Annotated in this window: 54 protein-coding genes and 2 riboswitches (1 of these 56 running past the window's edge); of the genes, 19 read left to right on the top strand and 35 right to left on the bottom strand. The window is 31.6% G+C overall.

Annotation, left to right across the window (positions count from 1 at the left end):
* Positions 1-250 precede the first annotated feature (250 nt).
* Positions 251-910, bottom strand: a complete 660-nt coding sequence (locus ACVCXO_RS10030) for a TrmH family RNA methyltransferase (RefSeq protein WP_452229459.1) — start codon at positions 908-910, stop codon at positions 251-253.
* 143 nt (positions 911-1,053) lie between these two features.
* On the opposite strand from ACVCXO_RS10030, the gene ACVCXO_RS10025 reads away from it, so the two are divergent.
* Positions 1,054-1,737, top strand: coding sequence for an SIR2 family NAD-dependent protein deacylase (locus ACVCXO_RS10025; RefSeq protein WP_452229458.1), 684 nt, complete (start codon positions 1,054-1,056; stop codon positions 1,735-1,737).
* Positions 1,738-1,739: 2 nt separating this feature from the next.
* Here the strand turns inward: ACVCXO_RS10025 and ACVCXO_RS10020 are convergent, their stop codons facing one another.
* The 19 genes from ACVCXO_RS10020 to ACVCXO_RS09930 form a co-directional block, all read right to left on the bottom strand.
* Entirely contained in the window at positions 1,740-2,660 is a 921-nt protein-coding gene (locus tag ACVCXO_RS10020) for a hypothetical protein (protein WP_452229457.1), read from the bottom strand.
* Between the two features lie 161 nt (positions 2,661-2,821).
* Positions 2,822-3,205, bottom strand: coding sequence for a VOC family protein (locus ACVCXO_RS10015; protein WP_452229456.1), 384 nt, complete (start codon positions 3,203-3,205; stop codon positions 2,822-2,824).
* Positions 3,206-3,432: 227 nt separating this feature from the next.
* Positions 3,433-4,128, bottom strand: a complete 696-nt coding sequence (locus ACVCXO_RS10010; protein ID WP_452229455.1) for a M949_RS01915 family surface polysaccharide biosynthesis protein — start codon at positions 4,126-4,128, stop codon at positions 3,433-3,435.
* Positions 4,129-4,287: 159 nt separating this feature from the next.
* Positions 4,288-5,805, bottom strand: a complete 1,518-nt coding sequence (locus tag ACVCXO_RS10005) for a nuclear transport factor 2 family protein (protein ID WP_452229454.1) — start codon at positions 5,803-5,805, stop codon at positions 4,288-4,290.
* A gap of 188 nt (positions 5,806-5,993) precedes the next feature.
* Positions 5,994-6,695, bottom strand: a complete 702-nt coding sequence (locus ACVCXO_RS10000; RefSeq protein WP_452229453.1) for a nuclease-related domain-containing protein — start codon at positions 6,693-6,695, stop codon at positions 5,994-5,996.
* A 177-nt stretch (positions 6,696-6,872) separates the two neighbouring features.
* Positions 6,873-7,898 (bottom strand): hypothetical protein, encoded by a 1,026-nt coding sequence (locus ACVCXO_RS09995; RefSeq protein WP_452229452.1) that lies wholly within the window; start codon positions 7,896-7,898, stop codon positions 6,873-6,875.
* A gap of 458 nt (positions 7,899-8,356) precedes the next feature.
* A complete protein-coding gene (locus tag ACVCXO_RS09990) occupies positions 8,357-8,848 on the bottom strand; it encodes a hypothetical protein (protein WP_452229451.1) in 492 nt (163 codons plus the stop codon).
* Positions 8,848-9,744, bottom strand: coding sequence for a hypothetical protein (locus ACVCXO_RS09985; RefSeq protein ID WP_452229450.1), 897 nt, complete (start codon positions 9,742-9,744; stop codon positions 8,848-8,850). Before ACVCXO_RS09985 ends, ACVCXO_RS09990 begins: the two co-directional genes overlap by 1 nt.
* A gap of 379 nt (positions 9,745-10,123) precedes the next feature.
* On the bottom strand, positions 10,124-11,137 hold the full coding sequence (locus ACVCXO_RS09980) for an NAD-dependent epimerase/dehydratase family protein (protein ID WP_452229449.1): 1,014 nt from the start codon (positions 11,135-11,137) through the stop codon (positions 10,124-10,126).
* Between the two features lie 57 nt (positions 11,138-11,194).
* Positions 11,195-11,764 carry a Crp/Fnr family transcriptional regulator gene (locus ACVCXO_RS09975; RefSeq protein ID WP_452229448.1) on the bottom strand — a complete coding sequence of 190 codons (570 nt, stop codon included), beginning with the start codon at positions 11,762-11,764 and terminating at the stop codon, positions 11,195-11,197.
* A 91-nt stretch (positions 11,765-11,855) separates the two neighbouring features.
* Positions 11,856-12,629 carry a LytR/AlgR family response regulator transcription factor gene (locus ACVCXO_RS09970; RefSeq protein ID WP_452229447.1) on the bottom strand — a complete coding sequence of 258 codons (774 nt, stop codon included), beginning with the start codon at positions 12,627-12,629 and terminating at the stop codon, positions 11,856-11,858.
* Positions 12,622-13,668 (bottom strand): sensor histidine kinase, encoded by a 1,047-nt coding sequence (locus ACVCXO_RS09965; RefSeq protein WP_452229446.1) that lies wholly within the window; start codon positions 13,666-13,668, stop codon positions 12,622-12,624. Before ACVCXO_RS09965 ends, ACVCXO_RS09970 begins: the two co-directional genes overlap by 8 nt.
* A 72-nt stretch (positions 13,669-13,740) precedes the next feature.
* On the bottom strand, positions 13,741-14,490 hold the full coding sequence (locus ACVCXO_RS09960; protein WP_452229445.1) for a hypothetical protein: 750 nt from the start codon (positions 14,488-14,490) through the stop codon (positions 13,741-13,743).
* Between the two features lie 165 nt (positions 14,491-14,655).
* Complete coding sequence (locus tag ACVCXO_RS09955) at positions 14,656-16,224, bottom strand: serine hydrolase (RefSeq protein ID WP_452229444.1); 1,569 nt, start codon at positions 16,222-16,224, stop codon at positions 14,656-14,658.
* A 47-nt stretch (positions 16,225-16,271) separates the two neighbouring features.
* Positions 16,272-16,472 carry a helix-turn-helix transcriptional regulator gene (locus tag ACVCXO_RS09950; RefSeq protein WP_452229443.1) on the bottom strand — a complete coding sequence of 67 codons (201 nt, stop codon included), beginning with the start codon at positions 16,470-16,472 and terminating at the stop codon, positions 16,272-16,274.
* Entirely contained in the window at positions 16,472-16,921 is a 450-nt protein-coding gene (locus ACVCXO_RS09945; RefSeq protein ID WP_452229442.1) for a hypothetical protein, read from the bottom strand. Before ACVCXO_RS09945 ends, ACVCXO_RS09950 begins: the two co-directional genes overlap by 1 nt.
* 194 nt (positions 16,922-17,115) lie before the next feature.
* Positions 17,116-18,567: a cardiolipin synthase gene (gene cls, locus ACVCXO_RS09940; protein ID WP_452229441.1), complete on the bottom strand. Its 1,452-nt coding sequence runs from the start codon at positions 18,565-18,567 to the stop codon at positions 17,116-17,118.
* Between the two features lie 11 nt (positions 18,568-18,578).
* Positions 18,579-19,817 (bottom strand): glycosyltransferase family 4 protein, encoded by a 1,239-nt coding sequence (locus ACVCXO_RS09935; RefSeq protein WP_452229440.1) that lies wholly within the window; start codon positions 19,815-19,817, stop codon positions 18,579-18,581.
* A gap of 51 nt (positions 19,818-19,868) precedes the next feature.
* Positions 19,869-20,342 carry a heme-binding domain-containing protein gene (locus tag ACVCXO_RS09930; RefSeq protein ID WP_452229439.1) on the bottom strand — a complete coding sequence of 158 codons (474 nt, stop codon included), beginning with the start codon at positions 20,340-20,342 and terminating at the stop codon, positions 19,869-19,871.
* A gap of 44 nt (positions 20,343-20,386) precedes the next feature.
* Between ACVCXO_RS09930 and ACVCXO_RS09925 the strand changes: the two genes are divergently transcribed.
* The 3 genes from ACVCXO_RS09925 to ACVCXO_RS09915 all read left to right on the top strand — a co-directional run bounded on the left by ACVCXO_RS09925 (position 20,387) and on the right by ACVCXO_RS09915 (position 23,631).
* Complete coding sequence (locus tag ACVCXO_RS09925; protein ID WP_452229438.1) at positions 20,387-20,959, top strand: adenylosuccinate lyase; 573 nt, start codon at positions 20,387-20,389, stop codon at positions 20,957-20,959.
* Between the two features lie 1,098 nt (positions 20,960-22,057).
* Positions 22,058-23,401, top strand: a complete 1,344-nt coding sequence (purB, locus tag ACVCXO_RS09920; protein WP_452229437.1) for an adenylosuccinate lyase — start codon at positions 22,058-22,060, stop codon at positions 23,399-23,401.
* Between the two features lie 8 nt (positions 23,402-23,409).
* On the top strand, positions 23,410-23,631 hold the full coding sequence (locus tag ACVCXO_RS09915) for a hypothetical protein (RefSeq protein WP_452229436.1): 222 nt from the start codon (positions 23,410-23,412) through the stop codon (positions 23,629-23,631).
* A gap of 79 nt (positions 23,632-23,710) precedes the next feature.
* Here the strand turns inward: ACVCXO_RS09915 and ACVCXO_RS09910 are convergent, their stop codons facing one another.
* The 4 genes from ACVCXO_RS09910 to ACVCXO_RS09895 form a co-directional block, all read right to left on the bottom strand.
* Positions 23,711-24,253: a DUF4252 domain-containing protein gene (locus ACVCXO_RS09910; protein ID WP_452229435.1), complete on the bottom strand. Its 543-nt coding sequence runs from the start codon at positions 24,251-24,253 to the stop codon at positions 23,711-23,713.
* A 372-nt stretch (positions 24,254-24,625) separates the two neighbouring features.
* Positions 24,626-25,219, bottom strand: a complete 594-nt coding sequence (locus tag ACVCXO_RS09905) for a DUF4252 domain-containing protein (protein ID WP_452229434.1) — start codon at positions 25,217-25,219, stop codon at positions 24,626-24,628.
* 88 nt (positions 25,220-25,307) lie between these two features.
* The gene (locus ACVCXO_RS09900) at positions 25,308-25,745 is read right to left on the bottom strand and encodes a hypothetical protein (protein WP_452229433.1); all 438 of its coding nucleotides are present in this window, start codon (positions 25,743-25,745) and stop codon (positions 25,308-25,310) included.
* Positions 25,732-26,241, bottom strand: coding sequence for an RNA polymerase sigma factor (locus ACVCXO_RS09895; protein WP_452229461.1), 510 nt, complete (start codon positions 26,239-26,241; stop codon positions 25,732-25,734). The genes ACVCXO_RS09900 and ACVCXO_RS09895 overlap by 14 nt, the downstream gene beginning before the upstream one ends.
* A gap of 159 nt (positions 26,242-26,400) precedes the next feature.
* On the opposite strand from ACVCXO_RS09895, the gene ACVCXO_RS09890 reads away from it, so the two are divergent.
* Positions 26,401-27,822: a S41 family peptidase gene (locus tag ACVCXO_RS09890; RefSeq protein WP_452229432.1), complete on the top strand. Its 1,422-nt coding sequence runs from the start codon at positions 26,401-26,403 to the stop codon at positions 27,820-27,822.
* Entirely contained in the window at positions 27,815-28,507 is a 693-nt protein-coding gene (locus tag ACVCXO_RS09885; RefSeq protein ID WP_452229431.1) for a Dph6-related ATP pyrophosphatase, read from the top strand. Before ACVCXO_RS09890 ends, ACVCXO_RS09885 begins: the two co-directional genes overlap by 8 nt.
* A gap of 94 nt (positions 28,508-28,601) precedes the next feature.
* On the opposite strand, the gene ACVCXO_RS09880 is transcribed toward ACVCXO_RS09885, so the two are convergent.
* Genes ACVCXO_RS09880 through ACVCXO_RS09870 form a run of 3 tightly spaced genes read right to left on the bottom strand, consistent with a single transcriptional unit; the run spans position 28,602 to position 33,510 of the window.
* Positions 28,602-30,563 (bottom strand): DUF5074 domain-containing protein, encoded by a 1,962-nt coding sequence (locus tag ACVCXO_RS09880; RefSeq protein ID WP_452229430.1) that lies wholly within the window; start codon positions 30,561-30,563, stop codon positions 28,602-28,604.
* A 32-nt stretch (positions 30,564-30,595) separates the two neighbouring features.
* A complete protein-coding gene (locus ACVCXO_RS09875) occupies positions 30,596-31,675 on the bottom strand; it encodes a YncE family protein (RefSeq protein ID WP_452229429.1) in 1,080 nt (359 codons plus the stop codon).
* A 5-nt stretch (positions 31,676-31,680) separates the two neighbouring features.
* Entirely contained in the window at positions 31,681-33,510 is a 1,830-nt protein-coding gene (locus ACVCXO_RS09870; RefSeq protein WP_452229428.1) for a TonB-dependent receptor plug domain-containing protein, read from the bottom strand.
* A gap of 31 nt (positions 33,511-33,541) precedes the next feature.
* Positions 33,542-33,743: riboswitch (cobalamin riboswitch) on the bottom strand.
* 217 nt (positions 33,744-33,960) lie between these two features.
* Here ACVCXO_RS09870 and ACVCXO_RS09865 point away from each other — a divergent pair.
* From ACVCXO_RS09865 to ACVCXO_RS09855, 3 genes are all read left to right on the top strand, one after another.
* Complete coding sequence (locus tag ACVCXO_RS09865; protein ID WP_452229460.1) at positions 33,961-35,118, top strand: ABC transporter substrate-binding protein; 1,158 nt, start codon at positions 33,961-33,963, stop codon at positions 35,116-35,118.
* Positions 35,119-35,173: 55 nt separating this feature from the next.
* Positions 35,174-36,148 carry a FecCD family ABC transporter permease gene (locus ACVCXO_RS09860; protein ID WP_452229427.1) on the top strand — a complete coding sequence of 325 codons (975 nt, stop codon included), beginning with the start codon at positions 35,174-35,176 and terminating at the stop codon, positions 36,146-36,148.
* A gap of 304 nt (positions 36,149-36,452) precedes the next feature.
* Complete coding sequence (locus tag ACVCXO_RS09855) at positions 36,453-37,247, top strand: ABC transporter ATP-binding protein (protein WP_452229426.1); 795 nt, start codon at positions 36,453-36,455, stop codon at positions 37,245-37,247.
* Between the two features lie 3 nt (positions 37,248-37,250).
* Here the strand turns inward: ACVCXO_RS09855 and ACVCXO_RS09850 are convergent, their stop codons facing one another.
* A complete protein-coding gene (locus ACVCXO_RS09850) occupies positions 37,251-38,003 on the bottom strand; it encodes a hypothetical protein (protein ID WP_452229425.1) in 753 nt (250 codons plus the stop codon).
* A gap of 458 nt (positions 38,004-38,461) precedes the next feature.
* Between ACVCXO_RS09850 and ACVCXO_RS09845 the strand changes: the two genes are divergently transcribed.
* From ACVCXO_RS09845 to ACVCXO_RS09815, 7 genes are all read left to right on the top strand, one after another.
* Positions 38,462-39,973, top strand: coding sequence for a reverse transcriptase domain-containing protein (locus ACVCXO_RS09845; protein ID WP_452229424.1), 1,512 nt, complete (start codon positions 38,462-38,464; stop codon positions 39,971-39,973).
* 57 nt (positions 39,974-40,030) lie between these two features.
* A complete protein-coding gene (rmuC, locus tag ACVCXO_RS09840) occupies positions 40,031-41,419 on the top strand; it encodes a DNA recombination protein RmuC (protein WP_452229423.1) in 1,389 nt (462 codons plus the stop codon).
* Complete coding sequence (locus ACVCXO_RS09835) at positions 41,412-41,669, top strand: hypothetical protein (protein WP_452229422.1); 258 nt, start codon at positions 41,412-41,414, stop codon at positions 41,667-41,669. The genes rmuC and ACVCXO_RS09835 overlap by 8 nt, the downstream gene beginning before the upstream one ends.
* 45 nt (positions 41,670-41,714) lie before the next feature.
* Positions 41,715-42,080, top strand: a complete 366-nt coding sequence (locus ACVCXO_RS09830) for a 6-phosphogluconate dehydrogenase (protein WP_452229421.1) — start codon at positions 41,715-41,717, stop codon at positions 42,078-42,080.
* A gap of 1 nt (position 42,081) precedes the next feature.
* Entirely contained in the window at positions 42,082-42,645 is a 564-nt protein-coding gene (locus tag ACVCXO_RS09825) for an acyl-CoA thioesterase (protein ID WP_452229420.1), read from the top strand.
* Between the two features lie 190 nt (positions 42,646-42,835).
* Positions 42,836-43,450, top strand: coding sequence for a transcriptional regulator (locus ACVCXO_RS09820; protein WP_452229419.1), 615 nt, complete (start codon positions 42,836-42,838; stop codon positions 43,448-43,450).
* Positions 43,447-44,151 carry a DUF3307 domain-containing protein gene (locus tag ACVCXO_RS09815; protein WP_452229418.1) on the top strand — a complete coding sequence of 235 codons (705 nt, stop codon included), beginning with the start codon at positions 43,447-43,449 and terminating at the stop codon, positions 44,149-44,151. The genes ACVCXO_RS09820 and ACVCXO_RS09815 overlap by 4 nt, the downstream gene beginning before the upstream one ends.
* Positions 44,152-44,240: 89 nt before the next feature.
* Here the strand turns inward: ACVCXO_RS09815 and carB are convergent, their stop codons facing one another.
* Positions 44,241-47,093, bottom strand: coding sequence for a carbamoyl-phosphate synthase large subunit (gene carB / locus ACVCXO_RS09810; RefSeq protein WP_452229417.1), 2,853 nt, complete (start codon positions 47,091-47,093; stop codon positions 44,241-44,243).
* 100 nt (positions 47,094-47,193) lie between these two features.
* Positions 47,194-47,355 carry a 50S ribosomal protein L34 gene (gene rpmH, locus ACVCXO_RS09805; RefSeq protein WP_034059443.1) on the bottom strand — a complete coding sequence of 54 codons (162 nt, stop codon included), beginning with the start codon at positions 47,353-47,355 and terminating at the stop codon, positions 47,194-47,196.
* A gap of 186 nt (positions 47,356-47,541) precedes the next feature.
* Here rpmH and ACVCXO_RS09800 point away from each other — a divergent pair, with 186 nt between their 5' ends.
* Positions 47,542-48,120 carry a DUF2892 domain-containing protein gene (locus ACVCXO_RS09800; protein ID WP_452229416.1) on the top strand — a complete coding sequence of 193 codons (579 nt, stop codon included), beginning with the start codon at positions 47,542-47,544 and terminating at the stop codon, positions 48,118-48,120.
* A 3-nt stretch (positions 48,121-48,123) separates the two neighbouring features.
* Here the strand turns inward: ACVCXO_RS09800 and ACVCXO_RS09795 are convergent, their stop codons facing one another.
* From ACVCXO_RS09795 to ACVCXO_RS09785, 3 genes are all read right to left on the bottom strand, one after another.
* On the bottom strand, positions 48,124-49,434 hold the full coding sequence (locus ACVCXO_RS09795) for a Na+/H+ antiporter NhaC family protein (protein ID WP_452229415.1): 1,311 nt from the start codon (positions 49,432-49,434) through the stop codon (positions 48,124-48,126).
* Positions 49,435-49,480: 46 nt separating this feature from the next.
* A riboswitch (SAM-I-IV-variant riboswitch) is annotated at positions 49,481-49,576 on the bottom strand.
* Positions 49,577-49,735: 159 nt separating this feature from the next.
* On the bottom strand, positions 49,736-50,665 hold the full coding sequence (locus tag ACVCXO_RS09790) for a lytic transglycosylase domain-containing protein (protein ID WP_452229414.1): 930 nt from the start codon (positions 50,663-50,665) through the stop codon (positions 49,736-49,738).
* Between the two features lie 57 nt (positions 50,666-50,722).
* The gene (locus tag ACVCXO_RS09785) at positions 50,723-51,385 is read right to left on the bottom strand and encodes an alpha/beta hydrolase (RefSeq protein WP_452229413.1); all 663 of its coding nucleotides are present in this window, start codon (positions 51,383-51,385) and stop codon (positions 50,723-50,725) included.
* A gap of 118 nt (positions 51,386-51,503) precedes the next feature.
* Here ACVCXO_RS09785 and ACVCXO_RS09780 point away from each other — a divergent pair, with 118 nt between their 5' ends.
* Positions 51,504-51,800, top strand: a complete 297-nt coding sequence (locus tag ACVCXO_RS09780) for an N-acetyltransferase (RefSeq protein WP_452229412.1) — start codon at positions 51,504-51,506, stop codon at positions 51,798-51,800.
* A 56-nt stretch (positions 51,801-51,856) separates the two neighbouring features.
* On the opposite strand, the gene mtaB is transcribed toward ACVCXO_RS09780, so the two are convergent.
* On the bottom strand, positions 51,857-53,185 hold the full coding sequence (gene mtaB, locus ACVCXO_RS09775) for a tRNA (N(6)-L-threonylcarbamoyladenosine(37)-C(2))-methylthiotransferase MtaB (RefSeq protein ID WP_452229411.1): 1,329 nt from the start codon (positions 53,183-53,185) through the stop codon (positions 51,857-51,859).
* Between the two features lie 44 nt (positions 53,186-53,229).
* On the opposite strand from mtaB, the gene ACVCXO_RS09770 reads away from it, so the two are divergent.
* The gene (locus tag ACVCXO_RS09770; RefSeq protein WP_452229410.1) at positions 53,230-54,852 is read left to right on the top strand and encodes an ABC transporter substrate-binding protein; all 1,623 of its coding nucleotides are present in this window, start codon (positions 53,230-53,232) and stop codon (positions 54,850-54,852) included.
* 4 nt (positions 54,853-54,856) lie between these two features.
* Here the strand turns inward: ACVCXO_RS09770 and ACVCXO_RS09765 are convergent, their stop codons facing one another.
* Positions 54,857-55,524 carry the 3' portion of a lysoplasmalogenase gene (locus ACVCXO_RS09765; RefSeq protein ID WP_452229409.1) on the bottom strand. It continues 52 nt past the right edge of the window, so only the last 668 of its 720 coding nucleotides appear in the window; its start codon lies beyond the right edge, outside the window; its stop codon occupies positions 54,857-54,859.

Raw genomic sequence — 55,524 nt, 5'->3', positions numbered from 1 at the left:
ATTTATTGCAAATAAATTTGGAGAGTTTGACCTAAAATGCGAAGCTATTTTGATATCCACAACACTATTTTATTAACTCCTCTTTCTTCAAATGCGAAAAGCATTTAAATTCATTCTCCTCTTAAAATAAGAGGAGAGCTGCTTCGTTTGTATAATTAGAATAAATTCGGAGCGTTTGACCTAAAATGCGAAGCTATTTTATAATACTAAATAATTCCACAAACAGATTGCTTCGTGCCTCGCAATGACACTATTGATTCTCTTCATAATAACGCCCTACAATCTGATCATAGCTTTTAATGGTTTTCTTCACCCAATCCAATCGTTTTTCATTTTGTTCTTCTTCGGTAAGTTGCCAAGCAATAGCACTTCGTCGTAATTTAGCAGTTACATCTTGTAAAACAATAGCTGCACTTACAGATATATTTAAACTTTCGGTAAAACCTACCATTGGTATTTTTAAATAGCTATCTGCAGCATCCATAACTTCCTGGCTTAATCCTTCCGTTTCTCTTCCAAAAAAAAAACAAGACTTCTTCGTAAAATCAAAATCTTGCAATTCACAATCGTTAGTATGTGGCGTAGTTGCCACAATTTGATAGCCGTTCTCTTTTACAGCTGCAATACAATCTTTAATAGAATGGAATCTATTTAAATCTACCCATTTCTGTGCTCCCATTGCAATTTCTCGATCTATCGTTTTGCTATTCACCTCTTCTACAATATTCACTTCTTGTATCCCAAAAACATCACAGCTACGCATTACCGCACTGGTATTGTGTAATTGGTATACATCTTCTGTAGCAACCGTAAAATGCTTAGTACGTTGTTTAATCACCTTACTAAACTTGTTTCTACGATTTTCGGTTAAATAGGTTTCTAGATATTCTAGGAGTTTTATGTCTGTCATAATTCAAAAATAGGAAATGTCATTACGAGGAACAAAGTGACGTGGAAATCTTTTTAAATAAAGTTGTAAAACATATAGATAAACTCCGTAAATTTTCAAATGAAATCTACTTCGCAATGCTACTAATTTAGTAATTTTATAAAATGAAACACATTGTAGTATTAACAGGCGCCGGAATAAGTGCCGAAAGCGGTATTAAAACCTTTCGCGATGCCGATGGTTTATGGGAAGGTCACGACGTTATGGAAGTGGCATCCCCGCAAGGATTTTTAAACAATCCGGAACTAGTTCTAGATTTTTACAACCAACGCAGAAAACAACTTTTAGAAGTCCAACCTAACCAAGCACATTTGGATCTAGCTACTTTAGAAAAAAACTACCAAGTCTCTATTATTACCCAAAATGTAGACGATTTACACGAACGTGCAGGAAGTACGAACGTCACACATTTACATGGCGAATTATTAAAAGCACGAAGTATCTTTAACAAAACCGACATTCAAGAATGGAAAACAGATATGCTACTTGGTGATTTGGATGCCAAAGGACACCAAATGCGACCACATATTGTTTGGTTTGGTGAAGCGGTACCTATGATGGAAAAAGCAGTAGCGATTTGCGAAACAGCAGATATATTAATAATTATAGGCACCAGTATGCAAGTCTATCCTGCTGCGAGCTTAATGCATTATGTGCCAGAAAACACAGCTACTTATTTTATAGATCCGAAACCGGCTATAGGTAATAATAATAATAAGCATCTAACGGTGATTGCAAAACCTGCAACGATTGGTGTAAAAGAAGTCATTGGCTTGTTGCAAGACTAGTTTTAGTCTTCCGATTCCTCATAATCTGTTTTACGCTTTATTCTTCGTTTGATTAGAAAGAATAGAACAGCAAAAATAAAAGCAATTAAAGCGCCCCAAAAAGTTAGGAATTTCTCCCAAATAATATCTAAAAGTACTTGTATTCGTGTAGAAATATCTTTTTTGATATCTACAGCTACAATAACAGATAGCGTTTTGGATGTTTTAGGAACAAATTCTCCGCTACAGTTGCTATCCCTAAATATTTCAACATTAGCACTTACTTTATAGGTACCTGCTCTTTTGGGTTTTAATAAAAAACGAACATCCGATCCACTTGGGTGTATTTTATAGCATTTTTCATCGGTGAGATATACAATTTCAAAATCCGAATCGGATGCCACTGGCGTTATTTTAGCATAGCTACCTATGTTGGAAGGAACTGTTGTTTCGTCTTGCACCATACCGTCAGAAAAGAATGGTTTTATTTTAGAAGCACCAATCCATACTTGCATCATTCCTGTTTCGTTCTTATTTATAGCACCATCCACAGATAAAACAACTTTATAATCCTCTGGCTTAATCGAACTCGCAACCTGCACCTCTTCAAAAACTTCTTCTACAACATCCTTTACTGGAGATCCTGTTGTGCTCTTCACAACACTATTGGTATTTCCAACTGGGTTTTGCACTGCTCCTCCCGCCTTTATTACTGTTTCTTCTGTGGCAGACTCTACAGGATATCCAATAGGGTTTTCTGTTGCATCTGTAACGGTTTCCCATGGATCTTCGATTTTCTTCACAGAATCTCTAATGGCTTCAACTGCTTCAGCAGCATTTTCTAAAACATCTCTTGGAGCATTATTTTTTGCTGTTTCTCGACATGAAGTGAACGAAACACTTAATACCAACAATAGCGCGACACTTACTAATAACTTGTTCATTTCTAATGATTTCTTGAAATAATTATTTCCTAAAAAGGAGGACTTTACGAATTGCTATTAATACGTATATAATTAATTATAAGAGAGTTAACTAAGTTAGTTCTTTTTTCTTATAAAGTCAAATAGCCTTAATTATTCAAAAATAGTAGCTGTTCTATATCTTAAAATACGTTATTTATTTCTATCCAATAACCATCCGGATCTTGAAAATAGACTTGTTGCACACCATCTTTTCGAACATAGTCTTTACTTACGGTTCCAAGCCAGTCGCTATAATTGACGCGCAAAGTATTTAAGTGCTGTATAAATGCATCTATATCGGCTATCGCTAAAGCAAAATGAACGGCCTTATTGGTCTTTACTTCCTCCTTTGGTCTAGGAATAATATGTAATTGTTTGCCTTCTCCTAAAGCTAGCCATCGGGTTTTAGAATTGGAAGCGGTATTCTCCACCTCTTTTAGTTGCAGTACTTTCTGGTAAAATGCCATCGACTTGTCGACATCCTTTACCGAAATTGCGATGTGATTAAATGAAAATGTAAACATGTTTTAATGTATAAAATAATGGTCCGTTGTTTTTTTTCGATGCTTCGGAAGACATAAAAGTAGCATACACTTTAGAATTCTTTAAGGTATCTGGTTTATACCGGAATGCTTTCTAACTTCTTGTTTCCATCGGAAGCATAATCCTTCCGAAATAAAAATACTTCCAGAAAACCACCTGCAATAGCAGCTACAAATGTGTACTAATTTAAACGGTTGAAAAGCTCTTTTTAGCTTTCATCAAACTTCGTTTTTTTATGCTCCATGGCTTTTTCCCAACCGCTAGGAAAAAGACCATGGTCATTTTCGGTAATTTGATCCATGACATGCTTTACACGTTGTTGCATTTTTATTGGCAATGTGTAAAATGCTTTATCGACTTGTGTCTTTCTATCATAATCGGATATGGCATTTTGATGTCTTATTACTATTTCTTTTCCTTGGTAATACATGCGTATTCTTATTCTTCCATCCATGGCATCATTCAGCGCAAAAGTGCCATAAATAAGTATGGGATCTACCTTACCATCTTGGTCATAATCGGCTATTTCAAAATACTTGGTCCAATGCGAAATAGAATATTCATCCTTGCTTGGTAGAATAGCATCTTTCACCGTCCATTGCAGCTTAAAAACGCCCGCTTTGTATGTATAACAAGAGGCTTTAATCGTATCAAAACATGCTGCTCGCTCTTCACAGGTAATTTTATTTCTAGTCATTACGATAAAGTGTTTTCCTGCTTTATCGTTAAACTCATAAATTCTATAAATAGCGTAATCTATTTGTAATTGCTCTTTAATACTGGCAGTAAAAATGGTGTTTATTTCCTTTTCATCCAGCTGTTTACTGGTTACAGTAGCATTTTGTGCTAAGGTTACTTTGCAGAGTAAAAGAAGTAGGATGCTGATGAAGATGCGTCTATTCATTTTTGAAGGATTATCAAGGTATTTGGTTATTTATTACCAAAGTTAGCAAATACAAATGGAATAGAAAATCTGTGCGGATTTGTAAGCGTTGGTTGGAACTAGGAAGAAGTTATTTACGGTGTTGGCAGTAGTTATTTATGCACGTAATCCAACTAATTTTTATCGTACGGTAGTCATTCTAACAATTTTACCATTTTCTATTTCATAAATAGCAATCGCATTGTAATTAGCGCCATTAACCGTCAAATATTCTTCGTCGATAACGACATTTCCAAGAATTATTCGATTTGTAATTTCACAATGTAAATCCGGCGTTTGCGCAAAAAAATCACTAAAAGTGGTATGTAACTCTTTTTTGTCTTGTACATAAAGTCTATTCGGAAAGTCATAGGCTTTTACTTCGCTATCAAAAGTATTCACAAAAGCATCAATATCCTTTGCATTAAACGCTTCCAACTGTTGCGCAACAATAGCTTCTGCTTCTAGAAGTTTTTCTTTATGTTGTATAAACGTCTTACTAATTATCTTTCCGTTATCCACTTCATACAGTACCGCTCGATGATGGTCTTTTCCATTTATATGTATACGTTCTTCATCGATAACTACCTTTCCTTTATGGATGCGTTTTAAAATTTCAATACTAGCTTTGGGATCATTCATTAAAAGCGTTTTGAAATCGGACTCTAATTTAGAGCTACCTGCATAAAGCGTATCATTGGGAAAGTCTTTAACAATTACATTGTTGGCATAAAAGGACATTACACTTTCTAAATCCCTTTTGTTAAATGCTTGAACCTGTTTTTGAATCACAATAACTGGCGATTCCTCGGAAACCAAAGCCAAATGCTTACCGTCCGGACTTACAGAAATTCTTGAAATTCCGTTTATTTCATCTTCTTTAAAATGATGTAAAATATCCATACTATCCTTAGAAGTATTGAATTGAGCAATTATTTTCCCATCGGGAATCCAGATTATATTTTCTGAAAACCAGCACATATCGGTAATCGGAATGGGTAATGTTTTAATAATTTTTATAGCACCTGTTATAGGATTAAGCGATTTTATTGTGGATGCATTGTTTTCATAACTTATGAAACTAATTAAATCGGAATTTGGAATTTTATGCAAAGAACGCCCAACATTATTATGCGCGGTTAGATTGGTATTATCCTTTAGATTAGAAACAACCAAATCCATACTATCGCCTACTAAAACGGAGGTAATCAAAATATTTTGATTGTACCAAACGGAATAGCCTACTTTTAATTCTTTTAGAATTATTTCCGATTTTCCAGTTGCCAAGTTATATTCATATAAACGTTGTAATCCATTTTCATCTAAACGCACCGCGGAAACAGATGCTTTGTTTGGCATTTTTAATGGCGAATACTCACTTCCATAAGCAGTATTTGTTTTCCAAGAAACCGCATCGGTACTTATATGATACTTTTTAATATCGGTCTGCTTATTTCTTATGGAAGAGAAAAGCACCGTATTATTGTCGTAAAAAGAAGGCTGGTTGTCATAACCGGCATTATTGGAAATATTTTTAAGATTTTCTAATGCCATGATCCCATTAGTGCTGGTTATATCCAATAAAAAAACCTCCGTATTGGATTGCGCAAAAAGGTTTACAGAAATTGAAATTAAGCTTAGATATATGAACTTTTTCATGTGCTATTTCTATTGGTTATGATATTCTATACAAGCCAATTGCTGGTATTCATTAACGACAAAATACTCGTATACAGAAATTTGAATAGTTAAACCACTAAGTTAGGGAATAAAAACCGGATGGGGAATATTGGAGGGTTTTTGGAAGCAGGTTAGGAATAGTAATAAGTTATGTGCGGTGTTGTCTACTAATCATAAATACGATCTTTACCAATCATGTCATTAATATTGTCAATATGCTTTTTTTGATTGATTTTATTCTCGCCATTTTTTACCGCATTTTTTAACACTCTTATTATTTCTCTTTTATTAGTATATGTAGCAGGTTCGTTGTTTTCCTTTATGTTCTTTAAAACTTCTAATAAACGATGCTGTTTAACAATAAATGTTCCTTTTGGGATATAATTAATCTCTTTCAGTTCACATTCACCATAAAATACAATAAGGGAATAAAAAGGTATTTTTTCAAATTGTTTAAGTTCGCTTTTAAGTGATTTAATATGACTTTTATTTTGTTTTATTGGATTGTAAAAACGGTGTTTTATATTTCCGAATGCAAGGCTTTGTGTCCAATGAGAATAATTTCCATTTCCGTAAATCCAACCTTTATAATCTTTAACCTCAATTACTATTACACCTTCAGTTGTAGCTAATACTAAATCAATTTGTGAAGTTTTCCCTTGATTGGTTTTAATGTATAAATCATGAAAGATCGTTAGCTCATGAATTCCATTTTTTAACAATTTCAAAATCAAGTTTCTTTCAGATTTCGTTCCTCTATTAATGGATGTGACAGATTTAAGTAATTTTATATTATGAAAACGCAAGAGTAATTGGAATAGAATTATGATGAAAATTATTCCAATAATTAACCAAATTATCAATTTCATAATGATTTCCTTTTAGTTAAAACTGCCTGATTCAAACAAGCACCTAATTCGCTTGCATATAATTAGTTATGCTCCTAAAGAACTAAAGTTAGGAAATAAATTGCATATATAAAATCGGCGAGGGTTTTCGCAAGTAGACTAGAACTAGTAATTAATTTTATACGGTTTTGTGCATAGTTATTTTATGAATAATGCACCAATCCCTTTTTTGTTGGAATGAAAATCATTGTCCAAATCAAAAGTTTCTTCGTGTTTATATTCTGTATTATTCGTAATTCGTGTTATGAGCTTATTCGTAAATGGGATGTCTTTATTTGCTCCAAATACATATAGTCTATCAATACCATCATCGTATGCTTCTTTTGCACGATTTAAATGAGCATCTACTTTCATTTTTCTCATACTTTTAGCAAGTAAAAATCTATATTTATGTAATTCATTAGAATATGTCCATTCTATTTGGGCAACAGCATCTTTTCCACCTTTTACTTTTGTTGCGAAAGAGGTCATATGATTCATTGTAGCTTTAATTATTTCTTCAAAATTATTTCTTTCCTTTTTAACTCGAACTTTTTCAGACATAGAATCAATTTCCCTTATTAATGCACCAGTTAAAAATCCACGATTGTCCAATTCCACAAAAGGTTCATAAAACTCAAGGATTTCAGAATCATTTTGAATTTCTCTTTCTAGTATAGTTTCTTTAAAAGTTTTCAATAGAAAATCAGCATTTTCACTATTTTGGATTGTCCGTTCACTTAATTTCACGGACAATGAATTCATAACTCTATTAGGAACCACTTCATAAGTTTGAGGAAACAAAGCGTGATGAAAATAAAAATAAACTCCGTTAATTATATTGTAATCTTGCCTTGAATCTGGTTCTATTCTAATTATGCTTTGCCCAGATTTTAATCGATTTATACTGCCTTTATCAACCCATTTTAGGTGCATTTTTTTAACCCATTTTTGAGGTAATTCTTTCTGCAAATCAAATACGGTTGTATTCACCACAGCCTCAATTTTATGTTGAATAGCTTTCTTTTTAAGAAATTTGCTTTTTCTCCTTTTTGATAATTTTTCATAAACATTCTTCCACCAAACCAAAGCTTTCGTTGACAATCCGAAAAACTTCATTACTGTAACAGCAACACCCATAAAGGCTAAAACAATTACTGCAATTTTAAATATCGAATCAAGCATTTACTTCTAGGTTATAATGGTTTCTATTACATCCAGTTGATATACAGTAAATTTGGATGCTGTCATTTTCATTAGCTATAATTCCTAAATTATCTCGTGTAATTATGGTTTTACAGTTTTGGCAAGAAAATTTTCCTTGCTTAATTTTATCGTATAAGTTTAGCTTAATTAACAGATTATCTAAATCACTATCATAAACAGCTAATACATCTTGAGATTTAAATCTTCGAATTAACAATTTTAAAAATCTTCGAATACGGAATATTAAATTCCAAAATCTTGTTTTAAATGTATATTTCATTGGTTTTGTCATAATTATCCACAACCTGTTTGTATATGGTTTGTTACGTGTTTCAAGCAACTAATTTAGTAAATAATTACCGACCAAGAAAGTCCGCGAGGACTTTCGTAAGTAGGCAAGAAGCAATAAATTATATACGGTGTTGCCACCAGTTATTTTACTTTTGCATTTTCAATACTTTAGTCAAAACGAGTAAACATCTATAAAGAGTTAGAGCTATAATTATTAAACCAAAAACATTATAGAAAAACACATAAATCAAGTATTCTTTAGGAATACCTAATTTTAAAGCAAATCCTAAAACTGATATTAAAATAAGTGATTTTATAGAATTTTTTAAAATACGGACTGTTATAAAATATAAGTCAGAAGCGAAAAACAAATTGAACAAAGAATCATCTTCTGAATATTCTTTTTTACTTATACTAGTACTGCTTTTAAATGTAATCAAAACAGTTAATAGTGTAAGTATAAATCCAGCACTAGTTAGTCCTACGTTCGCTAAATCTGTTGTCATAGATAAAGAACGTTCATCATTTGGTAAATTGATTAAACCTTTGTAAAAAAGGAAATACAATAGTGCACCAACTATTATTGAAATCAAATAGTCATAAAGTACAGGTCTTCTGAAATATTTATCTAATATCATTAGTTAAATTTTAACATAAATTCATCAAAATCTTCTTCAATCAATTCGTACCAATGTCTTTTCTTTTTTAGAGTTGACATTTCGACTTCGTAATCCAATTCCTTTTTTTCTCGTAACAAATTAAATAATTCTTCATTTCCTTCTTTATCCTCGTATTTAATAACAAAATCGTCGAAACAGTCAATATGAAACGGTCTTGCTTTAAATTTACCAAGTAAAGTTTTAACCATTGTATTCGCTTCTTTATTTAGTTCCTTACTAGTTACGTTATTTCCAGGTGCTTGGAAATAGGTTTCTACTCTTATGAAATTTGGTTTTAATCTATTTCCAATAGTGTTAATTCCCGTGAAATACTGACCTTTCACATCATTATCCATTTGCGCTATTTTACTTGGTTGAATTTTAATCTGCATATTTAAAACATTACGTAGATTTTCTAAAGTTTTATCTATCGTATTGCTCATATATAAATTTACATCAACCGATTTAGCTAATTTTAATTTTTCTCGAGATACATTTCTCAAATAGTATTCAACGTCTGACATTCTTGGTCCATAGTGATTATATTCAATACAAACCACTCCATAGTTTCGGCTAAAATCAATAAAGAAATGTGTTTCTTCCGCAATAGAGCCAAGAGTTTTAATAGGAACTAATTTATACTCATCGACTGGTTTTATTTTTGGAATTCTTCCAGAACGAAGAAGTGCTAGTGTACATCTTATTCGTCTTTCTCTTGGCATAAACACAGCACTAGTCATAAATAGTTCTCTCGGACTTTCATTCTCTCGATTTCTATTTTTGTCAATTAAATAACCTTGTCCTTTGTGCAATTCGTTTGTTAAGAAAGTGATTGCATCTTTTAGAATTGTTGTACTACTGTACTCTCTTTCCAACTTTGAGTAAGCTGTAAACTTAATTGAATAAAAATGGAATTTTAGTATTTCTTTTGACATTAGTTTCTAGGTTGGTTTTAATTCGTGGCAACTATTTTATACAAACACAAAACCAACCTTTAGCTACCTTTTACAGCCTGCAAAACATGGTTTCCTATTAAATGCTACAAATCAGCAATTCCAAAAAATCAAAAAGAGGATAGTATGGAGATAATCAATTAATAGCGAGTACAATATATAAAATACTTTTATTTAAATATTACGGAAAACCGTAAAGCATGCAACTATTCTAATTCTTTTTTAAAGTTCCCCCCAATTTTAAGGCCTTCTGGATATAAAAAATAGCGAAAGAAGTACAACTCCAATCGCTATTTTAATCTTATTTGGTTTTAGGGTTTTGCCAATCTTCTTTCAAATAGCGTAAAGCCTCTTGCAGTGCTTTTTTAGACGATTTGGGTTGAAACCCTAATTCTTGTTTCGATGTAGAGATGTCGTAATCCTGTTTTAATCCGTAAAACATATCGATATAATGGCGTTGTAATAAAGGTTCTTTGCCAGTGATTCTACTTGTAAATTCCATGAGTCCTGCAACCGAATACAACAAACACTTTGGGACTTTCTTTGGTGTTTTTAAATGTAATTCTGGGTATAATTGGGAAGCTATTTCTACACTTTCTTGTAAAGTGGTATGTTGTTCATTCGCCAAAATGTAACGCTCGCCATTTCTGCCTTTCAACATGGCTTGGTATGCGCCAAAAGCGACATCTTTTACGTCTATCCAATTTAAAGTAACATTGGTATCTATAGGAATTTCACCTTTTAAAATTTGATGTACCAAATTGTTGGTATAGCTTAATGTAAAAGCTTCGCTGCCAATCATTGCTGCAGGTAAAATTAAAACGGTTCTAATGCCGTATTTTTTTCCTAAACGAATAGCAAGTGCATCGGAATCATTCTTAGAATTGTAATACCAGTTTCTACGATCTTTATTATAGCCATTGTCCACATTTGCTGGTAATTTGGTGAAGTCTAAAGAAGCTACCGAACTTACATAAACGATGTTTTTAACACCACATTCTTTTGCGATATCGAATACATTTTGCGTTCCTTGTACATTGTTATCGTAGATTTCGGCTTTCGGATTTTTCGCCCACATACTAAAGTTAGCGCCTACCGCATAGATATTGGTAACGCCTTTAAATGCTTTTCTCAAGGAATCGCGATCGGTGATATCTGCTGGTACCACTTCACAATCCAATCCTTTAAAAGGTTCTAGGTTTTTGCTATTTCTGACGGTTGCTCTTACTTTTTGGTTTTTAGAAAGTAGTAATCGTACCAAGTTATTTCCTAAATGTCCGTTTGCTCCTGTTACTAATGCAATTTCTTTGCTCATCATTATTTTGTTTTGAGCAAATATCCGTCGTTAACCAGTCGTTAAAAATAACATTTGTTAGAAAGTGATTTGTTTTCGAATGCGACTTAAAGATTGCGGTTCGATGCCTAAAAAGGAAGCGATATTATCTACGGAAACCTGTAAGGCTAATTCTGGTTTTTCCTTTAAAAATTTTAAATAGCGTTCTTTGGCAGATAAGATTTGAAAATCTTTAACGCGCTCCAACTTACAACTTAAGTGTTCATTAGTAACTAATTTTATAAAGTCACTCCAAAAGCTCGTATTGGCTATTAAAAGATCATAATCTGTTTTTGAAATTTTCACGAGTTTACAATCGGTAATCGTTTCATAATAATCTAAAGTTGGCGTGGCACTCATAAAGCTATCTAAGGAAGTGAAAAAATCCTGTTGAGAAACTAAATGCTGAATGACCAATTTGCCATCTATATTTTGGTATCCTTTTACAATACCACTACTTAAAAAATACACATAGCGTTCTACTTGTCCTGCTTGTAAAAGTTTGGTTTGTGCGGAAACAGCTTCGGTTATAAAACATTTTTCTAGCAGACTAATTTCTTCTTCTGTGATAGAAAATTGAGATTGAATATAGTGTAGTAAACTTTTCATTGTTGTGTTTTAAGAATCTGTGTTTTAATACCTATGCGAATCTAAAGAATAATAAACGGAATGTCTTCGTTTAAAAAAGAAACGAATCCCATTATATACCTAGCCAAGCATTGAAATCACCTGTTTTATTTTGGCTGGTCTTAAGTATTTTGCTTTCCGCATTTAAAAATACCGATACCGTGTTTTTATTATACCTTTCCAGTTTGTCAATAAATTTACGTTGCACCGTTTCACTACGATTGATTCTAAAAAACAGTTTCGGATCTAAAAAAAGTTCTATTTCTTTTAAAACGGTTTGTGGCATAATATGTCTTTTATTCGTTTTATCAAAAGCAAAAACAATGCCGTTATCTGCCTGAAAACACACAATATCTTCCACTTTTAAAAAGTAGATTTCCTTATTCGATTTGATTGCGAATTGGTCTTTGTAGGATACACTTTCCGAATTCCCTTTTAGTAAATGATGTATAGTGCCAATCCATTTATTATAATCCACTTGCGGACTTCCTTTTAATCGGATGAATTTATCCCAAGCATTTGAAAATCGTTCCAGTGCATATGGTTTTAAAAGATATTCTATGCCATTAGTTTCAAATGCATGCATTAAAAATTCATTATAGGCAGTAGCAAAAATAATCGGACAATTTAAAGTCACCTCTTTATATACTTCAAAAACATTGCCGTCTCTTAATTCTATATCCGAAAAAATAAGGTCCAAATCATGCGGTGCTTTTAAAAACGTTTTTGCTGCTGCAACCGTTTCTAATTCTGCTACGATTTCATACGAACTACAGACTTGCTCCATATATCTTTTCAGCTTTTTTCTTGCTGGTGCTTCATCTTCAATGATTAGTATTTTATACATCTGTAGGCTTTTTTATAAATGGCAATATTACTTTAAAATGGGTTTCATTTTCTTCAATAACAATATCTTTTTTTCCTAATAAAGCGAATTGCGTAGCTAGATTTTTAAGCGCTCTACCGCCAGTTACTTTTTTATGCTGCTTTGGGATTTTAGTATTCGTTACCTGAATATCCTCATCTATAGAAATAACAATATGCACCCGATTATCTAACATTCCTAAATTATGCTCTATGGCATTTTCTACCAATACTTGCAGGCAAAAAGGAGGCACTTGTATCTTTGAAGTATTTTTATTTTGCTGAATTTCTAAGGAATAACAATCCAAATACTTTTCTTCCATCAATTTAAAATAACTTTTTGTAAACTGAATCTCCTCTTGTAGCGATACCAACTTTTTTTCAGATGAAATTAAAGAATAGCGATATAGCTCAGAAAAATCGTGTAGAAAATTACTCGCTTTATCTTTATCTTCGGCTATAAGTTCATCTAATGTATTCAGATTATTAAATAAAAAATGCGGATTTAACTGTGCCTTTAGTTGTTGTATTTTACTAGAAGCTAATGCTTTGTCATATTCATTAATCGCGATTTTATAGGAGTTATTTTCTTTGGAATATAAATAGGCTAGATATAAACTTCCGAATAGCACAAACTCTACCATTCGATCCATATTTACAGCGATTAAGGTTTCTGTATTAAAATTTCTGGATATCGTATCGAATATAGTTGCGATTATAAACCCAAATATATTGGAAACCAAAAGGTATACTACGAATGTGATGCTAAAATATTTGAAATAGGTTTTAATCAAGTTTGCATCTTGCGCATCTTTGTTACCAACATATTTTATCACCACTTGGGTGAAAGCGAATATAATAAAAGCACTTAAAAATGTAAAAAATGGTCCGTCGGGTAAAAAAACCACATCCCATTTTTGACCTGCACTAATCCTATTATTTACCACAAGGACGTAGCTTATTACAAAAATAAATAGGATAAAATATTTATCCATCTGTACATATTTTAATAGCTTTTTCATGGGTAGGTAAATTAAGAAACTTCCTGCAAACTGTTTTACTATGCTTTCAGGAAGTTTTAGATTACTATGAAATTATTCTGGCCAAGAGTTGGTTACTTTGCCTTGATCATCATATACTTCTAGTTTTACATTATTATGTTTATCGACATAAAACATGGCTTTGGTCTCTCCTTTTTCACCAAATAGAAATAATCCATTATTCTGACTTCCTGTTTTTCCTAGCATTATTCTTGGTGTTCCGCCAATAAGTCCTTGATCTGCATATTCTTTATATTTTTGTTTCCTTAATTTGCGATCTGCGATACGGTTTATTTCTTCCATGATCTTGGTGGTTTCCTGCTGGGATACATTTGCAGTACGATCGTTAAAAGTTAATGCGCTGCTCACTCTTCTTTCCTCGCCTTTTCCAACATCGGTTGTTAAAAGCTGCATTACTTGATCGCCATCATATTGATCGTATGTTAAGGAAAGTCCGGAGCTATGACCGTTTTCATTTTTTGTTCCGTCGTAAATAAATCCGCCACATTCGATACCATCCTCATTAAAATATAACATTCCGGAACGCTTTTTTCTATCTTTAGTAACCGCTCTATTATTCACCGTATTTGTTCCGTTTGGGAATTGTTCTACATTGGTAATTATCATTTTTATGGTACCATCGGCTTCCACAATATTGATGCGTTCTACATCAATAGTACCGAATTTTTTATTTTCATTCGTTTTAAAAGAAAACAAAAGAAATATAGCCATAATAGCTACGGTACTTACCGTAAATGCTCTTAAGATTACTAATTCTCGATTACTTTTTTTTAGGATCTCCATTTTTTGAATAGTTTAATTGTTGGAGACAATAGTAGTACTATCCTTGAATGATAACAAGCAGTATATCTGGAGTGCAGGAAAATAGCTGTTTAACTAAGGAAGAATTGCGTTAAGTGATTCTCAAAATCATCTATTTCGATCTTTTTTTATACTTCTTATTGGATTTTATTCTTCTATTCGCTTTAAATCCAGATCCTGAAAATCGAAACTAAAATCGATATTTGGTGAGATTCCTTTCATTTTAATACCTTGTGCTTTTCCGTTTTCGTCTAAAGAAAACATGGCGAAAGCATCTGCATTCATATCTTGATACTCCCATTTTATAGCAAAGGTATTCGCATTATAAAAATGCATTGCGCCATTTAATTTTGGAGAACGATGGCTTTTTAACCATAATTGATTTCCTTTTTTAAAGACTTCCACCTTGCCAAACCAATTGTCTTTGTACACACCAATATAATTTGTCTCGTCTATCTTTTTGCTTTTATTAGTAGCAACGGTTTTCCAAACTTGATCTGTAAACACATCACCTTCCTCTTCTTTTTCTTTAAAGTAATTATAAAATTTATCTGCCCAAGCATAATCCTCTAATCCTAAATAACCATCTTCAATAGTTTTAGTAATAGATAGAAAAGCTCCTGCTCCACCAGGATCTGTATTAGTAAGTACAACTATTCCAACATTTAAATCTGGAATTAAAAGGGTGCTGCTTAACATTCCTGGCAGTCCTCCTGTGTGCGACACCATCATATTTCCTTTTTTGTCCACCAAATCCCAACCTAAACCGTAACCAGCAAAATGCGAGTTATAACGCGGATTTCTATTTGCGCTTGTTGTGGTGTGAATTTTCCACATTTCCTGTTGACTTTCTTCAGAAAATAAATTATTTTCTAGATTTTCGCCATACTTCCCTTTGTTTAAATGGACTAACATCCATTGCGCAATATCATCAACGCCAGCTAAAATTCCTCCTGCTGCACCATTTATCATTTCTTTATAATCTGGTAATACTTTTAATTTTCCGTTCACCGTATTATGAGGAGAAGCAAGATTACTTTTATCTGTTACTTGCTTTAAGGAAGCATACGAATTATCCATATTTAATGGTTTAAAAATGCGTTCTTGAATAAAGGCTTCCCAAGTCATTCCACTTTTTCTAGCAATAAGTTCTCCTGCCACTAAATACAATAAATTATCATAATCAAATTGGGTTCTAAAAGCGGAAACTGGTTTGAAGTACTGAAAGCTAGACAACAAATCATCCATGGTGAAATCAGAACCATCCGGGAAAATCATTAAATCCCCAATCCCTAAACCCAATCCACTACGATGCGTTAATAAATCTTGAATATTAAAATTATCGGTTACATACGCATTGTACATTTTAAATTCTGGAATATGATCTTTTACTTTATCTGTCCATTTAATCTTTCCTTCTTCTACCAAAATCGCTAAAGCAGTTGTTGTAAACGCCTTACTATTAGATGCGATACCAAATTGTGTATGTTCATTTACAGGATTTTTAGTCTTTATAGAGGTAACGCCATACCCTTTATTATGAATAACTTTTCCATCTTTTACAATAGCAACTGCTGTTCCTGCTACATGAAACTTTTCTAGAGCATCTATTACTAATGAATCTATTTGCTTTTCATTTAATTGCGAAAAAACAGTACTTGTAAATAGTATTACAAACAGTAAAATAATAAGATGTTTTGCTTGTGTAAATTTCATGATTATTTAGGATTGGTTAAACGTTTTTTAAAGGTAGTAATTTTAACTTAATCGATTTCTGAAAGTTTAAAAAAGCTATTTACCGGTTTTGAAAATACTTCGGATAATTTTAAAGCTAAAACGGTAGAAGGAACATATCTATTAGCTTCAATAGAATTTATAGTTTGCCTAGAAACACCAATTTTTTTAGCCAAATCATCTTGAGTTAAACTCAAAATAGCACGTTCTACTTTAATTGTATTTTCCATTATCTGAAACGTTTTAAATTATGATAAAACATCAGTTGAATCATGAGCATAAAAATTAGTACTTGAAAATCTCCTAAAGTTTTAAAAGACTCTCCTCCAGAATGCACTATATTCGATACTCCAAATTCTACATAAGGTAATATTATAGCGTACAATACACCAACCACAAAAGCAATAGCATAAGATTGTGCTCTTAAAGCAATGGTCATCTCGTCTTCTTCTTTATCTTTAGATATAGACATAACTAACATCCCTATTAACAAAACTTGCTTAGTTATAATCTTTAGCCATTCGGCATCCGATTCTATTAAAAAAGCACGAATACACATGCATACAATTGCTAAAGTTGCTATAGCAATTCCGATGTTGAAAAATGCGTGCGGTAATCTAAATCCGATAAAGCTATGAAATCGCTTTCGTTCACAATCTAAAAATTTCTTGGAATCCATAGGACAAATACATTTTATATTAAGGAAAGTTGTTTTTCCATAATGACAAATATACTTTACATTTTAGAATTTAGCAAATATTTTAAATTATTATTATTTTTAAAAGGTATCGGTTTAATAGTTAACACATTTAATGACAAGCATTACGCCTTGTGCTATACAAAATAGTAGACTTTTTAATTTCAAATAAAGACTTAAAGTAAAGGAGAAAAAAGGCGTGCCATTTGTTCGAAGAATTGTATATATGCTGGTCTATTTTTCCAGGCTTCAATATCTATTTTATCTGCATTCTCAATATCTTCATAAAACGCATTTTTAAGCTGCTGGTTTATTTCTGCATCATAAACAATAGCGTTCACTTCAAAATTCAGATCAAAACTTCTTATATCCATATTTGCCGTACCAACGATTGCTATTTCATTATCTGCTACCAAAGTTTTGGCATGAACAAAACCTTTTTGATATTTATAGATTTCTACTCCAGCATATAAAAGTGTACTATAATAAGAACTGGAAGCAAAATTAGCCAATTTAGAATCGGAAATACCAGGAACCAGAAGCTTTACAGATACGCCGCTCTTTGCAGCAATAACTAAAGCATCTAAAAGACTATCTCCAGGAATAAAATATGGTGTTGTAATTAGAATTTCATTTTTTGCTAAACAAATAGCTTGAAATAAGGAAAAAAGAATGGTTGGCGTATCCGAATCTGGACCACTTGCAGTTATTTGCACCATTTTATCTTGTGCAGATGTAAATGTTTCCAATTTTGGAAACAATTCATTATTTATTGCAACCGTATCTTCGGCACAAAAATTCCAATCGCATAAAAATAGAAATTGTAAATACCAAGTTGCTGGCCCTTCAATCTTTATGTGTGTATCCCGCCAAAACAATTTATTATTTTTACCATTAATATATTTATCACTCACATTTATTCCACCTACAAAGGAAGTTTTTCCATCTACAATAATAATTTTTCTATGGTTTCTATAATTGATCCTACTTGCAAAGGCATAAAATTTTATTTCATAAAAAGGAGAGGTTTCTACTCCTGCTTCTTTTAGCTTTGGAATGCATTTTTCTCGAATAGAACGACTGCCATAATCATCATAAATAAAACGGACTTTAATTCCCTCTTTGGCTTTTTTAATTAGTAAATCCACAAGCGTATTACCAATAGCGTCGTCTTGAAAAATATAATATTCTACATGAATATGATGGGTTGCGCTTTCTATTGCTTTTATAACTTCTGGGAATTTGTTTTCGCCATTAAGGAGTAGTTTTACATCATTACTATTCGTTAATGGACTTAAGTTTTCTTTTAAAACTAGATTGATTAATTTCTTATTACTCTTTACTGCTGCATCGCCATCTTGCAGAATATCTTTAGAATATTTAATAAGTTCTTTTTCTAAATCGCCTTGTAAACGCTCATTATCCATGAGCTTCTTATCATACATCTTTCGTTTTCTATAATTAACGCCGAAAGAAAAATATATAATCATTCCAACTAATGGCAAAAATATAGCGAGCAATACATACGTTATTGTTTTAGTAGTATTTTTAGTATCAAAAATAATTCGAAGACAAACAAGTATAACTAGTAGTAAATAAATGATTTGTGCTAAAAGGATCCAATTCATTTTTATTGTTATTAATTAACGGTATTCTTCGCTTCTATCCACTTACTCATAAACTTGGTACTTTGTAGAGTATGATGCATTAACATCTGCCCTATAAAGTTATTTTGTCTTTTATTATGCAGTTCTTTAGCGGTTTCCTTTTGGAATTTAATGAATTCTTTTTGATGTATCTCTTTACTAAATCGTTTATTAACTATCTGAAAACCATTTTTTTGCTTTTCCTTCCATAGCGATTCCTCTTTATAAAGTAAAACTGCTTTATCTGCAAATTCTTGAGGATTATCTGTTATAAATCCGTTAGCTTCAAAATCACCAAACATACCTTCTGCTCCAATATTAGTGGTAACGCAAGGTGTTCCGTTTTGCATGGCTTCTGTAAGCTTTCCTTTTAATCCTGCGCCAAACCGGATAGCCGCCAAACATACTTTTGCATCCTGAACGACTTGGTTTGCATCTTCGGCAAATCCTTTTATTAAAAAGCCTTCTTTTTTATTGTGTAACTGATTTACTTTCTGACTAGCATACGATCCGTAAATATGCATTTCAGCTTTTGGCACTTGCTTACGTATTAAAGGCCAAATGGTTTCTTTTAAGTATAGAACCGCATTGTAATTGGGTTCATGTATAAAATTACCAATGGTTATAAAGTGATTACGTGCTTCATATTTTGTAAGTTTATGCACAGTTTCAGAAGTAATTGGATCCAGCATAAATGGTAAATAATGTAAAAGTGCTGCATCTATTTTAAAACGATCCTTCAAAATTTCTATTTCTGCTTCCGAAATAATCAAAGTCAGATCACACCTATAGATACTTGCTATTTCCCGTTTTGTAATATCGCTAAACAGATATTGGTCGGTAAAAGGTTGTTTTTCCTTAAAAGCTTGCTGTCTTCCTTTTCGTAAAAAATGAAGATCTTCGGTGTCTAGAATTCGTAATGCATTTGGGCAATTTTCTGCCACTCGCCAACCAAATTGTTCTTCCATCATAAAACGGTCAAACAACACAATATTTGGATTTAATTCGGAAATGAAAGTATCAAAACTCGCATTATTTAATTCGATAGCAACTTGTGAAACCCCAATAGTTGTTAAGTCAAAAGCATTATCGCTTTTTGCACAAGGACTCGCAAAGGTAATTTGGTAGTTTTGATTTAGAAAGACTTGAATGAGCTGCATCATTCTAGTTCCAGCAGCAGAACTCTTCGGTTCTGGCCAAACAAATCCTATAATTAGTACTTTTTTTGACACGAATATTTATTTTTTCGAACTGTTAACAGAAGACGTAATACTAAACACGAACTATTCCGGTTTTGGCATTAAACCATATTTTAAACGCACATTTTTTGCCCAATCAATAACAGCTACTCTTTGTGCTTCGGTAAGATTTGCTTCGGTATGTGTCCAGGTATAAGAATCTAAAGGCATTTCTTTTTCTTCTACCATTTCTATAAGTTCGTCGAACTTATGATCTTTCTTTTTCACGGAATTTGCTTCCCAACCAGATACATTAAAATGTTTTTTTCCGTCTTTAACGTGATCTGCTAACCAATAATTTACTGGTGTTATTTTATTATACCAAGGATAGCTCGTTACATCACTATGGCAATCATAACAGCTAGTTTGTAAAATAAGTTTCACATCTTCTGGCGGATTTGTTTCGGTTTCAAAAGCCATAATAGATGTTAGTTCTCCTTCATTTCTTTCCGGTCCAAAAAATTGCGCAATCACAAATACTACAAGTAAAGCCAAAAGTATCTTTTTAATCATTTTCATCTATTTTTTTTTATTAATTTTAGACTTTAAAAATACTAAATCTTTTGACTACAGCGCAACTCTACGAAGAATTAAATTATGTAAACCACTCCCGTGAGAAACGCTTACATTATGCAAATCTGGTTATTGATAATCCCGATCTAATTGAAAAATTACTAGAAATACTTTTTATGGTGGACGATAAAATTTCGCCCCGTGCTGCTTGGGTTTTTGAGTTTATGTGTAAAGAAAATTTGGAAGAAGCGATTCCGTATCTTGATTATTTTACCCAAAACATGCACAAAGTACATCAAGATTCTGCGGTTAGACCTGTTGCTAAAGTCTGCGAATATTTAGTAAAAGCATATTATTCTAAAACGGAAAACAGGATTAAAGCAGAATTACTTCCGAGACATCGAGAAAAAATCATAGAAGTTTGTTTTGATTATATGATTAATGATGAAAAAATTGCGCCAAAAGCCTATTCCATGCATTGTTTGTATTTGCTGGGTAAGGATCAGGATTGGATTCATCCGGAATTGGTTTTAATTTTAGAACGTGATTTCCAGATGCAGAGTTCTGGATTTAAAGCACGAGCGAAACAGATATTAGTGAAAATTAAAAAAAATAAAAACTAAATTTAAAATTTTCAAATTTTCAAATTTTACAAAAATCATAATTAGTACCGGCTCCTTCCTTTAGTTAAAGGAAGGTGGGTTTTGCTTTAGCGAAAATCGAATGGTTTGAAGAAAAAGCGTGAAACGGCTTTATTTTCAGTATTCCTTTTGTTTTTTAAATCTCTATGATGTTCATTTTGTCTAGATACAAAACGAACCAAAAAATCAGTATCAAAATAGGAAATTGCAAAGCACCATTCGCTATCGGAATTGCGTGCTTAAAGCTGCGCTTTGCATCTCCATTCCTACGCTCATTATTTCTGATTTTGATTATTCCGACACCGTCGGAAATCCAAGTTGCTTCGAACCCTAAATATATAATTATATGTAAAAATATTAAAGAACTCTTTTCTACTCGATTTTTTTTATTTCCATTACTCCAAACTCTAATTAAATAAACAATTACGCAATTAGTAAAAATCATAATTATTACCGGCTCCTTCCTTTAGCTAAAGGAAGGTGGGTTTTGCTTTAGCGAAACTCGGATGGTTTGAAGAAAAAGCGTGAAGCGCTTTTTGAATTAACAAATGCAATTAAAAATCCACAAGTTTTAACTCCTCTTTCTTTCAATTCCTTTTAAGGGAATTTAAATTCATTCTCCTCTTTGAAAAAAGAGGAGAGCACTAAACAACAGGCTTTTAACCCATTTTATTATTTTTACTGCAGTTACTATAAACTCTAATTAAATAAACAATTACGCAATTAGTAAAAATCATAATTATTACTGGCTCCTTCCTTTAGTTAAAGGAAGGTGGGTTTTGCTTTAGCGAAACTCGGATGGTTTGTAGAAAAAGGCGAAGCACTTTTTAAATCCGCAAATGCAATTAAAAATTCACAAGTTTTAACTCCTCTTTCTTTCAATTCCATTTTTAGCCTAGATTTAAAAACTTTCACAGATAAGGCTTTTAACCCATTTTATTCCAGTTCCTGTTTTTGTTCCTTCTATATTTCTTTAAAATAGTAGCACTATTGTAAAACCTTCAAAAATCGTTAATTTAAAAATCGTCAATCGTTAATCAATTTCCTATCTTTACATCTTCTTAAAAACCAACACAAACTATGTCTTTAAATACACTAACTGCCATTTCACCAATTGATGGTCGATACCGAAATAAGATTGACGAATTAGGTAAATATTTTAGCGAAGAAGCACTTATTAAATATCGTGTTTTAGTAGAAATTGAATACTTTATTGCACTTTGCGAAATTCCGTTACCACAATTAGAATCTGTAGACAAATCGATTTTTGAAGATTTAAGAGCTATTTATACCAATTTTTCAACCGAAGATGCTTTAGCAATTAAAGACATTGAAAAAATTACCAATCACGACGTAAAAGCAGTTGAATATTTTATAAAAGAAAAATTCGACAAACTTGATTTACAGGCATACAAAGAGTTTATCCACTTTGGATTAACCTCTCAAGACATTAACAACACGGCAATTCCATTAAGCATTAAAGATGCAATGAATGACGTGTATGTACCAGAATATTTTATAGTTCTTAATAGATTAAAAGAATTAGTAAAAGATTGGGCACACATACCAATGCTAGCAAGAACACATGGTCAACCTGCATCTCCTACCCGATTAGGAAAAGAAATTGAAGTATTTGTAGTCCGTTTAGAAGAACAATTTAATTTACTGAATGATGTACCAAGCGCTGCTAAATTTGGTGGAGCAACTGGAAACTTTAACGCGCACAAAGTGGCGTATCCAAATATTGACTGGAGAGCTTTTGGAAGTACTTTTGTACAAGAAAAATTAGGCTTACAACACTCGTTTCCTACCACACAAATTGAGCATTATGATCATATGGCTGCTTTATTTGATGCCTTAAAAAGAATAAATACGATTCTTATAGATTTAGATAGAGATATTTGGACCTATGTTTCTATGGAATACTTTAAGCAAAAAATTAAAGCTGGTGAAGTTGGAAGTAGCGCAATGCCACACAAAGTGAATCCGATAGATTTTGAAAATTCAGAAGGAAACTTAGGAATTGCAAATGCTATTTTTGAACATCTTTCTGCCAAATTACCAATATCTAGACTACAACGTGATTTAACCGATAGTACTGTTTTACGTAATGTTGGAGTACCTTTCGGACATACGTTGATTGCATTTAAAAGTACTTTAAAAGGGTTGAATAAATTATTGTTGAATGAGTCTAAATTTGCGGAAGACCTAGAAAACAATTGGGCAGTTGTTGCAGAAGCAATTCAAACTATTTTAAGAAGAGAAGCATATCCTAATCCGTATGAAGCTTTAAAAGGTTTAACAAGAACCAATGAAAAGATTACCAAACAATCTATTTCGAATTTTATTGATACCTTAGAAGTATCTAACGAAATTAAAGAAGAATTAAAAGTGATTACTCCGAGTAATTATACAGGAATTTAAATTTATTTATGCTTACAGACAACCAATCTTTAACGCTTTGCGGCATTGTAATAATGTCTTTTGTTCTTTTTGGAATGCTAGATGTTTTAGATAGCATTTTCATTATTACACCAATTATTATAGGCTTTCTTGCCGTAATTATTAATGTGATTATAACGAAAAGAATTCCGGAAGCCGAAGAGCTAGAACAAATTAAAAAGGCTAAAGAAATTGCTTCTGAAGAGATATAAAAAATTAAAGTTTTATCCATAAAAAAGGCTTACCAAAACGGTAAGCCTTTTTTATGGAAAATTAACGAACTAAATATTTTTACTTAAAAAACTCCATTAATCCTTTTAACTGGCTATCATCCACTTTTCCTTTATTCATAGATTCTGCTAGTCTTACTAATTTTGCTGGACTCATTTTATCTCCTAATACACGTAAAACACCAAAGCCATATTCCTTAGAGCTTCCAAAGACAATAAACTCATCTGCCAGATCATCATCGCCTATATATTTTACAGATAGTTTGGAACCAAACATATTAAAATCGCCAAGCTCTATATATCTTTCATCTTTTAAAATAGAAGCCACTTTAGCCATTTCTACTTGATAAGTCTCTTGATTACTGGAGTCTAATTTAAAACCTAAAAAATTAAGTTTTTCGATAGAGTTATATGCTTCTTTTTCTTCTTCAGAAAGATCTGCATTTTCAAAGTCTACAATACTTGTAGGTATATCTACTGTTGTAAAACTTGCTGTTTCTTGATTATCTACAAAGTACGTCTGTAAAGATTCTTTATTGCTACAACTTACTAACAAGGTTATTGTTAGTAAGCCGCCCAATAGTTTTTTGATTGATGGTTTCATGTGTATATATTATTTTTTTTATTGGTCACATGTTGCTTCCTTAATAGACATTCCATTAGGTAATTGAATGCTCGTTATAGAAGGTTCATGTGTATGTATTATTTGTTTTTTATTGGTCACCTGTTGCTTCCTTAATAGGCATTCTAATAGGTCTCGAATGCTCGTTATAGAAGGTTCATGTGTGTATATTACTTGTTTTTTATTGGTCACATGTTGCTTCCTTAATAGTCATTCCAATAGGTATCGAATGCTCGTTATAGAAGGTTCATGTGTATGTATTATTTGTTTTTTATTGGTCACATGTTGCTTCCTTAATAGGCATTCCAATAGGTATCGAATGCTCGTTATGGAAGGTTCATGTGTATGTATTATTTATTTTTTATCGTCTAAATGTTCTCCTCCAGGAATGTTCATTTTCTTGGTAAGTTTAGAAACTTGTTTTAAATCTATATCTCCTGTTAAAGACACGATAACAGTTTCAAATTTACGTTGGGCACCATTTACAGAAATATCAGATCCTTCCATGTGTTTGCTTATTCCGTTTACAAAAATCAAAAGCTCTTGTACATGGTCTTCGTCTTTTCCTTCTTTAATGTAGAATTTAATTACCGTTCCATCATCTTTAACTTCCATTAACTCTTCTAAGCTACTTGCTTTAGAGTTTACCCAAGAGGTTAAATCTGCAGAAATCCCACCTTTTTCTGTAATAATAGTTTTTAAACTAGTAATACTGTTTACCATTGCTAGATATTCGTTTGCTTCCGGATCATCGGTATCGATATCCATTTTAGCCAACATTTGAAACATTTTTGGTTTAATGTTTACATACGTTACATCTGCATTATCGCTATATTTTGTAAATATATCTTGCGCCATAGATGCAAAAGGCATCATTAATAAAGCCATTGCGACTAAAATTACATTCTTTTTCATTTTGTTTATTTTATTATTTATTGGTGTTTTCATTTTTGTAGTATTTATTTGTTATTAATTGTAACAATGTATTCGCCAATTATTTTTTTAAATAAAAGATAAAAGGCTCGGTACATGTTTTCTAGTTTTTAAAAACTAAACTTGTTGTATTTCCTACTTCTGCTAGATAATTAATACTTGAAGCGCCTTTATTAAATTGCGTAGAAATCATTTCTAAAGATTTTTTTACTTCAAGATATGCCATTTCAGGATCATCATAAGTACCTAAATCTTCTGCAGAAGTTAGAGGCGATTTAAAATAAAATCCTAACATAAGAACTGCTACTGCTGCGACAGAAATCCATGTATACAAATTGTTTTTGTTAGATTTTAATGGAACGTCTTTAGTAAACTTTTCTTCTTGGCTTACAGAAAAATAGGCAAACATTGGTTTATACATTTCTAAATGTGGCGCTACAGTCTCTTGTTTAAAATAGTCTTTTAACTGCTGCTCTTCTTTTAGCGATGTTTCGCCATTGTTGTACTTTTCTAGTAATTGTTCTATATTATTTAACACCATAATTGTGTGTTTTTGTTAATTTTTCTCTTATTGTTTTTCTTGCTCTAGACAATGCTACTCGCACTGCTGTATTATTCATATCCAACATCTTGCCAATTTCGTCAAAATCATATTGCTCAATATCTCTTAATTGCACTACCATTTTTTGTTGCTCTGGTAAATCTTCTATTATTTTAGCAACCCAACGCACACTATCACTAAATTCTAATTGCTTTTGCAAAGACGTATTATTGTCTTGGTAATTGCTGTGCACCAACTTTAAATTTTGGGCTTGCTTCGATTTTAATTTATCTAAACAAAAATTCTTCGTCATGGTCATAGAAAATGCTTCTACGTTTTTATACTCTTGAATCTTGGTTTTATTTTTCCATAATTTTAAAAGCACTTCTTGTGTTGCATCTTCCGCTTCTTCCCTAGACACTAACAAACGTTTTGCTAAACGAAACACCTTATCTTTAAAGGGCATTACAATATGTAAAAACTCTGTTTGTGTCATTATTTTTGGTTTCATTCCAATTATTAATTGGCTCTAGTTATAAAACTGCTTGGTAAGGGCCGTTTCTATTAAGACGAACAACTCTTTCTTTTGTTACAATTAATTTTTAGTTGCGGATAAAATAAGTACTTTTAAAAGAAAAAAAGAAATCTTATCATTATGAATATAATTAAAAGAATTGCACTTCTATGCTTTGCAGCATCTTTATGTACTGCTTGTTTTGAAGACTTAGATGATAATCCGGTTACCAATAAAGATATTAAAGACTTTGTTTATAAAGGAATGAATTATGCCTATTTATATAAAGAAAACAAACCCGATTTAGCAAATGACAGATTTTCCAATGACAGTGATTATTCTAGTTATTTAAATGCTTTTGAATCTCCGGAATCTTTATTTGAAAACTTAATTTATGATAGACAAAACGTAGATCGATTCAGCTGGATTACTAATGATTATATTGCCTTAGAGGAAAGTTTTAATGGCGTAAGAAAAAGTAATGGTTTAGAGTATGACTTTTATTTTGAACCTGGAAGTACTACTAATGTGTTTGGTATTATAAAACTGGTTTTAAATAATAGTCCTGCGGAAAATCAGAACTTGCAACGCGGACAAATATTCAATGCCGTTAATGGTGTTCCTTTAACCGAAAACAATATTAACTCCCTATTAAGTGGAGATACGTACACCTTAAATCTTGCAAACTACAATGACAATAATACGCCAGATGATGATAGTGATGATGCTGTTATTTCGACTTCAGAAACGGCTACATTAAATAAAGTTGCCTTTACCGAAAACCCTGTATATAAAACCGAAATACTAGAAGTCAACAATCAAAACGTTGGTTATTTAATGTACAATGGTTTTACTGCCGATTTTAATACACAGTTAAATAATGCCTTTGCTACTTTACAAAGTAATAATGTGCAAAACTTAGTTTTAGATTTACGCTATAATCCTGGAGGTTCAGTAAATACGGCAACGCTTTTAGGAAGTATGATTACGGGACAATTTAACGGTGAAACCTTTGCAAAACTAATATATAACAACGATTTACAAAGTAATAATACAGCGTATCTTTTTACAGATTTTTTTGACGGAAACAGCATAAACAGTCTAAATCTACAAAAAGTGTACATACTAACAACTTATGCATCTGCTTCTGCAAGCGAAATGGTGATTAATAGCCTAAAAGCATACGCACAAATAGAAGTTATACAAATTGGGGTAGAAACTAGAGGGAAATCACAAGCGTCTATAACTATTTACGATTCTCCAGATTTTAAACGAAGTGGCGCAAACCCGTTGCATACGTATGCGATGCAGCCATTAGTAGCAAAAACAGTAAACAAGTTGGATGTTAGTGTTCCTAATGAAGGATTAATACCAGACATTTTACTAAAGGAAATGCCGAATAACTATGGTATTTTAGGAAACGAAAACGAACCATTACTTGCAGCAGCTTTACAACATATTTTAGAAAACGGAAGATTTGTACAACCTAGAATAAATAACTTTAATAAATTAAACACTAAAGTAGATTACCAACCTTTTGAAAACGGCATGTACATTGACTAATAAAACATACTTTAATTGGAGTACAGGAAAAGATTCTGCCTTAGCATTATACCATTTATTTCAAGACGAAAATTTTTCCATAGAGAAACTAGTTACAACGGTTAACTCCCATTATCAAAGAGTAACAATGCATGGTTTGCCGGTTTCCTTATTAAAAAAACAAACGGAAGCTATTGGTATTCCGTTACAAATTATTGAATTACCGGAGCAACCAAGTATGGCAGATTATGAAACGATCATGCATACTGCTTTACATACATTAAAAACAGAACACTTTACACATAGTGCTTTTGGAGATATTTTTTTAGAGGATTTAAAAAAGTACCGAGAAGATAATTTAAGTGCACTTGGTATTTCTACTGTATTTCCACTTTGGAAAAGAAATACGAAAGAATTAATTAACGAATTCCTAGACTTAGGTTTTAAAGCCATCATTGTTTGTGCTAGTTCAACCTATTTCTCGGAAGAATTTGTTGGAAAAACCATCACTAAAGAACTTATTGAAAACTTACCAAAAGATGTAGATCCTTGTGGAGAAAATGGCGAGTTCCATACTTTTTGTTATGACGGACCTATATTTAAATCGCCAATCTCCTTTACTATTGGAGAAAAGATATATCGCGAATACGATACTCCTAATACCGAAAACGAAAAAAAAGGTTTTTGGTTTTGTGATTTGATTTAATGACAACAAAAAGCCTCTAAATAATTCAGAGGCTTTTAAGTGAGTCCTTTTAATCCTTTATAATCAATGGATTATTGAGAACTAGAAAGCATTTTTATTTTTTCACTATCTTAAGTGTAGCACTTCCTTTTTTAGAAGTAATATTAACCAAATAAATACCAGAAGTTAAACTCTCGATATTAACTGGTGTATCAATAGATTCTATATTTTTATTTAAAACCAAGCGTCCTTCAGCAGAATAAACAGAAACTAAACCAGCTTGAGAAACATAAAATTGAGATGTAGCCGGATTAGGATATAATGTTATTTTTAATTCTTTTGTAAAAGAACCTACACTTAGTGTGTTTTTATTTATAACTCCAATAGCATTTAAATCGAAACCACCAGAATTAAAAGGTGTTGCATATAGTTCATTAATCATATTTCCATAAGAATCATAGGTTGCATATGCTGGATCTATAGTTCCTACAACATCAATAATTTTTACATGTGTAATATTCTCTTTATCTAATAATGGTGTATCGGCAATATCATTTATATCAAAAGGTGTTCCAAATCCAGAACGGTATTTCCCTGCAAGATTATTAACATATGTAGCATCAACACTACCAAAACCGCCTACTTGCGTATCTGTTTGAGTTTGACTATGTGATGGAAATCTAAAATAATTAACACCATCTGAACTTACTTCAACAAAAGCCAATTCTAAAAAAGTATCGCTAAAAGCATTTTCAAAAACAGCAAAATCAAATCCTGTTCCATCTTTAATAGGGGTATTAAATGTTAAAACCGCTTGACCTCCATCTCCTAAACTCACAACATCAGAATTAGCAATACCAATAGGAGAACTAGATGAACCTACGGTAGCGTAACTACTACCATTATACATGGCTGAAGGGTCTGCAATATTAATTAACCCTCTTGTTATTGTAGCACCTGAAGCCCACTCTACAAACAATGCGCTATCCTTCTCCATCGCTGTTGTACTTACTTGTCCTGCTGGAGGAGCATAAATACCTAATGGCAATTTATAGACTCCATTTGGGATAATACCAACCGTATATTCATTCTGGTACACTCCTGACAAATTATAAGTTCTAATTTTACCATTACTCACGTAATCTATAGCATCTGCTAAGTAAAAAACATCATCGATTAAAGATAATCCATAAGACAAGGCAACGTTTTGAGCAGATGTATTAATAAACTCTGTAGTTGGCAAACTTGCAGAAAAATCGAAATTATAAATATTATTATTTAATACGTAATATGCTTTTCCATTATCTACTTGTAAAAAATTTGGGTGTTCTCCCGTTGCAAAATCAGAAACAGTCATTACAGAAAAATCTGTTAAATCTATTCTATATAATTTAGCTAAAGTTTCATCTCCTGTCCAAGCTGGTTTTCCACCACAAAGTACATATAGGTAATCATCATCTGCCAAAATTGAATTTGGAACATCTCCAACCGTAATTTGAGACACCGTATTATCTGCTAAATTTATCACAGAAACAGAACTCCCAAAACCATAGCCACCTTGATGCGCTACAAAAAGTTGGTTATTCTTTTTTACAATTCTTTCTGGCCCTTCAGCAACAGAAATAGTACTTACAATGGTATTTGTTGATAAATCCATTACCGCTACATAGTCATCTGTAGTAACTCCTGGATCTCCCCAATTGGTTATATAACCAAAACCTTTATTAAAGACAATATGTCTTGGGTTATTAATACCTGTTGTTACTGTTGCAATATGAGCAAATGTATAATGATTAACAACGTTTATTTCACTACTTCCGTTTGAAACTATATAAGCATTGTTTCCATCAAACCCCATCCCTTGACCAACTTGTCCTAAATTTTGACCTGTATTTTGTGATGTGAAAATATTATTTTCTAATGTTCCTGAATTGTTTAAAAAGGAAACAGATGCAGTATCGGTACCCAAATTACCTTCATTTAAAATAAAAACACCATTACCAAAGCTCTGTGCAAAGCCAGAAAAAGCTATAAAGCTGAAAATAGTTGTTATTACGAATAGATAGTTTTTTTTCATTAATTTAAGTTTTAATTTGTTTATTTTTCTATTTAATTATTGTTATAAAATCCGTTTGGAATTATTTTCACATCAAACCCTTCTAGATATTCACCTTGTAAACTATACACAAACACCTCTCCATTAGATACATAATCTTTAGCGTCTGCAATATAGATACGATCGTTAATAACACTAAAGCCATACAATACACCTATATTTTGAGTGCTTGTAGTAAACAAAGCTGTTGTAGGTAATGTAAAGTCACTTAACGTAACATTATAAACGGAAGCATTTAAAGTGTATAGAAGTGCATTGTTTGAGATTTCTAAAAGTCCTGGATGAATTCCATCAGAAAAAACAATTTCATCCTCCACTAGATTTGTTGCCATATTTATTTTATAAATTCCTGCAGAAGTTTCATCACCAGTCCAATCTGCTTTTCCTGCACAAATAACATATAGTTGATTATTGTAGGTAACCATATTTCCTGGCACATCAGATACTTGAATACTTGTTGTTACTGTTTCTGTTACCGCATCTATCACAGAAATAGAATTACCATATCCCCAACCACCTTTATGTGCTAAGTAGAGGGTTCCATTATTATTTAATATAAATTCTGGACCTTCTATAACCGAAATAGTATTAGTAATAGTATTGGTTTGCGTATCTAATACCGCAATATAATCATCGTTAGTATCTGCAGGATCTCCCCAATTGGTTATGTAACCTTTATTACCAATAAAAGTCATATATCTAGGATTCAAAATATTGGTTTCGATGGTACTAACCGATTCAAAAGTATATCGATTTACCACTTCTATAGTATTGGAGTTGTTTACTAATAGATAGGCAAAGTCTTCATAAAAAGCCATACTTTGGGCTACATCACCTAATCCTCTGCCATTAACTGCAAAAAAGATATTATGATACGTTTGACCAGAAGCATCCTTAAAGGATACCGAAGCATTAGAGTTTGTGTAACCACCTTCATTTAATACAAATACACCGTTGGCATATTCGCCAGAGGGAGGAAGACTGTCTATTATAGTGTCACGATCCTCACTTGTACAGTTTTGTAAAAGTAAAATAACAGCGAACATGCCTATTAATTTTAAAAGTTTATTCATAATTTCTAAATATTAAGATTCAAATAAATACTAAAATTTCTACCAGGTGCAGGTCTGTTTAAAACACTCTCGTAAGACTCATTCCATAAATTAAGAACTTGTGCTCCAAAAATGTATTTATTAGTTCCCTTTTCAAAGTTATACTCTATCCCCATATTGGCAAGCATATAGCTATTAACAATATGTTCTGGAGCATTATCTGTTGTTGTATATACTTCTCCGTTATTAATAAATTGATAGTAAGCCGACAGTTTTTTATAGCTATAACCAACAGAAGTTGTTAGTTTGTGATATGGTACATAAATAAGTTGTTTGTCCGTTTTTTCGTTTTTAGAAACCGTATAAGCATAAGTTGCTGATACGTCTAAGGTATGTGTTCCAATTTTTTTCTTAGCTTTAAAAAGTCCTTCAAGACCATAAATATTAACAGTTTCGGCATTTATTGGTCGCCAAACACCTGTAACATCTGGTGTCCATAACAATAGATTTTCAACCGTATTATAATACCCTGTTAGCGTTAATGATGCATTAGGCACATGCAGCACATTACTAATTTCTCCTTGATAGGATAATTCTGATTTCAAGTCTGGATTACCAAGTCCTTCCCAGTATAAATCATTATAAGTAGGGATTCTAAAATTTTTAGAGGTATTCAATTTTAAACTATAAAAACTAGTCACTTCTCCTTGTATGCCTGCCGAATATAAAAAAGGACTTTCATAGGTATTGTTTAGTTCTTGACGTAAACTAATCTCATACAAAAACCGTTTACTTACTTTTTGTTTCAGCCCAAAAACTACAGAACCTAAATGTCTTATTTCATGTTGTATATCAGAACCTTTTCCATTATTTTGAGTATAATTAAAACCGCCACTTAAAAGTAAACGTCCCAAAGTATAGTCTAAATTGTATTTTACAAACAAACTTCCTACCTCTCCGTAAGTATTAAAATCGTTATCTATATTTGGATAATACGTATAGTTCTCTGTTAAATAAGCGACTTTAGTATTAGATACTATTTTATTAGATTTAACTACCCATTCTAACATAGTTCGCGTGTTAAAATCGGTATATTTTGTTTTTAAAGCATTTGGTGTTGGCAAGGAAAAATTTCTTTTCCCATCATAAATATTAGAATATAAATTAACGGTATTATTCTCACCTAACTTAAAACCAAAAGTCGAACTGATATTCGTATTATTAAATTGTCCGTTAATATTAACTCTATCAGTACCTGGATACGCATAATCATTATCGGATGCTATGCGAGAAACTCCCAACTGAAAACCCTTTGTTTTTGTTGAATACGCCGTTTTATAATCTATTTCGTAAGTATTAAAACTCCCATATTTTAAAAACACATCATTTTTAAAACCAGCATTATAGGTTGTGTTATTTGCCAAATAAACACTTCCTCCAATGGCATTACTGCCGTCTACAACACCACCACCTCCAGGCTTTATAGTAACTTGATCAAAACCTCGAGTATTAATAGTATTAAAATCTGTCTGACCTGTTGTTTGCGAATTAATATTAATTCCATTCCACAAAACCGCCGTTTGTTGTGCAGTAGTACCTCTAAAACTAGCAGAAGACACCATACCTAATCCATTTTCTTTTAAGTATATGGTAGAATTAAAGTTTAAAAGACTAGTAAGAGATGATTGGTTACGTTTTAAAATACTATCCGTTAAAACGGTTTGAGTTGCAGTATAAACAGAATCTTTTAATTTGATATATTTTAAATGTACTTCGCTTAATTCCGTTATAGGACTAGCTTGTGCAAAAACTGCACAATAGCATAAAAATAGCAATATAGAAAACAATCTTTTCATAAATCTTGAAAACTTTTCTCCCGAAAGTCATTTTAGATAATAAAAATTGGCAGGTCTCCTGGCTTTCGTCTTAACTATTTGTCTTCCCAGAAAAATTTCCAGTGACTTGAAGTGTAATAGTAAGCATTCACTAAAGTGAACAAAGAATACAGTTGCGGGAACAGCTTTCGGTTTTCACGAAATTCCCTTTTAATCGATACAAACAATTCAAAACTATTTTGAAATCATTTTATATCAAACCAAAATTCTGTGCAAAAGTAATTTCTTTTTTAAATGCAAACTAATTAAACTCACTTTTTCTTATTCATTTTGTAAATAAGAAAAATAAAGCCAATTAAAAAATGTGCTATTATTATTCCACCTACTATATATATTGTTACATTTGAACCGTCTCTCATGACTAAAATTTTATATAAATTTAAAAGAAACCTATCTATTTATATGTCACTAATGTTACAAAAAAAGTTATTTAACTCCCTTCTATTTTGTCTTTTACTATCTTTTACAGCTTGTAAAAAGGAAGTGAAATCCATTCCTGAAAACAAGCAAGATTCTGTCAAAACGGCATTTAAATATGCCGAAGGTTTTACCATTACACATAATGAAAACTTTAAAATACTAACGATTAAAAATCCTTGGCCTAAAGCAGAAAAGGAATATAAATATGCTTTAGTTCACAAAGATGTAGCGTCCAAAATAACGTTAAACAAAGACGAATTTGATGGTATAATAACGATTCCTATTGAAAAAATAGTGGTTACCTCTACCACACATATTCCTGCTTTAGAGCTTTTAGAAGTAGAAGAAACATTGGTTGGTTTTCCAGGAACAGATTATGTATCTTCCTTAAAAACTAGAGCAAGAATTGAGGATAAAAATATTAGAGAATTAGGGAAAAACGAAGGTATAAACACCGAAGTTTTATTAGAACTACAACCAAACGTAGTCATTGGTTATGGTATAGATGGAAATAACAAAACCTTTGAAACCATTAAAAAATCAGGTATTCCTGTAATCTACAATGGAGATTGGGTGGAAAAATCGGCATTAGCAAAAGCAGAATGGATTAAATTCTTCGGAGTTCTTTATAACAAAGAACAAATTGCAAATACGATTTTTAATTCTATTGAAAAAAATTACGAAGAAGCAAAAGCTCTTGCGTTAAAAGTAGAAAAGCAACCAACCGTTATAAGTGGCGCAATGCATAAAGACACTTGGTATTTACCTAATGGCACAAGTCCGGAAGCACAAATATTAAAAGATGCCAACGTAAACTATTTATATAGTGAAACGACAGGAAGTGGTAGTTTAGCATTAAACTTTGAAACGGTATTTGAAAAAGCAAAACATGCCGAATTATGGTTAAGTCCTTCGTATTACGCAAGTATGGAAGCACTTGAAAAAGCAAACGAACATTACACGAAATTTGATGCTTTTCAAAACAAAACCATTTATTCCTTTGTAAATACCACGGGAAAAACTGGAGGAGTTATCTATTACGAACTTGGTACAGCTAGACCAGATATTGTTTTAAAAGATATCATTAAAATCTGTCATCCAGAATTGTTACCAGAATATACACCTTACTTTTTTAAACCTTTAAAATAATTTGTCCGAAACGAATACATACAAAGGCTCCTTTACACTATTAATACTTTTATTAATGGTATGCTTTTTTACTAACATTAGCTTAGGTTCTGTGTCTATTCCATTAAAAGAGATATTTAATAGTTTGATAGATTCTGCAGAAAACGAATCTTGGCAATATATCATTCAAAATTACAGATTACCAAAAGCAATCACAGCAATTTTAGTAGGTTCCGGATTAGGTATTTCCGGATTATTAATGCAAACCCTTTTTAGAAACCCATTAGCAGGACCATTTGTTCTTGGTATTACTTCTGGCGCAAGTTTAGGTGTGGCTTTGGTGATTTTAGGAGGTGGTATTTTTGGAGGTGTTTTTGCTTCGTTATTAATTTCAAAATGGACTATCGTTATTGCGGCTAGTTTAGGAAGTTTTCTTGTTTTATTGGCGGTATTAATCGTATCCTCTAGAGTGAAAGATACAATGGCTATTCTTATTATCGGACTCATGTTTGGAAGCATTACCTCTGCAGTAGTAAGTGTACTCTCCTATTTTAGTTCTGCGGAACAATTACAACAATATATCTTTTGGGGATTTGGAAGTTTAGGAAATTTATCCTGGAATGAAGTTTTCATTTTCTTTGTCATTTATTGCTTCGGAATACTACTTAGTATACTAGCCATTAAAGGATTAAACACCTTATTACTTGGCGAGAATTATGCAAAAAGCTTAGGATTAAACATCAAACGAAGTCGGATAATCATTATCCTTGCAACTAGTTTATTAGCAGGAACCATAACGGCGTTTGCTGGACCAATCGCTTTTATTGGTTTGGCTGTTCCGCATTTAACCAGGCAAATTTTTAACACAGCAAATCATAAAATATTATTACCTGCCGTATTTTTATTTGGTGCCATAGTAATGCTTATTTGCGATAGTATTGCCCAATTACCAACCAGTGATTATACTTTACCAATTAACGCAATTACCTCTTTAATTGGTGCACCTGTTGTTATTTGGTTATTGGTTAGAAAAAGAAAGATGGTGTTTTAGATAGAGTAAAGAAAAAATGTTGATTGTTGATTAAAAACGAATAATCAAACTTATAATAAAATATAAAATGAACTTGAAATTCCGACACAGTCGGAAGCGTCAAAATTCAGAAATAACGAACAAAGGAATGCAGATGCAAAGCGAAGCTTTAAGCACGAAATTCCGAAAGTGAGTGATGCTTTAGCAATTTCCTGATTTTGACATGATTTTTGGCTTGGTTTATCCTGAGCATAGACGAAGGGTTTTGTATCTAGACAAAATGAAAAAAGGAAATTATATTAGTTTAACAATTTAAAAAAAAGTATTGTCAGAAACCAACCAACATATCATCCTTAAAACAGAAAACCTTTCTATTGGTTACAAAACCAAAAAGGAAGAAACTACGGTTGCATCCAACATAAATCTTACTTTAAAAAAAGGAGAATTAATAGGCCTTGTTGGCGGAAATGGTATTGGAAAATCCACTTTATTACGAACACTAACACAGGTACAACCCAAATTATCTGGCGCATTATATTTAAATGAAAAACCGCTAGAAGAATACGCCAATATAGACTTAGCCAAAGCGATGAGTTTGGTTTTAACCGAAGCTATTGCGTCTAAAAATTTATCTGTTTTTGAACTGATAGCCCTAGGAAGACAGCCATATACCAATTGGGTTGGTAATCTATCGGAAAAAGATATAAGTAAAGTCAACAGTGCGATTAGCCAAACAAATATTGACGATTTAAAACACAAAAAATGTTTTGAACTTAGTGACGGCCAACTACAAAAAGTAATGATTGCACGTGCTTTAGCTCAAGATACAGACCTTATTATTCTAGATGAACCAACCACGCATTTAGACATGTATCACAAAGCATACATTTTAAAACTGCTTCAAAAATTGGTGAAAGAAACGGGGAAAACGATTTTATTTTCTTCGCATGAAATAGATTTAGCTATTCAATTGTGTGATACTATGATTGTCATGACTAAAACCGAAGTGATCTCCAATACACCTTGTACACTCATTGCACAAGGAACTTTTAATACTTTATTTCCAGAAGATTTAATTGCTTTTGATGCAAATACGGGGAGTTTTCGAGTAAAAAAATAAATCTTACTCTTCCTCTCCTAAACCTTCTGAAAAAGAAGGACTCTCTTCTTTTTCAAGTATCATTTTATTTGTAAAAAATTCTATAGGCAAAAACTGTTCACTAAATTTATTTTGAAATGGATTAAACCATTTTACTTTTAATAAAGAATCAGAAACTAATCTCTTTGGATTACCATTTGGATAATATAAGTTTGTTACGTCATTCTTTTTATATCCACTTATTAAAAAATCAGGTGTCGTATAATTCACAACATATTGTACAATACTTTTAATTTTCTTCTCATCAACTTTTCCTTTATTATTAATTGGAATTTTTTTCGAAGATCTCTTTTTATAAATTTCTAGTTTTTTTGTTTTAAATCTAACAATCTCAGAAAAAACGTATTCCAATTCTCCATAATTTTTTATTTCTTTTATTATAGTATCTGAATTATAACTTATAGAACCATCTTTATTTATTCTTTCTATTTTCAAATTATCAAATCCTAACAATTCACTTTGATAGTGATTTGATTCAACAAATTCACTTTTTGAATCGTTAAAAAAAACACAAGTATATTTCGTTTTTTCACTTATTTTTCTACCGGTAATCTCATCATTTGTTATCTTTTTATTATTTTCAAAGAAAACTTCTTTAACAATCATTATAGGAGGCACATACTTACCATCACCTTTTATTCTATAGTTTTTAAGTAAAGGATGTGTTTTAAATACAACTAAATCACCTACTCCAAAACACTTTTTATAATCACTCATAAAACAAAAATTAGTTATTTGTTTAAATTTAATATATTTACTTCAGAAAGTAAGAGAGTTCTTTAGACATTTATTAAACATTTATTGAACAGTTGAAATTTTTTAATTTCAATTAATCCAAACCTTGATTTAAGGGATAATAAATACGTGGATTAGTTATTACATAAATTTTCTTCATTAGCAAGCACATAATTAATTTTGTGCTTACTAATTTCAGAAAAGATACTATTACTACTTTCCCTTTAAAGGGTAAAGGAGTGTACTTAAGTGACTTTAGAATATTAAATTTCATCGTTATTAAGGTATTGATTATTATTATCAGTAGTTCTACCTTCAGTGGTAAATATACGTAACATGGCATCGGGAATCGTGAATACGGTTAATGGTTCAATCATTTATTGATGTAACGTTTGATGAATTAAATTCCGAGCGAGAATAATCTTACTTTCTTTTTTATTATGACGAAACAAAAAGATTGGTTTAAAGACAGAGGTTATCCACATTTTACTAATAAGACTCCAATGTCTATTAGAAAAAATATTGAGCGTTATGTTTCCAATACTAAAAAAGTAGCAAAACACTCCTTTTCTCCTTTAATATTTAAAGAAATAAAACAGAGACGTTATAAGTTATCTGATTTTAATGGAGAAGAAAGACGTTCTCACAAAAAACTTAAAAATGGAGAAATAGTATCTAATACAAAAATTAGAGAAATTCTATATGCCACACATTTAGATGCTCACGTCTATTCGTATTACACACAACAAATTATCACTCCAAAATATGAAGCTTATCTAAATAAAAACAGTTTACTTTCAAATTCAATTACTGCTTACAGACAGATAGAGACTGATGATAAAGTAAAATTTAAGAACAACGTTCATTTTGCTAAAGATGTTTTTGATGAAATAAAAAAAAGAGAAAACTGTGTTGCTTTAGTTTTAGATATAGAAAACTTCTTCCCTAGTTTAAACCATAAAAAACTAAAACTAGCTTGGGCAAAAATTTTAGGATATAAAACCTTACCCAAAGATCATTTTAATCTATTTAAAGCTACTACAAGATTTAGCTATGTAAAGCTTAAAGATTTAAAGACTAAAAATGGTCATTTTGATGAAAAAGAGTTATCAAAGCACAGAAAAAATGGAAAACATACTTTTTTTGAAAGTATAAAAGACCTAATAGGCTCTGATATTATTATCCATAAAAATCAAAAAAAGGATGATGATAAAAAATTAATGGGAATACCACAAGGTTTACCTATTAGTGCTTTATTAGCTAATATTTATATGCTTACCTTCGATGAGTCTGTTATCAATGAATTAACATTAAAACATGATGTGTTTTACAGAAGATATTCCGACGATATTGTTATGATTTGTAATGAAAATCAAATAACACGAATTGAAGATTTTGTTAAAAGTGAAATGGTAAAAAACAAACTAACTGTTTCATTAGAAAAAACAGAAAAAACACTTTTTAAAATAAATGAAGGGCGCTTACAATCTTACAAGATTGAAACAGATAATTCGCCAAAAGAAAACATACCTTTAAATTACTTAGGTTTTGAGTTTTATGGTTATCAAACTTTAATTAAATCTAAAAACTTAGCTAAGTTTTATAGAGAAATGAAAGAAACTATTAAGCGCAAACATAAAAGAGTCGAAGTTATTAAGGAAAAGCATCTTTTGGATGAAGCTCCTATTTTTAAAAGAAAAATTTATCGATTATTCTCCTATAAAGGTGAAAAATCTAGAATGCTTCCTGCTAAAAGAACAGACTTTATTAATGGTAAAACAAAAACTGAAGCATTTGACAGAAAATTTAGAGGAAACTATTTAAGATATGCTTACAGAGCTTCAGATGAATTAGAAGCTCCAGAAATAAAAAGACAACTACGTAATCATTGGAAAATACTTCAAAAAACAATGAAGAAGTATGATTTTTCAAATGTTAAAAAAGATTTATAATCTAAAAATTATAACCCTTATAATTTCTTACTTTTACATTAATACATTCAAAAAATTATGAACGACAACCTCCTTCTCCTTCTTGCTATTATAATTTCGGCAGCAATTGGTGCTTATTTAGGAATGCTATTCACAAAACTGAAAAGTAAAAGCGAAAAAAGCACCTTAGAAGAACGCAACAATAACTTACAACAACAGCTTAATGACTTTAAGCAATTTTCGGAAGCTGAAAACCTAAAGCAAAATCAGAATTTTGAAAATCAGTTAGTGCAGCTAAAGGAAACACTTTCCAAAATGGAAGTAGAACGTGAAGATATTCGTCGGGAAAAGGATTTTTTAAATACCGAATTAGCGCGAAGAAATTCTGAATATGAAAACCTTCAAAAACTAAATCTTAAAAAAGATGAAGAATTAGAAGAACGCCAAAAACAGCTTCGTACGGATTTCGAAAATCTTGCTACTAGAATTCTAGATGCCAAATCGGAAAAATTCACCCTTCAGAATAAAGAAAACATCAAAAACATTTTAAATCCACTACAAGAAAAAATTCAACTATTTGAAAAGAAAGTAGACGATACCCAAAAGGAAAGTATCAGCATGCATTCTGCTTTAAAAGAGCAATTATTAGGTTTAAAAGACTTAAACCAACAGATGACCAAAGAAGCAACCAACCTAACTCGCGCTTTAAAAGGCGATAGTAAAATGCAAGGAAATTGGGGCGAATTGGTATTAGAACGCGTTCTTGAAAAATCTGGTTTAGAAAAAGATAGAGAGTATTTTGTACAACAAAATTTCACTAGAGAAGATGGCTCGCGCGTGCTTCCGGATATTGTTTTACATTTACCAGATAACAAAAAGATGATTATTGATAGTAAAGTGTCTTTAACAGATTATGAACGTTATGTAAATGCCGAAGATGATGAACGTGAGGTTTTCCTAAAAGCACATATTAATTCGATTAGAAGACATGTAGATCAGCTTTCCGAAAAGAAATACGAAGATTTATACGATATTGAAAGTCCGGATTTCGTGTTACTTTTTATACCAATAGAACCTGCTTTTGCTGTAGCTATAAATGCGGATAACTCGATATATAACAAAGCCTTTGAAAAAAATATTGTTATTGTGACACCATCTACTTTATTAGCCACTTTAAGAACCGTGGATAGTATGTGGAATAATGAAAAGCAACAGCAAAATGCTATTGAAATTGCAAGGCAAGCTGGCGCTTTATACGATAAATTTCATGGTTTAGTAACCGATTTAACAGGAGTAGGAAAGAAAATTGACGATGCTAAAAAAGACTACTCTTCGGCTATGAATAAATTGGTGGAAGGAAAAGGAAACCTAATTACTAGTGTGGAAAAAATTAAAAAACTAGGAGCTAAAGCAAAAAAAGCATTGCCTGAAACATTTATAAAAAGAGCAAAAGAAGATAATGAATAAGAAAAAAATCGATACTATATATAAATGGTTTTTACGTTATCGGTATTATAGAGTCTTAGTTATTGGTGTTGGTTTAGTTAGCTTTGGCATTGTCTTGTTAGTTTCGGGTTATAGTATCCTAAATAAACCAGATTTTGATATGTTTATTATAATTATAACATTACTATTAGGAATCCTATTATCTGCTATTGGTCTTTTTTACAGAATGGAAACGGAAATTGGTATTAAAGAAAAAAGACATGAAGACTAAAGCAATATATAACACGTTGCATCTGACGATTAACATATACATATTATGATAAAATTTTTAATAAAAGCACTAATTACAATAGTACTTATAGTAGCTGGATATTTCTGCTTTATATATTTTGCAACGTATAGCGAAGGTGTTCGAGCTGGACAATTGGTTAAATTTACTAGCAAAGGAGTTCTATTTAAAACATGGGAAGGCGAAATTAGCCAAGGTGTATCTGAGGCACAACTATTTGAGTTTTCGGTAGAAGATAAAGAAGAGCAAGCCATCCAAGAATTAAATCGTTTACAAGGTAAATTTGTAAAACTTACGTATTTTGAACGTTATAAAACCTTCTTTTGGTTAGGAGATACCAAATATTTTATCACCAAAGTAGAGGAAGATACCTCACGAAATAATAGATACTAATATGAAACTAAGATTTAAGACAGTAGATTCCTCTCGTATAAGTATATCGCAGCTCATGCAACCATCCCACTCAAATTTTGGAGGTAAAATTCATGGTGGTTATATTTTAAGTTTGATGGATGAAATTGCTTTTGCTTGTGGTTCCAAACATTCGGAAACCTATTGTGTTACTGCATCTGTTAATACCGTTGATTTTTTAAGTCCGATAGAAATTGGTGATTTGGTAACCATGAAGGCATCTGTTAATTATGTTGGTAGCACCTCTATGGTTGTTGGTATTCGCGTAGAAGCAGAGAACATTAGAACCGGTGAAACTAAACATTGTAACTCTTCGTATTTTACAATGGTTGCCAAAGATGATGCAGGTAAATCTGTACTTGTTCCTGGTTTAATCTTAAATGATAAAAAAGAAGTAGTTCGTTTTTTAAAAGCAATAAATCGTAACGAAAATCATAGAGCTAGACAAGAAGAATTTAATCATGTAGATTTTTCTTTAGAAAATTATTTCAATGATTTAAAAGACCATCGTGTTCGTATTGATTTACCGGATAACTTTTCAAATTAATATTCTTTCTATTCATATTCCGTAAAAACGGTATATCTCTATTTATTCCTTAAAAAAGGAATAAATTAAATTATTCCACAAAAAGGGAATATATTTGATTATTCCATAAAAAAGGAATATATTTGATTCTCACGGGATCCTACGATAATTATAATTATCACCGAATAACGTGATTTATACTTAAAATAGAATGACAAGCATACTAACAGGAGACATCATTAAATCTCGCGGACAAACAAATCCGGAGGTTTGGATTAGCCATTTAAAAGCTGCGCTATCGTATTTAGAAACAGATACTACACTTTGGGAAATCTATCGTGGCGATAGTTTTCAAATAGAAATGAAAGACGTCACCAAAAGTTTTGAAGCTGCTATTTACATAAAAGCAGCTATTAAAATGATAAAAGGATTAGACGTTAGATTGGCTATTGGTATTGGCGAAAAAACATATCAAGGCAAAGATGTTACAGAATCTAATGGCGAAGCTTTTATATTTTCTGGGGAAACTTTTGAAACCTTAAAAAAAGAAAAACAAAACCTTAAAATAAAAACCAAATCGCAAATACTTAATGATGAATTAAACCTGTATTTTAAATTGGCTTTAATTAGTATGGATCATTGGACAGTGAATTCAGCAGAAATTGTTAAATTAACTTTAGAAAACCCTAAAGCCTTGCAAGAAAATTTAGCAAAACGAATAGGAACCAATCAAAATGCCATTAGCAAACGTATTAAACGAGCTAATTTGGATGAAATATTAGCGTTAAACAACATGTATATAAAAAAAATAAGCAGCTTGCTATGATACTACTTATTAAACTTTTATTGGCGCACTTTATAGGCGATTTCTTTTTACAACCACAAAAATGGGTTAAAGATAAAGAGCGCAAAAAGTTAAAATCCCCGAAACTATATTTTCATATATTAATTCATATTGTATTATTACTCGTAATTCTTTGGGATCTTTCACTTTGGCCAATCGTACTTATTATTGGTATTACACACTTTATTATAGATGCGATTAAGCTTATTATTCAAAAGAAAAAAACAAAACGTCTCCTATTCTTTATAGATCAAGTACTTCATATTACTGTAATTATAATAACCTACTTTGTATATACCAATACAGCACTAGATTATAAAGCTATTTTTTCGGAAGAAAACCTACTCCTAATAACCTGTTTCGCTTTTTTAACGCAACCAGTTTCCATAATCATGAAAACCATTTTTTCTAAATGGGATATTTCGAAACTTACAGAAGGTAATGAATCCCTTAAAGATGCTGGTAAATACATCGGAATTTTAGAGCGTATTTTAGTCTTCATTTTTATAGTTACAGACCATTGGGAAGCTGTTGGTTTTTTAATCACTGCAAAATCTGTTTTTAGATTTGGAGATTTAAAAGAATCGAAACACCGAAAGCTTACCGAATACATATTAATTGGTACGCTTATTAGTTTTGGAATTGCCATATTAACAGGAATACTATTTCAAATAGCCTCGTAATAAAAGGAAGCAAAACGAAAAATTAAAACATAAAAAAGCGAAGTATTTAAGTTAAATACTTCGCTTTTTATATAGTATATGTATGGGTTCTATTTACTCAAATACATTTTTCTACGAGAATATAAATTGTAAAACTCATCATCTTTTAAATCATCTATAAAAAGTATACTTTCTCCAGTACTTTTCATTTCTGGTCCAAGTTGTTTATTTACATTATGAAACTTGTTAAAGGAGAACACAGGTTGCTTAATTGCGTACCCTTTTAATTGTGGTTTAAAGTCAAAATCGGTAACCTTCTTCTCTCCTAGCATCACTTTAGTTGCATAGTTAACATAAGGTTCACCATATGCTTTAGAAATAAAAGGAACCGTACGTGATGCTCTAGGATTCGCTTCAATAATGTACACGATTTCATCTTTAATAGCAAACTGAATATTTATTAAACCCACCGTATTCAATGCTAATGCAATTTTTTTAGTGTGGTCTTTTATTTGTTGCATAACCAACTCTCCTAAATTAAAAGGAGGCAATGTTGCATTACTATCTCCAGAGTGAATTCCACAAGGTTCAATATGCTCCATAATACCAATGATATAGACATTTTCGCCATCACAAATAGCATCTGCTTCTGCTTCTATTGCACCATCTAAATAATGATCTAAAAGTAATTGATTTCCTGGCATTCTTCTTAATAAATCAACAACGTGTTTTTCTAGTTCTTGTTTATTTATTACAATCTTCATTCCTTGTCCACCAAGTACATAAGAAGGTCTTACCAATATTGGAAAGTCTAAAACATCTGCAATTGCCGATGCTTCGTCTGCAGTTGTAGCAATATCAAATTCTGGATACGGAATATTATTTTCTTTCAACATATTAGAAAACAAACCTCTATCTTCTGCTAAATCTAAAGCTTGATATGTGGTACCAATAATCTTGATTCCATATCTATCTAGTTTTTCAGCAAGCTTTAAAGCGGTTTGTCCACCAAGTTGTACGATTACACCTTCCGGTTTTTCGTGTTTGATGATATCATAGATATGTTCCCAAAAAACAGGTTCGAAGTATAATTTATCTGCAGTATCAAAATCGGTAGAAACCGTTTCTGGATTACAGTTAATCATGATGGTTTCGTAACCACATTCCGCGGCAGCTAAAACACCATGCACACAACAATAATCAAACTCGATACCTTGACCAATTCTATTTGGACCAGAACCAAGCACTATAATTTTCTTTTTATCGGAAACCACACTTTCATTATCTGCATAGCGTTTTCCGTCTGCCGTTTCTACATCATTTTCAAACGTAGAGTAATAATAAGGAGTCTTTGCTTTAAACTCTGCAGCACAAGTGTCCACTAATTTATACACTCTATTAACACCTAATTCTTCCCGTTTATTATAAACCTGACTTTCTAAACAACCAAGCATGTGTGCTATTTGTCTGTCACCATACCCTTTTTGTTTAGCTTCTAGCAATAAATCTTTTTGAATGGTTTCCACTTTAAAAGTTGAAATTTCTTTTTCAAGCATATATAATTCTTCATATTGCTTTAAGAACCACATGTCAATTTTAGTAATCTCATGAATTCTACTTAAAGGAATTCCCATTTGGATAGCGTCATAAATAACAAAAACACGATCCCAGCTTGCATGTTTCAGCTTGCTTACAATTTGATCATAGTCTTTATATCCTTTTCCATCTGCGCCTAAACCATTACGTTTAATCTCTAAAGATTGTGTTGCTTTATGTAATGCTTCTTGAAAAGAACGACCAATACCCATGACTTCTCCTACAGATTTCATTTGAAGTCCGAGTGTTCTATCGCTACCTTCGAATTTATCGAAGTTCCAACGTGGTATTTTCACAATTACATAATCTAAAGTAGGCTCAAATAAAGCAGAAGTAGATTTTGTAATTTGGTTTTGTAATTCATCTAAGTGATAACCAATAGCTAATTTAGCAGCAATTTTTGCAATAGGATATCCTGTTGCTTTACTCGCTAATGCGGAAGAACGCGAAACACGAGGATTAATCTCAATAGCGATTATATCTTCGTTTTCATCCGGACTTACAGCGAATTGCACATTACAACCACCAGCAAAATCACCAATACTACGCATCATATGAATTGCCATATCGCGCATTCTCTGATAGGTTGTATCACTTAATGTCATTGCTGGAGCAACGGTAATAGAATCTCCAGTATGAATCCCGATAGGATCCATATTTTCAATAGAACAGATAATTACTACATTATCATTAGCATCACGTAAAAGTTCTAATTCATATTCTTTCCAACCTATTAATGCTTTATCAATCATTACCTCATGGATTGGAGAAATTTCTAATCCGCGGGTTAATAACTCATCAAAGTCTTCCTCTTTATGTACAAAAGACGCTCCTGCTCCACCTAAAGTAAAGGAAGCTCTAATAATTAAAGGAAAACCAAACTCTTGTGCGATTTCTTTTCCTTTTAAATAGGAAGTTGCAGTAGCCTGAGGCGCCATTGGAATACCAATTTTAAGCATTAGCTCTCTAAACTTCTCTCTATCTTCGGTAATATTAATAGCGTCAATATCTACACCAATAATTTCTACACCAAAATCTTTCCAAATCCCTTTTTCATCTGCTTCAATACATAAGTTTAAAGCTGTCTGTCCGCCCATTGTTGGCAAAACAGCATCAATTTGCGGATGTTCTTTTAAAATTTGAATTAAAGACTTACTGGTTAAAGGCAACAAGTACACATGATCTGCCATAGAAGGATCTGTCATGATAGTTGCAGGATTAGAATTAATTAAAACGGTTTCTATACCATCTTCTCTTAAGGAGCGTAAGGCTTGAGTTCCTGAATAATCAAACTCACAGGCTTGCCCAATAACAATTGGTCCAGAACCAATAATTAAAATCGATTTTAGTTGCGTGTTTTTTGGCATTTTATTTAATTATAGTGTGTTGCAAAAATACTATTTATTAGATATAAAAAAAGGCGTTACACCTAAGTAACGCCTTTTATATATTAACAATTGTTAATCATTATTTTTTATGTCTTGTTTCCGTTGATACAGACAATTTCTTTCTTCCTTTAGCTCTTCTACGTGCAAGTACTTTTCTTCCATTAGCAGATGCCATTCTTTCTCTGAAACCGTGTTTGTTTCTTCTCTTTCTTTTTGATGGTTGGAACGTTCTTTTTGGCATTGTCTTATTTTTTTAAATCTTCTTAATTATAAATTTTCTCAGTGTTGAGTTTCCTCAAATGTGCGCGCAAATATACAAAGCCTTTTTTATTTAACAAACCAAAATATAAATATTTTTTTGAAATTTATAAAGCAGTGTTTTTCATAAAAATTTAGTTTCTTTGTAATCCACAAATTTTAGTAAAAAATGTACAACAAAAATTTCAAGTTAATTATTGCCGCAGGTATAATAGGAGTCGCTGTTTGGCAGTTTATAGAAGGTTATATTGGTAATGGTATTATGTTTATTTTACTGTCGTTAATCTTCATTTTCTTATACTTTAAAAACGAAATTATTTTATTAGCTTTTTTAAAATTACGTAAGCAAGATTTTGAAGGAGCCAACAAATGGTTAGATAAAATTAAAAATCCGACGGCTGCTTTAGTGAAAAAACAGGAAGGTTATTTTAATTACCTTAAAGGTATTATGGTTAGCCAAACCGATATGGGTGAAGCTGAAAAACGATTTAAAAAAGCAATTTCTCTTGGCTTATCTATGGATCATGATTTAGCGATGGCAAAATTAAATTTAGCTGGTATTGCTTTTACTAAAAGAAGGAAGCAAGAAGCGCAATTACTTTTAAAGGAAGCTGAAAAATTAGACAAGCGCGATATGCTAAAAGATCAGATTAAAATGATGAAAGATAATATGAAGCGCGCACAAGCACCAAATCAACATTATGGTCAAGGTGGTTCTATGCGTTCGCAAAAAAGAAAAAGTAGATAATTCTTATTGAATTACCTGTTTTTTATTCGTTCTAAAAAAAATAAATAAAATGGTACTTACTAATAGTAATAGTAAGTACCATGTATTTTCTACCAAATCGATATAGCTAATTTTGCTTTGAGAAAAGCTTAAAATCATTAAGACTTGTGCCCCATAAGGCAATAGTCCTTGCGTAATACAAGCAAAAACATCTAGAATAGAAGCTGTTTTCTTATTATCTAAAGCATATTCATCATTAATAGTTTTAGCAATAGACCCCGCTATAATAATAGATACCGTATTATTAGCAATAGCAACATTTATGGTACTTACTAAGCCTGCAATACCAAATTGAGCAGATTTTTTACTTTTAATTAAGGTTTTAATTTTATTTAAAACATACTCTATTCCTCCATTTTTTTCTACTAAAGCAGCCAAACCTCCTGTTAATAAAGAAAGTAAAAATATTTCGGTCATACTAGTAAACCCAGAATATGCAATTTTGGTAGATTCTATCAGTGTAAAGTCTCCATAAAACAAGCCTAATATACCTCCAGAAATAATTCCTAAAAGAAGGGTTACAAAAACATTTACTCCAAAAACGGAAAGTAAAATAACTAAAATATAAGGTAGTATTTTTATTACAGAGTAGTTGTAAATTACATCTTCCGTAATATTACTTTCCAAATCAAAACCTTGAACCACTAAAATTATAGAAGTAATAATAGCTGCTGGAAGTGCTATTTTTATATTCTCTTTAAACTTATCACTCATTTTACAACCCAGAGATTGTGTTGCTGCAATAGTAGTGTCAGATATTACAGACAAATTATCTCCAAACATAGAACCACCTAGTAATGCACCACAAAGTACTGCTAGCGATGTTCCTCCTTGATCTGCAATCCCTATAACAATTGGTGCTAAGGTAACAATCGCACCTACTGAGGTTCCCGTAGAAACAGATAAAAAAGCTGCAATAATAAACACACCAAAATAAATATACTCAATAGCTATAAAGTCTAAACCTAGATTTACAATAGCATCCACACTTCCTGTAGCTTTAGTAATAGCCGCAAAAGCTCCTGCTAATAAATAGATTAAACACATGGTTAGTATTTTATCATCTCCACAGCCTTTTAAAAGGGTTTTAATTTTAGAGTTAACCGATTGTTTAAACATTAAAAAGGCGACTATAATACCCAAGATAACTGCTATAGGAGCTGGAAGTGCATAAAAGTCGTTTTGGTATAAACCAACGCCTAAAAAAGTAAATACAAATACAAATAAGGGAATTAGTGCTTTAAAACTTGGTGTAATGTGATTAGGTTTTGCCATTTTTCTTTTTAATGTTAAGAAGACAAAAAGCAAATAGAGAAGAAATTGAATTAACATTTTTTCCAAAATATTGGCTTATCGCTTTAGCACCTTGCTTGTTATTGCAGGTTGCTATCTCCTTTCGAGATTCTTGATAATTAATTTAAGTCGGCAAATATATAGGAATAAATACTTGGTACGCCCTTAAATTAGATAATTTTAACAAACTATTTAGTAAATGAAAGATTGCTACATTTTTAAACAAAAAAAAGGAATAGCTTTACACTTAAAGCTATTCCTTTTTTTATAAACACCTATTTATTTAAGGGTTCGTTTTATAATACCCTTCACGCGGAATATCTATTAAATATTTTTTTCTAGATGCGTTATTTAATTTTGGTTCACGCAACCACGGATTGTGTATTTTAAGAATTTTGTAGTTTATACCAAATCCTTTAGCAAAACTTGCAAAATCGGTTACCACAGTATCTACTTCTACTTTATAAGTAGGTATATAACTATAAAGATCTTTATCTCTAAAATTAAAACCATATTTATCTGGATGACTTAAAATTTCTTTTAATGCCACAATTCTAAATACATAACGCCCCGTTTCTTCTCCTAAAAGTAAATCGTAATAACCAGAGACATCTTGTTCTTTTAACCTTCGTGCCATTCCAGCCATTCCAGCATTATATCCAGCAGCTGCAAGCGTCCAAGAGCCTAATTTCTCTTTAGATTTTTTTAAGTACACACAAGCAACCTCTGTTGCTAATTCAATATTATAGCGTTCATCTACATTATCATTTACTTCTAAACCATATTCTCTTCCGGTACCTTTCATTATTTGCCAAACCCCACTTGCTCCAGCATGTGATCTTGCATTTGTTAGTCCGCTCTCAATAACTGCTAAGTATTTAAAATCGTCAGGAATACCATGTTTTGCAAGAATAGGTTCTATTATAGGAAAGTATTTTCGTGCACGTTTAAACATTAAAAACCCATTAGATTGCCAGTATGTATTTACTAACAATTCTCTATCCATACGTTCTAAAATATCTGGATTATGTAATGGGACTTGCTCTCCTGCAAAATCCAAATAACTAGGGACTTGTAACGCGTAAACGTTATAATCGTTTATTATCTTTTTTTCAAAATTCTCATCCGTTGGCGCATCTTGCAATGCAAAAACACACATCCCGCATATCCCAAATAACCCAACTAGTGCGAGTGCATTTTTAATCCTTTTCATAGTCCTTGATTTTTTTTTATAAAGTTAAATAATATCTAGCAAAATTTACGCCAGAAATTACTGTAATATCAATTTTGGCAAATTTTCATTAAACCACTTATATTTATTAATAATCATGATATGCGTTCCTCCTTTAACAGTGATACAATCTGTAATATGTTTATATGGAAAAACCATGTCTTTATCCCCATGAATATGAATCACTCCTGGTATTGGTTTATCTTGCTGCCAACATACTACTTGCTCAATTGCCCAATCTAAATAGGCAGTGCTAGTTACTGACATATATTTTTTATAAAGCTCTACTCTTTTCGCCACACTTTTACCAAATGTATATTTTGCTATGGCATCTATATTACCAGCTAAACTAGTTGGTAAAATTTTATAAGCTTTGGTATGCTTTGCAAGTTTCATACGTTTTGGCAACTCATGCATAGTTTTCACAGAAGATACAACAAAAAGTTTTCGTAGCTTAATATGCTTACTCATTTCTTGCACTAAGATACCTCCAAAAGAAACACCTAGTAAAACCACATTATCCTCTTTAATAAAAAGCGTCATACGTTTTGCATAATCACTTATAGATTCATTTTTATGAGGAATTACCCATTCTAACCAATGTATTTGAAACTGGTCTTCTGGCAATTTTATATTTTCAAAAATAGTAGGATTAGCAGCCATTCCAGGCATTAAATACACATGTATAAGTTCTTGATTCATTAGTTTTTAAGTTCTTAATAACTATAAATAACCGATTAATTTTCGTAAATTTACTGCACAAAACTATGCAAAAAAGTTTTGACTCCTTATTTTTCTATTGAATTAAAACAAATTAATTATGATTGATGCAGCTGAATTAATTGATAATGACTTCTTACGTCAATATGAATTAAAAATTGAAGATGAATTAGCAAAAATTGAATATTCCCTTCAAGAAAGAAAAATATTTTTAACCAAACTTATAATTCCTGAAAACTTATTTTCTGAAGATTTTCAAAATGAATTTATAGTACTTGTTCTAAAAAATATTGAAGAAAGAAACCTAAGCGTTGTTCCTACCAGTCCGGAAATAGCCAAGTTTATTAGAAAAAATAGGCAATACAAAAGCATGTTACCTGTAGGTTTAAGAATTTAACAAGTATCTAATTACTTGTTTACTATTAAAAAACGGAAGCAAATGCTTCCGTTTTTTTATACCAATTCTTTTATAAAATCAAACCGTACTATTCCGTCATCATCAATTTTAGTAAGTGTTACGTCTTGTAATGTATTTACTAATTCAGGATTCCAAGGTGCTTTCACTTTTACATAGTTTTCTGTAAAACCATGAATATATCCTTCTTTATTCTCACTTTCAAATAAAACCCTTCTAGAACTACCAATCTGGCTTTCATAATATGCTCTTCTTTTCTTTACAGACAAACCACGTAACATTTTACTACGTTTTGCTCGCACGTTTTTAGGTACTTCATCTTCCATAGTAGCTGCAACGGTATTATCTCTTTCCGAATACGTAAAAACGTGTAAATAAGAAATATCTAGTTCATTTAAAAAGTTATAGCTTTCTAAAAACATGTCGTCTGTTTCACCAGGAAAACCAACAATTACATCCACACCAATACACGCATGTGGCATCACTTGTTTTATTCTGCTAACGCGATCTACATACAATTCTTTCATGTATCTTCTTCGCATTAGTTTTAAAATCTCATTGCTTCCGCTTTGCAAAGGAATATGAAAATGAGGAACAAAAGTTCTACTTTTAGCAACAAAATCTATGGTTTCATTTTTAAGTAAATTAGGTTCGATAGAAGAAATACGTAAACGCTCTATACCTTCTACTTGGTCTAACGCCTGAACAAGCTCATAGAACGTGTGTTCATGCTTTTTATTACCAAATTCCCCTTTACCATAATCACCAATATTAACGCCGGTAAGTACAATTTCTTTAATACCTTTTTCTGAAATTTCTTTTGCATTTTTAAGTACATTCAAAAGTTCATCACTTCTAGAAATACCTCGTGCTAAAGGAATGGTACAATAAGTACATTTATAATCACAACCATCTTGTACTTTTAAAAAAGCACGTGTTCTGTCGCCAATAGAATAGCTACCCACATAAAAGTCTGCTTCTTCAATTTCGCAAGAATGCACTTCTCCAAAATCATTTTTAGAAAGATCATTTATATAATCTGTGATTTTAAATTTTTCGGTGGCACCGAGCACTAAATCGACACCATGCACATCTGCCAACTCCTGTGGTTTAAGCTGTGCATAACAACCTACTGCCGCAACAAAGGCATCTGGATTACTCTTTTGCGCTTGTTTCACGATCGTTTTAAATCGTTTGTCTGCATTTTCTGTTACAGAACATGTATTAATCACATATATATCCGCCTTTTCCTTAAAATCTACGCGATCAAAACCTTCATCGTTAAAGTTTCTTGCGATAGTAGATGTTTCCGAAAAATTAAGTTTACAACCTAAAGTATAAAATGCGACTTTTTTAGTAACGTTCATTCTTGTATTTTTACCAAGTTGCAAATTTACAACTAATAAACTATATGTTAAAACAGATTAAACTCTTTATAAAAGTTACTTTGAATAAGTACGCATTATTTTTTGGTGTTTTTGTATTATACTCTTGTCAAGAAAACACAAATAATACATCTTCTGTATTTAGATATAACGAACATAAAAATATTGGTTCTTTAGATCCGGCTTTTGCGAAAGACAATGCCGATATTTGGGCCATTAATCAACTTTTTAATGGTTTAGTACAAATGGATGAAGACTTAAACGTGCAACCTTGTATTGCTAAAAGTTGGTCTATTTCTCCCGATGCCCTTACCTACTCTTTTACACTTCGCGAGGATGTAAATTTTCATAAACATATTCTTTTTGGAAAAGATTCTACTAGAACTGTTATAGCTGATGATTTTGAATACAGCTTAAATCGTCTAAAAGATAAAAAAGTAGCCTCGTCTGGAAGTTGGGTTTTAAATAAAGTCGAAAATTTTAAAGCTATAAACGATTCTGTTTTTCAGATACAATTAAAACAACCTTTTCCTGCTTTTTTAGGATTGCTTACCATGAAATATTGTTCTGTAGTACCTAAAGAAATTGTTAAGCATTATGGAAGTGACTTTAGAGCAAACCCAATTGGAACTGGTCCTTTTGTCTTTAAACGTTGGGAAGAAAATATTAAACTCGTTTTTAGAAAGAATTCCAATTATTTTGAAAAAGATGCTGAAGGATACACCTTGCCCTATCTGGAAGCAGTTGCTATTACTTTTTTGCCTGATAAGCAAAGTGAATTTTTACAATTTGCGCAAGGAAATTTAGATTTTGTATCTGGTTTAGATGCTTCGTATAAAGATGAAATTTTAACGGCTACTGGTACACTTCGTGAGTTATACGCTGCTGATGTTCATATGATTCGCGGTCCATATTTAAACACAGAATATCTTGGTTTTTATATGGAAAGTGAAATCCCCGAAGTACAATCCAAAATCCTTAGGCAAGCTGTAAATTTTGGTTTTGACAGAAAGAAAATGATGACCTATTTAAGAAATGGGATTGGTATTCCTGCAAATGGTGGTTTTATTCCGAAAGGACTCCCTGGTTATAATGCGAATACTGGTTATAATTATCAGCCAGAAAAGGCAAGAAATTTGGTTGCACAATATATAAAGGAAACCGGAAACAAAAATCCGGAGATAACACTTACTACCACTGGAAATTATTTAAGCTTTTGTGAATATATTCAAAGAGAGCTAAAAAAAACAGGATTAAATATTAAGGTAGATGTGGTTCCTGCTTCTGCCTTAAAAGAAGCAAAGGCGAATGGAAAAACTGACATGTTTAGAGCGAGTTGGGTCGCCGATTATCCGGATGCAGAAAATTACCTTTCGTTATATTACAGCAAGAATTTTGCGCCAAACGGACCGAATTACACCCATTTTAAAAACGAGCAATTTGACCTTTGGTATGAACAAGCTTTTACGGAAACAAATACTTTACACAGAGAAAAACTATATGCTAAAATGGATTCTTTAGTAATGCAAGAATCTCCTATAATTGCTATGTTTTATGATGAAGTGGTACGTTTTACAAGAAAAGAAGTACATGGCTTGGGTATAAATCCAATTAATTTATTAGAATTAAAACAAGTATCTAAAAATTAATCCATTAGATTCCTAATCTAACATCTTCATAAAAGCTATTTTCTGTTTTATTTTTTTCTTCAATAATACCCATTACGATTAAATATTGGGAAATACCATAGAATAAGATAACCGTTATATAATCATAAAAAAAGTTATTATGATAGAACTGCGCTAAAACGGCTATAGAATCTGCCATAACAGAAAATAAAATTCCAATACCAACCGTTAAGTAACTTTTAGTATCTACTCCAGATTTTCTTAAATAAGCAAATTGCAAGGTAAGCATTGCTACAAACAAGTAAATTAAGACAGGAAAAAAATACTTCCCTAAATTATCATATATAATATTTAACACAACAAATATGTAAACAAAGCAAAAAACAACGATTGGAAGTAGTCTAACTAATTTAAAATCATTTTGATTAGAAAATCTAAAAGTATAAAACAGTTTTCCCAAAATAAAACCTAACATTCCTAAAGAAAAAAGAAAAGAAACGTCTTTAAATATTAAAAAGATATCTCCTAAAAGAAAAAAGAATAAGGCTAAAATCATGAAAACAAACTTTTTCTTAGAATTTTCTTTAGCATTAATCCAATAAAACAAAGCTAAAGAAATCACTATTAAAGGCTTGGTAATAAATCGAAAAGGAATGGTATCCAGTCCTAATTTTACTATTATATCAATTATAA

The sequence above is a fragment of the Lacinutrix sp. MEBiC02404 genome, assembly GCF_053601575.1.
The sequence above is the reverse complement of the archived record's forward strand: the minus strand, read 5'-3'. Positions and strand labels throughout refer to the sequence as shown.

Bases quoted from the DNA above. Each gene is read 5' to 3' on its own strand.
- ACVCXO_RS10030 (WP_452229459.1), bottom strand. From the start codon at position 910: ATGACAGACATAAAACTCCTAGAATATCTAGAAACCTATTTAACCGAA.
- ACVCXO_RS10025 (WP_452229458.1), top strand. From the start codon at position 1,054: ATGAAACACATTGTAGTATTAACAGGCGCCGGAATAAGTGCCGAAAGC.
- ACVCXO_RS10020 (WP_452229457.1), bottom strand. From the start codon at position 2,660: ATGAACAAGTTATTAGTAAGTGTCGCGCTATTGTTGGTATTAAGTGTT.
- ACVCXO_RS10015 (WP_452229456.1), bottom strand. From the start codon at position 3,205: ATGTTTACATTTTCATTTAATCACATCGCAATTTCGGTAAAGGATGTC.
- ACVCXO_RS10010 (WP_452229455.1), bottom strand. From the start codon at position 4,128: ATGAATAGACGCATCTTCATCAGCATCCTACTTCTTTTACTCTGCAAA.
- ACVCXO_RS10005 (WP_452229454.1), bottom strand. From the start codon at position 5,805: ATGAAAAAGTTCATATATCTAAGCTTAATTTCAATTTCTGTAAACCTT.
- ACVCXO_RS10000 (WP_452229453.1), bottom strand. From the start codon at position 6,695: ATGAAATTGATAATTTGGTTAATTATTGGAATAATTTTCATCATAATT.
- ACVCXO_RS09995 (WP_452229452.1), bottom strand. From the start codon at position 7,898: ATGCTTGATTCGATATTTAAAATTGCAGTAATTGTTTTAGCCTTTATG.
- ACVCXO_RS09990 (WP_452229451.1), bottom strand. From the start codon at position 8,848: ATGATATTAGATAAATATTTCAGAAGACCTGTACTTTATGACTATTTG.
- ACVCXO_RS09980 (WP_452229449.1), bottom strand. From the start codon at position 11,137: ATGAGCAAAGAAATTGCATTAGTAACAGGAGCAAACGGACATTTAGGA.
- ACVCXO_RS09975 (WP_452229448.1), bottom strand. From the start codon at position 11,764: ATGAAAAGTTTACTACACTATATTCAATCTCAATTTTCTATCACAGAA.
- ACVCXO_RS09970 (WP_452229447.1), bottom strand. From the start codon at position 12,629: ATGTATAAAATACTAATCATTGAAGATGAAGCACCAGCAAGAAAAAAG.
- ACVCXO_RS09965 (WP_452229446.1), bottom strand. From the start codon at position 13,668: ATGAAAAAGCTATTAAAATATGTACAGATGGATAAATATTTTATCCTA.
- ACVCXO_RS09960 (WP_452229445.1), bottom strand. From the start codon at position 14,490: ATGGAGATCCTAAAAAAAAGTAATCGAGAATTAGTAATCTTAAGAGCA.
- ACVCXO_RS09955 (WP_452229444.1), bottom strand. From the start codon at position 16,224: ATGAAATTTACACAAGCAAAACATCTTATTATTTTACTGTTTGTAATA.
- ACVCXO_RS09950 (WP_452229443.1), bottom strand. From the start codon at position 16,472: ATGGAAAATACAATTAAAGTAGAACGTGCTATTTTGAGTTTAACTCAA.
- ACVCXO_RS09945 (WP_452229442.1), bottom strand. From the start codon at position 16,921: ATGGATTCCAAGAAATTTTTAGATTGTGAACGAAAGCGATTTCATAGC.
- cls (WP_452229441.1), bottom strand. From the start codon at position 18,567: ATGAATTGGATCCTTTTAGCACAAATCATTTATTTACTACTAGTTATA.
- ACVCXO_RS09930 (WP_452229439.1), bottom strand. From the start codon at position 20,342: ATGAAAATGATTAAAAAGATACTTTTGGCTTTACTTGTAGTATTTGTG.
- purB (WP_452229437.1), top strand. From the start codon at position 22,058: ATGTCTTTAAATACACTAACTGCCATTTCACCAATTGATGGTCGATAC.
- ACVCXO_RS09915 (WP_452229436.1), top strand. From the start codon at position 23,410: ATGCTTACAGACAACCAATCTTTAACGCTTTGCGGCATTGTAATAATG.
- ACVCXO_RS09910 (WP_452229435.1), bottom strand. From the start codon at position 24,253: ATGAAACCATCAATCAAAAAACTATTGGGCGGCTTACTAACAATAACC.
- ACVCXO_RS09905 (WP_452229434.1), bottom strand. From the start codon at position 25,219: ATGAAAACACCAATAAATAATAAAATAAACAAAATGAAAAAGAATGTA.
- ACVCXO_RS09900 (WP_452229433.1), bottom strand. From the start codon at position 25,745: ATGGTGTTAAATAATATAGAACAATTACTAGAAAAGTACAACAATGGC.
- ACVCXO_RS09895 (WP_452229461.1), bottom strand. From the start codon at position 26,241: ATGACACAAACAGAGTTTTTACATATTGTAATGCCCTTTAAAGATAAG.
- ACVCXO_RS09890 (WP_452229432.1), top strand. From the start codon at position 26,401: ATGAATATAATTAAAAGAATTGCACTTCTATGCTTTGCAGCATCTTTA.
- ACVCXO_RS09880 (WP_452229430.1), bottom strand. From the start codon at position 30,563: ATGAAAAAAAACTATCTATTCGTAATAACAACTATTTTCAGCTTTATA.
- ACVCXO_RS09875 (WP_452229429.1), bottom strand. From the start codon at position 31,675: ATGAATAAACTTTTAAAATTAATAGGCATGTTCGCTGTTATTTTACTT.
- ACVCXO_RS09870 (WP_452229428.1), bottom strand. From the start codon at position 33,510: ATGAAAAGATTGTTTTCTATATTGCTATTTTTATGCTATTGTGCAGTT.
- ACVCXO_RS09865 (WP_452229460.1), top strand. From the start codon at position 33,961: ATGTTACAAAAAAAGTTATTTAACTCCCTTCTATTTTGTCTTTTACTA.
- ACVCXO_RS09860 (WP_452229427.1), top strand. From the start codon at position 35,174: ATGGTATGCTTTTTTACTAACATTAGCTTAGGTTCTGTGTCTATTCCA.
- ACVCXO_RS09850 (WP_452229425.1), bottom strand. From the start codon at position 38,003: ATGAGTGATTATAAAAAGTGTTTTGGAGTAGGTGATTTAGTTGTATTT.
- ACVCXO_RS09845 (WP_452229424.1), top strand. From the start codon at position 38,462: ATGACGAAACAAAAAGATTGGTTTAAAGACAGAGGTTATCCACATTTT.
- rmuC (WP_452229423.1), top strand. From the start codon at position 40,031: ATGAACGACAACCTCCTTCTCCTTCTTGCTATTATAATTTCGGCAGCA.
- ACVCXO_RS09835 (WP_452229422.1), top strand. From the start codon at position 41,412: ATGAATAAGAAAAAAATCGATACTATATATAAATGGTTTTTACGTTAT.
- ACVCXO_RS09830 (WP_452229421.1), top strand. From the start codon at position 41,715: ATGATAAAATTTTTAATAAAAGCACTAATTACAATAGTACTTATAGTA.
- ACVCXO_RS09825 (WP_452229420.1), top strand. From the start codon at position 42,082: ATGAAACTAAGATTTAAGACAGTAGATTCCTCTCGTATAAGTATATCG.
- ACVCXO_RS09820 (WP_452229419.1), top strand. From the start codon at position 42,836: ATGACAAGCATACTAACAGGAGACATCATTAAATCTCGCGGACAAACA.
- ACVCXO_RS09815 (WP_452229418.1), top strand. From the start codon at position 43,447: ATGATACTACTTATTAAACTTTTATTGGCGCACTTTATAGGCGATTTC.
- carB (WP_452229417.1), bottom strand. From the start codon at position 47,093: ATGCCAAAAAACACGCAACTAAAATCGATTTTAATTATTGGTTCTGGA.
- rpmH (WP_034059443.1), bottom strand. From the start codon at position 47,355: ATGCCAAAAAGAACGTTCCAACCATCAAAAAGAAAGAGAAGAAACAAA.
- ACVCXO_RS09800 (WP_452229416.1), top strand. From the start codon at position 47,542: ATGTACAACAAAAATTTCAAGTTAATTATTGCCGCAGGTATAATAGGA.
- ACVCXO_RS09795 (WP_452229415.1), bottom strand. From the start codon at position 49,434: ATGGCAAAACCTAATCACATTACACCAAGTTTTAAAGCACTAATTCCC.
- ACVCXO_RS09790 (WP_452229414.1), bottom strand. From the start codon at position 50,665: ATGAAAAGGATTAAAAATGCACTCGCACTAGTTGGGTTATTTGGGATA.
- ACVCXO_RS09785 (WP_452229413.1), bottom strand. From the start codon at position 51,385: ATGAATCAAGAACTTATACATGTGTATTTAATGCCTGGAATGGCTGCT.
- ACVCXO_RS09780 (WP_452229412.1), top strand. From the start codon at position 51,504: ATGATTGATGCAGCTGAATTAATTGATAATGACTTCTTACGTCAATAT.
- mtaB (WP_452229411.1), bottom strand. From the start codon at position 53,185: ATGAACGTTACTAAAAAAGTCGCATTTTATACTTTAGGTTGTAAACTT.
- ACVCXO_RS09770 (WP_452229410.1), top strand. From the start codon at position 53,230: ATGTTAAAACAGATTAAACTCTTTATAAAAGTTACTTTGAATAAGTAC.